The 57671-nt window shown below is 33.0% G+C and carries 50 protein-coding genes (2 of these 50 running past the window's edge); 23 read left to right on the top strand and 27 right to left on the bottom strand.

The window, feature by feature from the left end:
- The 11 genes from AC4FRF_RS09925 to AC4FRF_RS09875 all read right to left on the bottom strand — a co-directional run.
- Nucleotides 1–1346, bottom strand: partial view of a GH92 family glycosyl hydrolase gene (locus tag AC4FRF_RS09925; protein ID WP_491159343.1) — the 5' portion only. It extends 895 nt beyond the left edge of the window; the window shows 1346 of its 2241 coding nt (coding positions 1–1346); its start codon is at nt 1344–1346; its stop codon lies off the left edge, out of view.
- Between the two features lie 9 nt (nt 1347–1355).
- Entirely contained in the window at nt 1356–2840 is a 1485-nt protein-coding gene (locus AC4FRF_RS09920; RefSeq protein WP_491159342.1) for an alpha-L-fucosidase, read from the bottom strand.
- A gap of 34 nt (nt 2841–2874) precedes the next feature.
- On the bottom strand, nt 2875–4734 hold the full coding sequence (locus tag AC4FRF_RS09915) for a glycoside hydrolase family 35 protein (RefSeq protein ID WP_491159341.1): 1860 nt from the start codon (nt 4732–4734) through the stop codon (nt 2875–2877).
- A 44-nt stretch (nt 4735–4778) separates the two neighbouring features.
- Nucleotides 4779–7082: a family 20 glycosylhydrolase gene (locus AC4FRF_RS09910; protein ID WP_491159340.1), complete on the bottom strand. Its 2304-nt coding sequence runs from the start codon at nt 7080–7082 to the stop codon at nt 4779–4781.
- A gap of 69 nt (nt 7083–7151) precedes the next feature.
- Nucleotides 7152–8165 carry an isoaspartyl peptidase/L-asparaginase family protein gene (locus AC4FRF_RS09905; RefSeq protein ID WP_491159339.1) on the bottom strand — a complete coding sequence of 338 codons (1014 nt, stop codon included), beginning with the start codon at nt 8163–8165 and terminating at the stop codon, nt 7152–7154.
- 45 nt (nt 8166–8210) lie between these two features.
- A complete protein-coding gene (locus AC4FRF_RS09900; protein ID WP_491159338.1) occupies nt 8211–9308 on the bottom strand; it encodes a family 10 glycosylhydrolase in 1098 nt (365 codons plus the stop codon).
- Nucleotides 9309–9338: 30 nt separating this feature from the next.
- A complete protein-coding gene (locus tag AC4FRF_RS09895; protein ID WP_491159337.1) occupies nt 9339–10463 on the bottom strand; it encodes a glycoside hydrolase family 18 protein in 1125 nt (374 codons plus the stop codon).
- A gap of 36 nt (nt 10464–10499) precedes the next feature.
- A complete protein-coding gene (locus AC4FRF_RS09890) occupies nt 10500–11570 on the bottom strand; it encodes a carbohydrate-binding family 9-like protein (protein ID WP_491159392.1) in 1071 nt (356 codons plus the stop codon).
- A gap of 5 nt (nt 11571–11575) precedes the next feature.
- Nucleotides 11576–12541: a glycoside hydrolase family 130 protein gene (locus tag AC4FRF_RS09885; RefSeq protein WP_491159336.1), complete on the bottom strand. Its 966-nt coding sequence runs from the start codon at nt 12539–12541 to the stop codon at nt 11576–11578.
- A gap of 42 nt (nt 12542–12583) precedes the next feature.
- Nucleotides 12584–14461: a sodium:solute symporter family protein gene (locus AC4FRF_RS09880; RefSeq protein WP_491159335.1), complete on the bottom strand. Its 1878-nt coding sequence runs from the start codon at nt 14459–14461 to the stop codon at nt 12584–12586.
- Entirely contained in the window at nt 14461–16716 is a 2256-nt protein-coding gene (locus tag AC4FRF_RS09875) for a GH92 family glycosyl hydrolase (RefSeq protein ID WP_491159334.1), read from the bottom strand. Before AC4FRF_RS09875 ends, AC4FRF_RS09880 begins: the two co-directional genes overlap by 1 nt.
- 128 nt (nt 16717–16844) lie before the next feature.
- Between AC4FRF_RS09875 and AC4FRF_RS09870 the strand changes: the two genes are divergently transcribed.
- Together AC4FRF_RS09870 and AC4FRF_RS09865 are read left to right on the top strand one after the other, a co-directional pair.
- Nucleotides 16845–17903: a sensor histidine kinase gene (locus AC4FRF_RS09870; RefSeq protein ID WP_491159333.1), complete on the top strand. Its 1059-nt coding sequence runs from the start codon at nt 16845–16847 to the stop codon at nt 17901–17903.
- Between the two features lie 62 nt (nt 17904–17965).
- Nucleotides 17966–18679, top strand: coding sequence for a LytR/AlgR family response regulator transcription factor (locus AC4FRF_RS09865; RefSeq protein WP_491159332.1), 714 nt, complete (start codon nt 17966–17968; stop codon nt 18677–18679).
- Nucleotides 18680–18922: 243 nt separating this feature from the next.
- On the opposite strand, the gene nagB is transcribed toward AC4FRF_RS09865, so the two are convergent.
- Together nagB and AC4FRF_RS09855 are read right to left on the bottom strand one after the other, a co-directional pair.
- Entirely contained in the window at nt 18923–20836 is a 1914-nt protein-coding gene (nagB, locus tag AC4FRF_RS09860; RefSeq protein ID WP_491159331.1) for a glucosamine-6-phosphate deaminase, read from the bottom strand.
- 140 nt (nt 20837–20976) lie between these two features.
- On the bottom strand, nt 20977–23070 hold the full coding sequence (locus tag AC4FRF_RS09855) for an alpha-L-fucosidase (protein ID WP_491159330.1): 2094 nt from the start codon (nt 23068–23070) through the stop codon (nt 20977–20979).
- 228 nt (nt 23071–23298) lie between these two features.
- Between AC4FRF_RS09855 and AC4FRF_RS09850 the strand changes: the two genes are divergently transcribed.
- The 3 genes from AC4FRF_RS09850 (at nt 23299) to AC4FRF_RS09840 (ending at nt 25665) form a co-directional block, all read left to right on the top strand.
- Nucleotides 23299–23859, top strand: coding sequence for a DUF6642 family protein (locus AC4FRF_RS09850; protein WP_491159329.1), 561 nt, complete (start codon nt 23299–23301; stop codon nt 23857–23859).
- A 34-nt stretch (nt 23860–23893) separates the two neighbouring features.
- Nucleotides 23894–24457 (top strand): 2'-5' RNA ligase family protein, encoded by a 564-nt coding sequence (locus AC4FRF_RS09845; RefSeq protein ID WP_491159328.1) that lies wholly within the window; start codon nt 23894–23896, stop codon nt 24455–24457.
- 62 nt (nt 24458–24519) lie between these two features.
- On the top strand, nt 24520–25665 hold the full coding sequence (locus AC4FRF_RS09840; protein ID WP_491159327.1) for a saccharopine dehydrogenase family protein: 1146 nt from the start codon (nt 24520–24522) through the stop codon (nt 25663–25665).
- 131 nt (nt 25666–25796) lie between these two features.
- Here AC4FRF_RS09840 and AC4FRF_RS09835 read toward each other — a convergent pair whose 3' ends face one another.
- On the bottom strand, nt 25797–26819 hold the full coding sequence (locus AC4FRF_RS09835; protein ID WP_491159326.1) for a LacI family DNA-binding transcriptional regulator: 1023 nt from the start codon (nt 26817–26819) through the stop codon (nt 25797–25799).
- A gap of 133 nt (nt 26820–26952) precedes the next feature.
- Here AC4FRF_RS09835 and AC4FRF_RS09830 point away from each other — a divergent pair, with 133 nt between their 5' ends.
- From AC4FRF_RS09830 to fucP, 4 genes are all read left to right on the top strand, one after another.
- On the top strand, nt 26953–27969 hold the full coding sequence (locus tag AC4FRF_RS09830; RefSeq protein ID WP_491159325.1) for a zinc-binding alcohol dehydrogenase family protein: 1017 nt from the start codon (nt 26953–26955) through the stop codon (nt 27967–27969).
- Nucleotides 27970–27971: 2 nt separating this feature from the next.
- Nucleotides 27972–28799, top strand: a complete 828-nt coding sequence (locus AC4FRF_RS09825) for an amidohydrolase family protein (RefSeq protein ID WP_491159324.1) — start codon at nt 27972–27974, stop codon at nt 28797–28799.
- Nucleotides 28800–28802: 3 nt separating this feature from the next.
- A complete protein-coding gene (locus AC4FRF_RS09820) occupies nt 28803–29594 on the top strand; it encodes an SDR family oxidoreductase (protein ID WP_491159323.1) in 792 nt (263 codons plus the stop codon).
- A gap of 87 nt (nt 29595–29681) precedes the next feature.
- The gene (fucP, locus tag AC4FRF_RS09815; RefSeq protein WP_491159322.1) at nt 29682–31010 is read left to right on the top strand and encodes an L-fucose:H+ symporter permease; all 1329 of its coding nucleotides are present in this window, start codon (nt 29682–29684) and stop codon (nt 31008–31010) included.
- 81 nt (nt 31011–31091) lie between these two features.
- Here fucP and AC4FRF_RS09810 read toward each other — a convergent pair whose 3' ends face one another.
- The 6 genes from AC4FRF_RS09810 to AC4FRF_RS09785 all read right to left on the bottom strand — a co-directional run bounded on the left by AC4FRF_RS09810 (nt 31092) and on the right by AC4FRF_RS09785 (nt 35448).
- Complete coding sequence (locus AC4FRF_RS09810; RefSeq protein ID WP_491159321.1) at nt 31092–31685, bottom strand: 2OG-Fe(II) oxygenase; 594 nt, start codon at nt 31683–31685, stop codon at nt 31092–31094.
- A gap of 140 nt (nt 31686–31825) precedes the next feature.
- Nucleotides 31826–33289: an AAA family ATPase gene (locus AC4FRF_RS09805; protein WP_491159320.1), complete on the bottom strand. Its 1464-nt coding sequence runs from the start codon at nt 33287–33289 to the stop codon at nt 31826–31828.
- Between the two features lie 132 nt (nt 33290–33421).
- A complete protein-coding gene (locus AC4FRF_RS09800; protein ID WP_491159319.1) occupies nt 33422–34540 on the bottom strand; it encodes a vWA domain-containing protein in 1119 nt (372 codons plus the stop codon).
- A 129-nt stretch (nt 34541–34669) separates the two neighbouring features.
- Nucleotides 34670–35044, bottom strand: a complete 375-nt coding sequence (locus AC4FRF_RS09795) for a YchJ family protein (protein ID WP_491159318.1) — start codon at nt 35042–35044, stop codon at nt 34670–34672.
- A gap of 9 nt (nt 35045–35053) precedes the next feature.
- Complete coding sequence (locus tag AC4FRF_RS09790) at nt 35054–35287, bottom strand: hypothetical protein (RefSeq protein WP_491159317.1); 234 nt, start codon at nt 35285–35287, stop codon at nt 35054–35056.
- Between the two features lie 8 nt (nt 35288–35295).
- Entirely contained in the window at nt 35296–35448 is a 153-nt protein-coding gene (locus AC4FRF_RS09785; RefSeq protein WP_491159316.1) for a hypothetical protein, read from the bottom strand.
- A gap of 347 nt (nt 35449–35795) precedes the next feature.
- On the opposite strand from AC4FRF_RS09785, the gene AC4FRF_RS09780 reads away from it, so the two are divergent.
- Nucleotides 35796–38153, top strand: coding sequence for a sensor histidine kinase (locus AC4FRF_RS09780; protein ID WP_491159315.1), 2358 nt, complete (start codon nt 35796–35798; stop codon nt 38151–38153).
- The gene (locus tag AC4FRF_RS09775; protein WP_491159314.1) at nt 38150–38542 is read left to right on the top strand and encodes a response regulator; all 393 of its coding nucleotides are present in this window, start codon (nt 38150–38152) and stop codon (nt 38540–38542) included. The genes AC4FRF_RS09780 and AC4FRF_RS09775 overlap by 4 nt, the downstream gene beginning before the upstream one ends.
- On the opposite strand, the gene AC4FRF_RS09770 is transcribed toward AC4FRF_RS09775, so the two are convergent.
- On the bottom strand, nt 38539–39099 hold the full coding sequence (locus tag AC4FRF_RS09770; protein ID WP_491159312.1) for a hypothetical protein: 561 nt from the start codon (nt 39097–39099) through the stop codon (nt 38539–38541). The two genes, AC4FRF_RS09775 and AC4FRF_RS09770, sit on opposite strands and share 4 nt — an antisense overlap.
- A gap of 88 nt (nt 39100–39187) precedes the next feature.
- On the opposite strand from AC4FRF_RS09770, the gene AC4FRF_RS09765 reads away from it, so the two are divergent.
- Nucleotides 39188–39436 carry a hypothetical protein gene (locus AC4FRF_RS09765; RefSeq protein WP_491159311.1) on the top strand — a complete coding sequence of 83 codons (249 nt, stop codon included), beginning with the start codon at nt 39188–39190 and terminating at the stop codon, nt 39434–39436.
- 160 nt (nt 39437–39596) lie between these two features.
- Nucleotides 39597–40037: a KTSC domain-containing protein gene (locus AC4FRF_RS09760; RefSeq protein ID WP_071185640.1), complete on the top strand. Its 441-nt coding sequence runs from the start codon at nt 39597–39599 to the stop codon at nt 40035–40037.
- 76 nt (nt 40038–40113) lie between these two features.
- On the opposite strand, the gene AC4FRF_RS09755 is transcribed toward AC4FRF_RS09760, so the two are convergent.
- Nucleotides 40114–40806, bottom strand: a complete 693-nt coding sequence (locus tag AC4FRF_RS09755; RefSeq protein WP_491159310.1) for an SIMPL domain-containing protein — start codon at nt 40804–40806, stop codon at nt 40114–40116.
- 46 nt (nt 40807–40852) lie between these two features.
- Nucleotides 40853–41491, bottom strand: coding sequence for a rhomboid family intramembrane serine protease (locus AC4FRF_RS09750; protein ID WP_491159309.1), 639 nt, complete (start codon nt 41489–41491; stop codon nt 40853–40855).
- Nucleotides 41492–41607: 116 nt separating this feature from the next.
- Between AC4FRF_RS09750 and AC4FRF_RS09745 the strand changes: the two genes are divergently transcribed.
- Entirely contained in the window at nt 41608–42477 is an 870-nt protein-coding gene (locus AC4FRF_RS09745; protein WP_491159308.1) for a lysophospholipid acyltransferase family protein, read from the top strand.
- 62 nt (nt 42478–42539) lie between these two features.
- On the opposite strand, the gene AC4FRF_RS09740 is transcribed toward AC4FRF_RS09745, so the two are convergent.
- The 3 genes from AC4FRF_RS09740 to AC4FRF_RS09730 all read right to left on the bottom strand — a co-directional run bounded on the left by AC4FRF_RS09740 (nt 42540) and on the right by AC4FRF_RS09730 (nt 44987).
- A complete protein-coding gene (locus tag AC4FRF_RS09740) occupies nt 42540–43118 on the bottom strand; it encodes a porin family protein (RefSeq protein ID WP_491159307.1) in 579 nt (192 codons plus the stop codon).
- A gap of 10 nt (nt 43119–43128) precedes the next feature.
- Entirely contained in the window at nt 43129–43872 is a 744-nt protein-coding gene (locus AC4FRF_RS09735; RefSeq protein WP_491159306.1) for a membrane metalloprotease, read from the bottom strand.
- 71 nt (nt 43873–43943) lie between these two features.
- Complete coding sequence (locus AC4FRF_RS09730) at nt 43944–44987, bottom strand: hypothetical protein (protein ID WP_491159305.1); 1044 nt, start codon at nt 44985–44987, stop codon at nt 43944–43946.
- Between the two features lie 237 nt (nt 44988–45224).
- Here AC4FRF_RS09730 and AC4FRF_RS09725 point away from each other — a divergent pair, with 237 nt between their 5' ends.
- From AC4FRF_RS09725 to AC4FRF_RS09705, 5 genes are all read left to right on the top strand, one after another.
- Nucleotides 45225–45740: an RNA polymerase sigma factor gene (locus AC4FRF_RS09725; protein WP_491159304.1), complete on the top strand. Its 516-nt coding sequence runs from the start codon at nt 45225–45227 to the stop codon at nt 45738–45740.
- A gap of 50 nt (nt 45741–45790) precedes the next feature.
- On the top strand, nt 45791–46702 hold the full coding sequence (locus tag AC4FRF_RS09720; RefSeq protein ID WP_491159303.1) for a FecR family protein: 912 nt from the start codon (nt 45791–45793) through the stop codon (nt 46700–46702).
- Nucleotides 46692–49223: a carboxypeptidase-like regulatory domain-containing protein gene (locus tag AC4FRF_RS09715; protein ID WP_491159302.1), complete on the top strand. Its 2532-nt coding sequence runs from the start codon at nt 46692–46694 to the stop codon at nt 49221–49223. The genes AC4FRF_RS09720 and AC4FRF_RS09715 overlap by 11 nt, the downstream gene beginning before the upstream one ends.
- 173 nt (nt 49224–49396) lie before the next feature.
- Nucleotides 49397–50158, top strand: a complete 762-nt coding sequence (locus AC4FRF_RS09710; protein WP_491159301.1) for a hypothetical protein — start codon at nt 49397–49399, stop codon at nt 50156–50158.
- Nucleotides 50159–50515: 357 nt separating this feature from the next.
- Nucleotides 50516–50914, top strand: a complete 399-nt coding sequence (locus tag AC4FRF_RS09705; RefSeq protein ID WP_491159300.1) for a DoxX family protein — start codon at nt 50516–50518, stop codon at nt 50912–50914.
- Nucleotides 50915–50974: 60 nt separating this feature from the next.
- Here the strand turns inward: AC4FRF_RS09705 and glmM are convergent, their stop codons facing one another.
- Nucleotides 50975–52369, bottom strand: a complete 1395-nt coding sequence (gene glmM / locus AC4FRF_RS09700; RefSeq protein ID WP_491159299.1) for a phosphoglucosamine mutase — start codon at nt 52367–52369, stop codon at nt 50975–50977.
- A gap of 224 nt (nt 52370–52593) precedes the next feature.
- On the opposite strand from glmM, the gene AC4FRF_RS09695 reads away from it, so the two are divergent.
- From AC4FRF_RS09695 to uvrA, 4 genes are all read left to right on the top strand, one after another.
- Nucleotides 52594–53178, top strand: a complete 585-nt coding sequence (locus AC4FRF_RS09695; protein WP_491159298.1) for an acyl carrier protein phosphodiesterase — start codon at nt 52594–52596, stop codon at nt 53176–53178.
- A 1-nt stretch (nt 53179) separates the two neighbouring features.
- Nucleotides 53180–53854, top strand: coding sequence for a DNA alkylation repair protein (locus tag AC4FRF_RS09690; protein ID WP_491159297.1), 675 nt, complete (start codon nt 53180–53182; stop codon nt 53852–53854).
- A 42-nt stretch (nt 53855–53896) separates the two neighbouring features.
- Nucleotides 53897–55681 carry a chloride channel protein gene (locus tag AC4FRF_RS09685; RefSeq protein WP_491159296.1) on the top strand — a complete coding sequence of 595 codons (1785 nt, stop codon included), beginning with the start codon at nt 53897–53899 and terminating at the stop codon, nt 55679–55681.
- Nucleotides 55682–55843: 162 nt separating this feature from the next.
- Nucleotides 55844–57671, top strand: the 5' portion of a protein-coding gene (gene uvrA, locus AC4FRF_RS09680; protein WP_491159295.1) for an excinuclease ABC subunit UvrA. The gene runs 1004 nt beyond the window's last position; the window shows 1828 of its 2832 coding nt (coding positions 1–1828); it begins with the start codon at nt 55844–55846; the stop codon falls past the right edge of the window.

Raw genomic sequence — 57671 nt, 5'->3', positions numbered from 1 at the left:
TCAAAATCCTGAATTCCTTTCAAATAAGTATCAGCAATTACAATACTTGCAGGATCACCCACCATAGTAAATGTTTCGGTCGAATTCAATTCCCACTTAGGCAACCAGCCGTTTTCATCGTACATTTCGAGCATACTTTTTACCATATCTGATTGTTGTTTTGGATACACCAAAGACATCAACTGATGTAAGTTTCTATACGTATCCCATAATGAAAATACGGTATAACGAGTACCATCGGTTTTACCTATTTTACTTCTTTTGATTTCCGGATATTCTCCATTAAAATCATTTAAGGTATTCGGGTGAATTAATGTATGGTACAAAGCGGTGTAAAATATGGTTTTGTCTTCCTTAGAACCACCTTCGACTGAAATTTTAGATAATTCTTCGTTCCATTCATCATAGGTTTCTTTGTAAACGGCTTCAAATGATTTGTTTCCTACTTCTTTTGCCAGGTTTTCACGAGCGTTTTCAATACTTACATACGAAATACCAATTTTAACTTCAACCGTTTCTGCTTTGTCAAATTGATACGAAAAATAGGTTCCGATGCTATCGCCAACAACCATTTTGGTGGTATTATCCATCATTCTAGTTTTGCCATTGTAGCCCATCCATTGTGCTTCTACACCTTCATATTTAGCTGACTTTTTCCAAACACCAAATTTGTGTGCAGGTTTAGAAAATTTGGCCACAAAATAAACAGGATAAGCATCTTCGGGACTATTGTAACAAAACGAACCTACGGTACGCATTCCTTCAATTTCTGTAGGCGAAACCACTTTTACCATTGCTCCTTCTTCATTGGTTAAACCAACACCTAGATTCAGTAAAATATTGGATTGCCCTTTCGGGAAAGTAAATTTGCTTACACCTACTCTTTTGGAAGCTGTAAACTCTGCTTTGATATTGTATTTATCAATATTTAGCCCATAATAAGCGGTTTTGGCTACTTCATTAGAATAAGTCGATCCGTACTTTAAATGATTCGTTTCAACAGCTCCTGTTGTTGGCATTAGCAAAATAACACCCAAATCAGGACAACCTACGCCACTCAAATTGACTTGGCTAAAACCAGTTAGAAATGTATTTTCATTCACATAGGGATTTGAAAGCCATTGACTGTCTTTTTCTAACGGTCGGTTTTGAGGTCCCGACACATTAAACGGACTAATACTAGCCATTCCCCTTGGAGCAATTGGCCCTGGGAAAGTAGCTCCAAAATTAGAAGTTCCAATAAATGGATTTACAAAATCGGCTGGCTGCTGAGCAAAAATAGTTGCGCTAAAAAACAGCATGCCAAAACATGCTGTTAGTAGTGTTATCCTTTTATTTAAAACCATAGTTAAGTTTTATTTGTTAATCGCTTCAATTTTTAAGGTCCAAGCTTCTTTGCAAGGCAAATTATTTCTTAAACTTTCAGGAATCGTAACTTTGAAACCTTCGCCTAATTTAGTCCATTTTAATTTTACTGAAGAACCTAACATGGTGATTTTTGTTCCTTTTTTAGGACTAATTGATTTCACAACCACTTCCGATGGAATCTTAGTTTCTCCTTCTTTTGCCAAATAAAATAAAAACACATTTCCTGCTTTATTTTGAGTCATACAAATATTATTCTCTTTGTAAGGCGCGATAGGTTTGGTGTTATAAATAGCCGTACTGTTTACTTTCATCCAATCGCCATAAGCCTGTAATAAATCGTAAGCCCCTTGTTGCCATTCTCCTTCTGGACTTGGAGCAACGTTTAATAATAAGTTACCTCCTTTTGCAACTACATCAATTAACATATGAATTCCTTCTCTTCCTGTTAAATATTTAGCATCAGGAGTATATGACCATCCTCCACCTGAAGTAATACAAGATTCCCAAGGATAAGGCAAAGTTTTTTCAGGAACTCTGTTTTCTGGTGTAAGGTAGTTTTGGTTTTTTCCATGAACCGCTCTGTCTACCACAATTAATCCAGGTTGCTTTTTACGAGCTTCTACCACCAATTCATCCATTTTAGGATCTTGATCCACTACTCTGTGTTTAATAAAACCATTTTTAGCTTCGTTTTCTGCGAACTTTTCATCATAATTTTCTTTTATATTTTGAGTATCTCTCTTTTTAACCCAACCTCCATCTAACCAAAGAATATCTATTTTACCATAATCAGTCAATAATTCTAAAATTTGGTTATGCGTAAAATCAACATATTTTTTCCATTTCTCTGGATATAATGCAGGATCATAATTTACATTTCTATCGAAAGGAGGAAAATAAGGATCCCAGTAGTTCTCATTATGCCAATCTGGTTTAGAGAAATAAGCACCAACAGAAAGTTTTTCATTTCTAAAAGCATTGAAAACTTCTTTTGCTATATTAGCTCTTGGATTAGTACTAAAAGGAACATCTTTATTTGTTACCTTATAATCGGAATATTTGGTATCAAACATGTTAAAACCATCGTGGTGTTTTGTAGTGAATACCATGTATTTCATACCCGCATATTTAGCTGCTTTAGCCCATTTTGCAGGATCAAATTTTACCGGATTAAAAGTTTTTCTTAAATTTTCATAATCCTTAACATAGTCGTTATAATTAGAAGGATTACTTCCTTTTTTGCGTTCACACCAGCCATAATCTTCAGGACATATTGACCAAGATTCTACAATTCCCCATTGAGAATAAGTTCCCCAATGCATTAATAAACCAAATTTTTCTCCTTGCCATGTCTCTAAATTTTTTAAAACCAAAGGATCGGTTTCTGGTACATAACGCTCATCTTCATAAATGGCTTGTGAAAATAGTTGTACCGAAAACAATAGGGCTATGATTGCAATGCTTTTTTTCATTCTTTCGTATTTTAATTCTTAAATATGTTATTACTTAGTCTCTTGTATTTATTGTTTCAAGTATCGGTTGGTCTGTAAATGTTAATTGTGTTTGCGCATTTTCATTAAGTTGTTCCAGTACTACAAAATTGTTTACACCTTTATTCAACCAACAACCTGGTACATAAAGTGTTTGTTGCGGTCCTACTTTCCAATAGCGTCCTAAATTATGTCCGTTTACAAATACAATGCCTTTACCCCAAGCTGACATATCCAGAAAAGTATCAGCCGGTTTATCAATGTTTACAATAGATTCATATAGAACTGGGCGTCCTAATTTGATTGTTTCATTTTTAACTGTCGGAACTTCATTCATTGGCATTTTATACATTTCCCATCCACCACTTATTTCATACTCATTAATCATTACTGGAGAAATAATTCCTTTGGTATTGTGTACAATCTCAGCTCCGTAATTGATACGTCCCATATTTTCAACTAGAATTTCTAAAATTCCATTAAAAGGAATTGTAACTGTCAACTCGTAGTTTTTGAAAACTCTGTTTAGTTCACCCACCTTAGATCCATTTACATAAACCGTAGCAAAGTCTCTTAATCCCTGGATTTTCAAAGTTCCAGAAATAGGTTGTGTGAATCTTTTTCGATACAAAACATAACCATTACCCTGACCCAGTTTTTCAAAAGTCAAGGGTTGATCGTTTACAACGGCTTTTTCCTTTTTAATCCAGCTTAAAACATCCATACTGGATTTTACAGGCTGATTAGGAAATTTTGTTACTGGAATTTTCTCGGGTATAGCTGGTAATTTTGTTTTAGAAAATTTTTGCATAACATCACGAATAGCCAAAAACTTTGGAGTTACCCAACCCGCTTCGCTAATAGGTGCATCATAATCATAACTTGTAATATCAGGCTGAATATCCATTTCTTCATTATAATTAGCACCAGAAGTGAATCCAAAATTAGTCCCTCCATGAGCCATATAATAATTAAAAGATACGCCTGCTTCCAAGTATTTTTTAGTTTGATTTGCAATTTCCTCAGAACCGATTTTTACAAATGACTCTGCCCAATGATCCAACCATCCCGGATAAAACTCCGCTACCATATAAGGCCCTTGTCCTTTATGAAATTTATCAACCTGCTTCTTTAAATTTTCAATATTTGATTCTCCATTAGCAGTTGGCAAAACTCCGTCAACAGCACCACCTTCAAACAACCAGGCTCCGTCAGAAGTAAAAAAAGGCTCCTGAAAACCAGTAGATTTCAGCAAATTGAAAATGGCAGTTTTGTATTCCTTATGATTGTTAGAATTGATATCTGTTCTTTGAGAAACATAAGAACCAAATTCATTTTCAACCTGAACCATAATAATTGGTCCTCCCTGATTAGAAAAAAGGCCTTTTACCTCGGCAGACAAATGCTCCAAATAGCTTTTACAAGCTTCTAAAAAGGCTTTATTATTAGTGCGAATTACTAAATCAGGATTATTTTGTAACCACCAAGGATAGCCCCCAAATTCCCATTCTCCACAAGCATAAGGTCCTGGTCTCAAAATTACATACAATCCTTCACTTTTAGCTGTTCGAATAAATTCAGCCAAATTTTTATTTCCGGTTTTAAAATCCCATACTCCCTGAGCTACTTCATGATAATTCCAAAATACATAAGTCGCCACCGTATTCATACCCATTGCTTTAAGCATTTGCAATCTATGTCTCCAATATTCTTTTGGAATACGCTCATAGTGCATTTCTCCTGAATGTATTTTAACAATTTTTCCATCTTGCTTGAATTCTCCATTAGCGATAGAAAATCCTTTTGTTTGCGCCTGATTAAAAAGCGGCATCAAACACATTAATACTATTCCGAATTTAAATAATAGTTTGTTCATTCTTTGTTCCAAATTATACATTTATAAAACCTAAAATTGAATAGTTACTTTACTACAATTTCATTAAAGAACATAAAGGAACTGTCTCCTTTAGGACTTTTTTTCAAATTAGTAGCCACTACTTTTACAAATTTTGCTGCAGTAGGTTTAAAGTTCATCTTAAAATCTTTTAATTCTACATAAGAATTGATGGCAAATGGGTGAACTACTTTTCCAACTTCTTTATAAGCAACTCCATCTGTAGACACAAATGCTTTAATCTCAATAGGAAAATAGATTCCTGCTCCTTGATTTTCTAATGAACCCAAAGCAACCTCACTAATTGTTTTTGTAGTTTCTAGATCAATCACCACATCCATATCATCAACTAACCAAGCCTGCCATTGTCCGTCGTGGAAATTTTTGCTTCCGCGGATAACATTTACAAGTGTATGATCATCTCCTTTATAATTTGAATTGTAAAGGGTATTGTATTTTACCTTATTGGCAAAGGCTTTGTGAAAAACAATCGAATCAGTAAATGTTTTACCAACTGGTTTATCATCCTGAAATAAAGAAGCTTTTAAAACAGTAGATTCTTTTATTTCAATTGGATTCACATATTTTACTGCATCAATTTCAATACTTTTATCACCTAAAACATAACGAATGTCTGGATTAGGAAACTCATTTTTTAATTCAATTTTTATTGATTTATTAGCTAAATCAGCTGTAGAAGTTGCTGTTACTAAATAAGCACTCTTCGAATAATTGATTCCTAAATAATCATAACGTTTTAATAAAGGGAATAATCTTGAAGTAAAATCATTCCAGCTACGATTTTCTTTTGGACTCCAAAGGGTTTCAGATAAAGCAGCTAACCTTGGAAAAATCATGTATTCTGAATCCTTTGGCGTAGCCAGATATTCTGCCCATAAATTAGCCTGTCCACCTAATACATGTGCAGCCTCTTTTGGTGACATAGATGAAACTACAGGATCAAATTTATACACTTCATTTAAAAAATTGTAAGCATTAAAAGCCAATGGTTCTTCGTTTTGAGGTCCTTGATAAAAATTGAAATAACAAGGGTTCTCAGGAGTCATAATCACATCATGTCCTTGTTCTACTGCTTCAATTCCGCCTTTAGTTCCTCTCCAGCTCATCACTGTTGCATCCGGGGCTAAACCACCTTCTAATATTTCATCCCATCCTATTACTCTTTTACCTTTTGAATTGATGTATTTTTCCATACGTTTTACAAAATAGCTTTGCAATTCATGGACATTTTTCAAATGCTCCTCCTTAATTCTTTTTTGACAATGAGGACATTTTTCCCAATTGGTTTTAGTTGCTTCATCGCCTCCGATATGAATATATTTAGAAGGAAAAACAGCAATTACTTCGTCAATTACATTTTGTAAAAACTCAAAAGTCGTTTCTTTACCCGCACAATAAATATCAGTTAATGGCCAAAGTCCACCGGATGGAACTCCAATTCGCTGATTGAAACAACCCAATTCAGGATAAGAAGCAATAGCACTACTTACGTGTGCCGGCATTTCAATTTCAGGAATGATTTCGATATTTTTCTTTTGAGCATATTTTACAATTTCTTTCAGTTCTTCCTGAGTTAAAAATCCGCCATAAGTTCCCTTTTCATCAGGATTTGTCGTTAATCTAGCATTCCAAATTAGATTTTCCTGATTAACACGCCAAGCACCAACTTCGGTTAATTTTGGATATTTTTTAATCTCCATTCTCCATCCCTGATCGTCGACTAAATGTAGATGCAATACATTCATTTTTAGCATTGCTAATCGATCAATTGTGGCTTTTATATATGATTTATCAAAAAAATGACGGGATAAATCCAACATCAATCCTCTCCATTGAAAGCGAGGTTCATCGACAATATTCACATTAGGAATTGACCAGTTTACATTAGCAACTGTTTTTTTACTTTCAATTGCGGTAGGTAATAATTGTCGGATGGATTCCAAAGCATAAATAAAACCGGCATTTTCTTTTGCTGTTATTACGATACTTTTTGAAGTAACTTCTAATTTATAAGCTTCTCTATTTAAGTTTTTATCAACTTTAAATTCGATAAAATTATTTTTAGGCTTCTTATTTGAAATTTGAGGTTTCCATCCTGCTGCCAATTGAAATTTAGCGATCAATACCTCTACTATTTCCTTTTGTGAATCCCCTTTAACAATGAATTTAGTATTTGAAGAAAATTGAAACTTTCCTTGTTTAATTTCTGTATGAGCAGGTTTAGGTATAATAGCTATTTCTTTCTGTGCCACAACCGAAGTCGTAATCAGAAGTAAAAACAAGACAATCGTAGTTTTAATTATTCTCATATATTATTTATTTTAAAAAGGGTTCTATATCGTTTTTTGGCTTTGTATTTATTTTTAAAGTCCGTAAAATTATTTATCCCAAGTCATTTTAAACTTTGCATCTTCCATGCGGTTTCCTTTTTCATCATCACAAACTGCATAATTAAAACCGGAACGCAAACTATAGCCTGAGTATTCACCATTTTTATTCAATGCAATGAAACCAACCTGTAAATACTCCATGTCTTTGTGATTTTTATGCTTGTTGTAAATACGTTCAGTAATTTCTTTACAAGCTTCATAAGGCGATTTCCCCTGACGTATTAATTCCACTACCATAGCGCTCCCGGCTGTTCTAATAACGGCTTCTCCTAAACCGGTTGCGGCAGCGGCTCCTACTTCATTATCCAGGAAAAGTCCCGCGCCGATGATTGGGGAGTCACCGACACGACCGTGTATTTTCCAGGCTGCTCCGCTGGTTGTACAACCTCCGGCAAGATTTCCATCTTCATCAACCATTAACATACTAATGGTATCATGATTTTCAATATTAATTACAGGTTTGTATTTAGATTCCTCTAACCATTTTTTCCAATCTTTTTCGGCTTCAGGAGTTAATAAATTTTCCTCTTTAAATCCTTCAGAAAGTGCAAACTGTAATGCTCCTGAACCGGACAACATAACATGTGGTGTGTTTTCTAAAACTCTTTTAGCAACAGAAATAGGATGCATAATCCCTTCTAAAAAAGATACCGAACCACAATTGCTGTTATGGTCCATAATGCAGGCATCCAAAGTTACTTTTCCCTCACGATCCGGATAGCCTCCGTAACCTACACTTCGTACTTTAGGATCAGCCTCCGGAATTCTCAAACCAGCTTCAAGAGCATCTAAAGCTTTTTTTCCAGCTTTAATTTGCTTCCAAGTTTCCTCATTAGCTGGCAAACCATGATTCCAAGTCGAAATAACAACAGGTTTTTTGACTTTTTTTGAAGCACTTTTTAAAGGAGTCTCTGGCGTAGTCATTCCATTGACTCCTATAAAAGTACCTAAGCCTATGGTTCCTAAAGTAGTTTTTTTAATAAAATTTCTTCTGTTTGACATAGTCTTAGTTTTAGTTAGGGTTTGTGTTTAGATTTAGTTTTCAATTTATTTTAAACTTTCTTTAGTCTTTTTAATTACTTTCAAATAGGCATCCGAAATAGCATTTCCATCAAAAAAAGAAACTCCTTTTGCACCATTTTCTTTAGCTAATAAAATTGTTTTTCTCAATTCCTCTTCCGATTCAACACCTGGAATGTAAATCCCTGTGTTCAACTTTGTATTGGTTCCTTTTAAATCGCTAACACCTTGTTTGGTTGCAAAACCTACCCAATCCGCTCCTTCATTATAGAAATTATGATAAATCATAGGATATACTTCATCTATATTCCATTTATCCCAACGTTGACGCACCATGTGATCCGCCATTTCTGGATAAGGGAATACTGCAGCAGTTAGAGTTTTACCATATTTATGTGCAATTTCGTAAGCATGATTTACTACATTTCTTATTTGGTTTAAGCGAAATTGCTTCCATTCCATATCAATTTCGGGATGTTCCATTTTTCTTGGATCTTTGCCAAATTCCTTCATAAAAGCATTGACACTGGCATCTGAATAATCAAAATCATAATCCGGTAATTCAGTATTTTGAACCAAATTATATTTTGGCAACAAACCAATTGGTAAAAAAACATCCGGATAACGGATGTAATCCAAGTGTACGCTTTCAACTCCTTCTACTTTAGCCAGTCCTTCTAATAAATCATAAATATGTTGGCGCGCTTCAGGATGACTTGGAGACAACCACTGATAATAATCTACATACGGACGATCATCAAAACAAGATTTCCCGCTTCGGCTAACCATGTACCAATCCGGATGTTGTAAGGCAACTTTGTCTCCTGGACGGTTCATAGTCATGATCCAGGCATGAACTCGTAATCCTTCATTTTTAGCCAATGGAACTAATCTTTTCAACAACTCAGGACTTGTACCCGTGTTGATTAAAACCTCATCAATACCCGCTTCGTAGTACTTTTTAAATTCAACACTATAAGATTCGTCACTACGTTTAGCATCGGCTGAAATCCAAACTCCAAATTCAAAATCTTTTGCTTTTTGTTTCACTTCTGAATTTTGGATTATTTTATTCGAACAAGCCGTGATGATTAATCCTAAAAATAATAGTTGAATATATTTCATAATTAATTTTTCTGTATGTTAGTATTAAAACTATTTTTTCATGTTTTCAAAAAGCGTGTTCAATAATTCTTGCTTATTATCCAGACTGTATTCCCAAAACATAGCTCCACCTAAACCTTTAATTTTAATAAAATTTGCTTTCAATTCAATCTCATTTGGTGTTTCATAAGATATAAAAATGCCCTCTTTTTCATTCCACAAATAAGAAGCTTTTGCCGACTCATCATAAAGCTGTTTGTATTTTCCGGTAGCTATTTCTTCTTTAATTTTCCAATAAGCAATAATCTCAGCACCCGTTTGCGCCGATTGATACAAACCGTTATTTTGTGGATTTACTTTAGCCCATTTTCTGCCGTAAAAAGGAATTCCTATAACGAGTTTATCGTTTGCTATTCCAGTTTTCAAATAAGCCTCAACTGTTTTACTCAAATTATCACCTCCAAATTTTTCAAATTTTGAAGCATTTAAATTAGCATGATGTCCAGTTTGATACATCCAACCGTTATAAAAATCATAACACATTACGTTAATGTAGTCTAGGTATTTTTGAGCTGTTTTTAAATCTGTATGATCTAAATAAGTTTGATCTGCTCCAGAAGCAATACTCAATAAATAATGAACTTTATCGGAGGTAGTTTGAATTTCTAACTGTTTTCGTAATTCGGCAAGTAACAGCGTAAAATTTTCTTTATCTGATGGTCTGAACACATTGTCTTCAGCACGCTGTCCAGGAAATTCCCAATCAATATCAATGCCGTCAAAACCATAAGTTTTCATCAGCTTAACTGCGCTTTTAGCAAATTTTTCTCTAGAAGCGGCATAAGCTGCAATATTTGAAAATTGGTCTGACCAAACCCAGCCACCTATAGAAAATAAAACTTTTAAAGAAGGATTTTGTTTTTTAAGTCCCATCAATACTTTTATTTTAGCATCATCAGTGGCTAATTCAAATTGGACGTTGCCATTTACAATATTTGCAAAAGCATAATTGACATGAGTTAATTTTGAAGCATCAACCTTAGCCGGATCAAAATCCTCATAACCTGCCACGTAACCAATTATTTTTAAATTTTTTGTTTCCTTTTTCTTTTTAATATCTAAAGAAGAACAAGCAAAAAAACTACTAATTATCACTATGTAAAGACTTAATTTCATTCTTTTATATACTTTATATTTTCTAATTAAACAGTACTATTTCTCAATAAACTGACCATCTTCTTTTATAATTAATAGCTTATTAGAAAAAGGACTTTTTACTGAAATAACATATCCAGAAGAATAATTTTCTAAAACCGGTTTTATTATTTTACCCTCCACAGTAATTGTTTTTTTGCTAAGCATTTCTATTGATTTAGCCCAAATTTTATGATTTCCATGATAGCTTTTTTGTTTCCTGTACAAACTAAACAACTCCCATTTAATTTTGTCATCCTGCGGAATGCTAAAGTTATCGCTATTTCCAATTTCTTTTGAAGAAAAATAGACATAGCCCCATTTTTCTGGCTCGTGCATATTGATTACACCTTGTGGAGACCAAACCCAATTGTATTCTGGTAAAAACTTGCCTGAAGCATCTTTTTTACGTTCGTATTTTCCGTTTATAATATCATGTTGCCAATTGACTCTTGAAAAATTGACTCTCCAAAATTTATTTCTTGGCACATTGTCTTCTCCATAGGATTTTTGATATGCTGCCCATGGAATGGCTAATTCTAAAAACCATCCTTCGTCTCTATCTGTTGAATTATTAATCGTTCCATGCACTTTAACTGCCGATTTTAAACCCGTAATATTCCAGTCGTTTAAAACCACATTTTTTTCTCGATAGGGTTTATTTATAAACAAATCCCAAGCCGTATTCAATGCATTAATTTCCAACTCATAATAATTATTTGCATCTCCATCAGGATCAATAAAAACTTCAAAATCATTGTTGTAAAAAATAATGGTATCCCGCTGTTTTAGATTTGCCCATACATGAGGTTCTTCTATTTTAGCTAGTATGTAATAATACTTCTCATCCCAAAGCATTTTTACTTTGGTATCATATTTAGGTTTCATAATTCCTTCAATATCGATAAAAGAAGTTGTCCATTCTGCTTTATCCCAAGCTGATTCAGAAGCTTCTCCATCAATTACAATTGTTTCAGAAGTTTTATAAGCCACATATTCTTTGGGTATCATTTCGCCATTTGCCTGAGCCAAACCCACCAAAGAGTAAAAAAACAAAAGCGAAGACATTATTTTACGACTTTCTTGCATCATTTTTATAAACTATTATCTTTAGTAAATTGAATCACTTCACTTAGTTTACCAAAAGCCATTGCTACCACAGTATCAGCTGCACCATAATAAACAGCTAATTTGTCCTCTTCAGTATCATGTAAAGCAGCACATGGAAAAACCACATTAGGTACATCTCCGGTTTGTTCATAATCTACTGCCGGTCCTAATAAATAAGGCTGTGTTCTGTATTTTACAGTATCTGGTTTTTCGGTATCTAAAATTGCTGCTCCCATCGCATAACGGAAACCGTTACAAGTGTTAATTACCCCGTGGTAAATCATTAACCAGCCTTCTTCAGTCAAAATAGGAATGGGTCCAGCGCCAATTTTGGTACATTGCCAGGCACTATCTTCAAATGGTGTTGGTTTCATCACTAAACGGTGTTCTCCCCAATATTTCATATCCGGGCTAAAGCTTATCCAGATATCTCCAAATGGTGTATGTCCATTATCACTGGGACGGCTTAACATCGCATATTTTCCATCTATTTTTTGCGGAAATAAAACACCGTTTCTGTTAAAAGGTAAATAAGCATTTTCACATTGAAAAAATTCTACGAAATCAAAAGTATAACCAATACCAATTGTTGGACCATTATACCCATTACACCAGGTAATCCAGTAACGGTCTTCAATAAAAACTACACGAGGATCATATTTATAAGCAGATTCAATCATTTCGGTATTACCGGCCTGCATTACAATTGGTTCGTGATTAATATCCCAATTGATTCCGTCTTTACTGAAACCAGCAAAAATATTCATCTGAACCGCTTTGTTATCACATCTAAAAACACCAGCAAAACCATCTCCAAAAGGAACTACAGCACTGTTAAAAATACTATTTGAAGAAGGAATTGCATATCTGTCAATAATAGGATTATTGGCATAACGCCACATAATATCATTATTATTTTCCGGTCTATCTTGCCAAGGAATTGCGCTCATTGTTATTGTTTTAATATAATTAATTTAGTGTTTTTCTTATTTCTAATTTGCTATTTTTTTAACTTTATCTAACCAAGTATATTTTAAAATAACAGAAGTAATCAAAAAGACTATCATTGAAATAAACATTTTAGGATAATCTCGGATTAATAAAAATATTGGTAAAACAATCATACTGGATTGCCAAATAATTCCAATAATACAATTTAGCATATCCATTGTAAAATCGTTGTTCTTTTCGAAGGTAGCATCCTCATTTTTCAGTAATTTATAAATAGGTTTCCACCATCCCCAAGGACGAACATTAGTATAAAAAGATTTTAAAACTTCTGTATCAGTAGCTTTTGTAAAAAAAGTTCCTAGCAAGCAACCCGCAACCGAAAAACTAAAGATAACAGGAAACATATAAATATCTTTCATTTGAGATAAATCATACAACCAACTTCCTTCTGTAAAACTTCCTTTAGATTGACCTAAAACAAATTGAAAAGAAGCAATGACCAAACCGGCAAACATTCCCCAAAAATAGCCCCAGCCATTAAAACGCCACCAAACCCATTTTAAAAAATTTGCTGCTACGTATCCGCCAAACAAAGCACTGGTAATCCACAAAGTCAAAGAATTAATAGAATCGGCAAAAAAGCCCATAAAAACGCCTAAACCAACAATGATAAAAGAAGCGATATGACTTATTTTTATATAATGTTCGCTGGTAGCAACTGGCTTAAAATATTTTTTATAAATATCATTTACAATATACGCAGGTCCTGCATTTACAAAAGCTGAAAACGTAGACATAAAAGCCGCTAATAATCCTGCTAACAACAAACCTTTGATTCCTACAGGTACGTGGAAATTAATAACCGTAGGTAATAATATTTCTAAATCGGCACCACTCAAAGATGGATTGGCTGCCATTTGGGGAGAAAGAACCACTAATGCTATTACCACAATTCCACCAATTAATAAATACCTTGGAATAAAAAGAATCAAATTAGTAAAACCACTCATATATGCTGCTTCTTTTACCGATTTTGTTGAAAGAATACGTTGCAAATCATAACTTGGTGTAGGACCGGCAATACTGGCAAAGAAACCTTTAAACAAAGACATTCCAACTAATGCTCCAAACATTTTATAGCCTTCAGTATTAATCAATGCATCAAAAGCAGCATACTTGTCAGACCAGTGACTTCCTAATTCCATACTAAAGAAAACATTTTTCCATTCCTCTGTAATAATCGAATTGATCTGAACATCCGTATAGTTGACAAGTGTATATCCGGCAACAAGTACACCTGACAAAATCATGATACCGTATTGCAATACTTCGGTAGCAACTACCGAAAACATACCTCCTTTGATAGTATAAAGAGTAGTCATGAAGATGATAATTAAGGCATAAGATTGCTCTGAAGTAAGCAAAACAGCTCCATTAAAATGCAAAGCCAAATCCCAAGGTAAAATAACGGTCATAAACTTACCGATTCCTTCAAAGAAATAAGCAATAAAACCTATTGTAGAAATAATTGCAAAAACAGCAACAATAATATGCGATGCTTTCCCCGCCCTATCATTCCCAAAACGAGTTAAAATCCACTCTGAACCTGTCATTATATTGGAACGTCTTATCCAAACAGCCAGAAACATCATGACAAAAATCTGATTCCAAATGGGCCAAAGCCACATTAAAAAAAAGCTTTTAATCCCATAAAGAAACAAAATCCCTACCATCCAAGCCGTTCCAGAAACATCAAACATTCCCGAGCCATTACTCAATCCCAGATAATACCACTTGATGGAATTTCCTCCCAGGAAATAATCGTCCAGACCTTTTGAAGCCTTTTTAGATATCCAAATTCCTATTCCTATCGTAATAAGAATATAAATAATTATAATACTTAAATCGATGCTGTTCATTAGTCTGCTTTGTTAGAATTAGTTAAACCCCAATTTTCATTTGGCTTAGAGCCCATAACAAAATGCAGTACACCACCTTGTGTTATTTGTTTGTGCGAAATGGTTGTTTTATTAAATGGTTTTCCGTTTAATGTTGCCGATTGAATGTAAAAATTGGTTGCCGAAACATTTTCGGCTTCGATTGTAAATGTTTTTCCTCCTTCAAGTGTAATAGTTGCTTTTTCAAAAATTGGACTTCCTATTTCATATTCTCCCGAAGCAGGATTCATTGGATACAAACCAATAGAACTAAAAACATACCAAGCCGACATTTGTCCACAATCTTCGTTTCCACTTAAACCATTTGGAGTAGTATTGTATTGCGTGTCTAAAATATGACGTACCCAATATTGTGTTCGCCAAGGCTGATGGGCATGATTAAACATATAAGCAATATGATGACTCGGTTCATTTCCATGTGCATATTGTCCAATTAATCCCGAAATATCAGCTGAAACATTATTCCCTGTAATTTCAGAACTCTCTGTAAATAATTGTTCTAAACGTTTCGTAAAAATGGCATCACTTCCGTGCAATTTTATAAAATCATCTACATTATGAGGTACAAACCAGCTGTGTTGCCAAGCATTTCCTTCGGTATAATCAGTATGTTCTCTGTGATTAGAATGTTTGGGATCAAAAGGTTCATTCCAAGATTTTCCATCTTCTGATTTTCCTCTCATGAATCCAGTTTTCGAATCAAATAAAAACTGATACGCCTTAGAACGATTCAAGAAAAACTGATAATCAGCTTCTTTTCCTAATGCTTTTGCCATTTGTGCTACACACCAGTCGTCATAAGCATATTCTAAAGTAATAGTTACCGACTCGTCCAAAAGATTATAAGGAATGTAACCATATTTTTTATACAAATTCAATCCGCGTTCGTCTTGCATCATCGTGGTTTTCATGGCCTGATAAGCTTTTTCAGCATCAAAACCTTTAATACCATTTTTATAAGCATTCAGAATTACAGGAATCGAATGGTAACCTGTCATGGTATTGGTTTCATTGGCAGAAAGTGTCCAAACTGGCAATATTTTTTTAGTTTCATAATAGGCCAACATGGAGTTCACAATATCAGAAGCTTTGTCTGGTGCAACAATTGTTAACAAAGGATTCTCGGCTCTAAAAGTATCCCAAAGTGATAAAGTGGAGTAAGCTGTATAATTTTTAGCAGTAATAATTTTATCATCTTCTCTTCTAAATTGCCCATTTTTATCGCTATAAGTGGCTGGAGCAATTTGAGCATGATACAAGGCGGTATAAAAAATAGTTTTAAGTGAATCTATTGGAGTTTCAACTTGAATTTTAGACAAAGCAGAATTCCATGTTTTTTCCGCTGCTGATTTGGCTTTATTAAAATCAAAACCAGCAGTATCCATATTTTCTTTTGCATTAGCAACACTAACCGATGACAAGGCTACTTTTACCAATAATTCATTGCTATTATTAGATTTAAAAAACAACTGAGCTGCTGTTTTTTCACCTTCGGATGTTTTTCCTTTTACCAATTTGCTATCTGCAATTAAATCAGCTTCAGTAATTGGCTTTGAAAATTTGGCTACAAAAAATACTTTTTGATTTTTAGCCCAACCAGTACTGAAACGAAAACCGCTAATTGTATTTTCATCTTCAATAGTGATTCCTGTTTTTGTTGCTTTATCCCAATTGATAGCAAAACCTAAATCGATAACTACTGATTGTGAATCTTTTTCTGCAAAAGTATATTTATGAAATGCTGTGCGTTGCGAAGCTGTTAATTCGACATTGATTTTAGAATCCTCAAGAAAAACTTGGTAAGAACCTGGTATTGCTTTTTCGTTAACATGGCTGTATTTTGATTTATATGGAAGATCATTTCTAGAAGTAATTGGTAAACTCAAATCAACTTTTTTATTGATTGGCATAAAAAGAACATCTGCCAAATCACCAATACCGGTTCCGCTTAAATGTAAATGGCTAAATCCTGAAACAATTGAATCCGAATAATGATAACCCGAACACCAATCCCAATTGGAAATTCCATTATCAGGACTTACTTGAATCATTCCAAAAGGTACTGTAGCTCCTGGAAAAGTATGGCCATGACCTCCTGTTCCTATAAAAGGATCAACATTTTCAATTAAATCATTATTGCTAATTATTTTTTCGCTGTTTGATTTACAATTTGAAAGAAAAACTGCAGTTAAAACAAGTAAAGTGATATTCTTCATAAGCGATATTCTTAAATTTAACATTAAATTTATATAAATTTGACCTGTGCCAAAATAATTTTAGACGGACAACAAAGAAACAGCCCTAAACACCAAAAAAAAGGGATTAAAAACTAAAAAGCTCAAAAATGATTTTCAATTCTAACAAGTTTCATAAAATTCCCCTGCATTATCATGTAATATTTTGGTCAATCTATTTTATCTTTAATACTTTTAGATGGGGAAGCTACTTTAATGACTATGTCTACTCTTTAAAATCTAATTTATTAGGATTTCCAATTCACATGACATTGTGTTATTTGAACATCTTAATACTCATGCCTAATTTTGTCTACAAAAAAAAATACACCCTTTATATCTTAATCTTACTGGTTGCGCTATTTAGCATGGTATTGTTAAAGTTTAATTTAACTTATTTTTTAATCAGTCACAATGTTTGGCCAGAGGGGCCTGAACCATTAGAAAATTTATCCTTAAATTATACCATAGATATGATGATAGGTGAACTTTATGTTATCACTTTTGTAACTGCTATCAAAATAACTTTAGATTTTATAAAAGAACATAAAAGAGTTACTGATCTTCAAAAATCGAATTTAGAAACAGAATTACTTTTTTTAAAATCGCAAATATCTCCTCATTTCTTCTTTAATACCTTGAACAATATCTACTCTTTGTCGGTTGAGAAATCAAACAAAACACCTAAAATTATCTTAAAACTGTCTGAATTAATGCGTTATATGCTTTATGAAACACAGAGTAAAAGACAAACCTTAGAAAACGAAATTCTCTGCATTCAAAATTACCTGGATTTAGAACGCATCAGACACGATGAGAGACTGGAAGTTAATATGTATATTTCCGGAGATATTCAAGATAAAGAAATTGCACCAATGCTTATGTTGACATTTATAGAAAATGCTTTCAAACATGGCGCTAATAAAAATGTGGGACATGTAAAAATTGACATCAACTTCAAAATCAAAGAAGATTTTTTATATTTCTCAGTTAGCAACCCCATGCCTACTATTACCAAGCATGTAGACAATTTTAACAAGTCAAGTGGTATAGGAATTGAAAATGTGAAAAAAAGACTTGAATTAGGCTATAACAAAAATGATTATTCTTTATCAATTAAAAATAAAAAGAATATTTTTGTGATAAAGCTCAAAATTAGAGTTTCATAAATAAACTTTCCAAAATAAAAAGTCATCCAATATTTTTTGACCCCCTAAAATTATAAATAAAAATGAAAATCAAATGTCTAATAATAGATGATGAGCCATTAGCAATTAATGTAATTAAAAACTATATAGAACAAATTGAAGAATTAGAATTGATTAATTCCTTTAGTAATTCTATTGAAGGGCTGAATTTTTTAAAAAACAATGCTGTTGATGTCATTTTTTTAGATATCAATATGCCTGTTTTAGACGGTATTAATTTTATTAAAAGTTTAGAAAATCCACCTTTATTAATAATTACAAGTGCTTATGATGAGTTTGCAATTGAAACTTACGAATTGGATGTGCTTGATTATTTAGTAAAACCAATAGAGTTTCCAAGACTCATGAAAGCGGTAAATAAAGTATACAAAAGGTTAGATACCAGTAATAAATCAGTAGCTGAAAACATAAAAGAACATCCGTTTATTTTTGTCAAAATTGACAAAAAGAAAATGAAAAAGATTTTTCTTGATGAAATTTTAGTGATTGAAAGCTTAAAAGATTATTTAAAAATAAACACCTTATCAGGCAAGTACATCATTCACAGTACCTTATCTGATTTTACTAATTTATTACCCGAAAGAGATTTTATAAGAATCCATCGATCGTATACTGTAGCTATTGATAAAATTGATGCTGTAGAAGGAAATAGTATTGAAATTGAAGGTTTAAGATACGTTATTGGCCGATCTTATATAGATGAGGTAAAACAACGCATTTTAAATTCGGCAATTTAATTAACAACATTTGTCTTTCGAGAAATTTATTTGAAAACACCAAACAATACTTTTTGTTTGATATAAAAAATCTCTACACTAAGAAATTATAATCATCCTTAGTGTAGAGATTTTTTTTTAAGACATTTTTTCGGTCTATAAAAAACAAAAAGTGCAATCAAAAATGACTGCACTTTTAAGAGCGTAATTTAGTAAATAACCAAAAATAAACAAATTACTCTACTCAACCATCAACTTAATTTTTTAAAAATGATAGCGTTTAAACGCTTCAATCGCTGCGTATTCTGCTAGACCTAAATCATTATATTTTTTTGCCGTAGCTCTATTTCTATCTTCAGCACGTACCCAAAACTCCCTACTATCATCTCCTTGAAACATAACACCATCTTTTTGAGATTGGTGGTAGAAAATAGCATGACGTTTTTTCAAAACCTGATCTGGACTCATAGGCACCGCCATTTCAATTTGGTATGATTCCCATTCGTGCCAAGCTCCACGATACAACCAAACCCAACAATCATCCATATAACTATTGTGTTTTAATTGTTTTAAAGCTTCAAACAAACTGTCCAAACACACTTTGTGCGTTCCGTGTGGATCGGCTAAATCTCCTGCCGCATAAATTTGGTGTGGTTTGATATCTTCAATAAGATCACACATAATCTTGATATCTGCTTCAGTAAGATTTCCTTTCTTAACTGTTCCTGTTTCGTAAAAAGGAAGGTCTAAAAAATGCACATTAACATCTGGAACACCTAAATAACGTGTTGCTCCTAAAGATTCACTTCTTCTAATTAATCCTTTTAATTTTCGAACTTCAACAGAATCAATATCATTCTTTCCTTTATTTTTCAAAAAACTAATGATACTATTAGACTCATTGGCCTCTGAATTTAAAACAGATGAAACTTCAGCAAATTTTAAAGCTTCTTCATTAGAAACCGCAATATTTCCAGAGGTTTGATAGGCAATATGAACTTCATGACCTTGTTCTACTAATCTATCAAAAGTTCCTCCCATTGAAATCACATCGTCATCTGGATGTGGACTAAAAATAATCACTCTCTTTTTTGAAGGATTGGAACGTTCTGGTCTATAAGTATCATCTGCATTAGGTTTTCCACCTGGCCAACCTGTAATAGTATGCTGCAATTGGTTGAACATTTTGATGTTCAAGTTGTAAGCTGTACCTTCTTCGGCTAATAAACCCGACATCCCATTGTCATTGTAATCTTTGTCCGTTAACTTCAAAATTGGTTTACTAGTCAATCCGCTTAACCAAACAACGGCTTTCAATTTCAATTCATCAGTCCAAATACATGATTTAACCAACCATGGCGTTTTTACTCTTGTCAATTCAGAAGAAGCTTCTGTATCTAAAACAAAAGTAGTATTGTTATGGTCTTGCAAATAAGTTGCTGGAACCTGAGAAGACATTTCGCCTTCAATGGTTTCTTTTAAAATATCAGCTTTACTAATTCCCCAAGCTAATAATACAATTCTCTTGGCATTTCTAACCGTTCCAATTCCCATTGTAATGGCTTTTCTAGGCACATTATCAATTCCTAAAAATGCTGGAGCTGCATCAACGCGAGTAATATGATCTAAAGTAATACTTCTTGTACCCGAATTAATGTGAGAACCCGGTTCATTAAAACCAATATGTCCAGTTCTACCAATTCCTAAAAGCTGAAAATCCAATCCACCATAAGATTTAATTTTCATTTCGTAATCAATACAATATTGTTGTAATTCTTCGCTACTTACTGTACCATCAGGAATATTAATATTTTCAGGAAGAATATCAACATGATTAAAAAGATGCTCGTGCATAAAATGATGGTAACTCTGAATATTATTTTTATCCATTGGATAGTACTCATCCAAGTTAAAAGTTACAACATTTGCAAAACTCAAATTTTCTTCTTTGTGCATGCGTACAAGTTCCTCATAAACTTTAATAGGAGAAGATCCTGTTGCTAATCCTAAAACACAAGGTTCATTCAATTCTTCTTTTCTTTGAATTATATTTGCAATTTCGTGAGCTACAAGCACTGAAGCTTCTTTTGATGATTCGAATATAACATTATGTATTTTTTCGAAACGTGTTTCTTCAAACTTTCCTGCTTCTCTATAACTTATACCGTCTTTAATCATATTCCTATTTTTAATTTATTACTGTAAAATTACTCCATTACTAAATTCCTTAAATCATAAATTCGACTAATAACAATCCTACTTCGGCAAAAGACATTTTTTTAGACTTGTACTTTACTGAATCTATAAAAAAGCATGAATTACTCCACAATACTAAGTTCTCCAATAGTTAATGTCTTGCATCCATCCACACCTGATTTAGCAACAAAACGCAAATATTTTGTTCTTACAGGATTGAATATTTTAATTTGTTCAATTGGATTATTCTTTATATTCGAAAACTCTCCTTCCGATTGTTTATTCCAATTTTTCCCATCCAAGCTAGAATAAAACTCATACTTTGAAATTAAATTAAGTGGATTCCCTATTTGCTGCGGAATATAAGTAAAGCCTTTAATCGTTATCTCTCTTCCTAAATCAATAATTACTTCTTGTGGATGTTGATTGACATCTTCTTCAAAATTCCAAGTTGTACTAGGATTACCATCTATAACTTTATTTGCCGTTATAAAATCGCCACTAGAAACGGAAACAATTTTCCAATTTTCTTTAGAAACACCATATTTAACCGTTCGAATAGCGCTACTTATTTTCTCTTCATTGTCTATTGAAATAGCATTGATTTTAACTGCTTTATCACATTTAAATGAACCTTTATATTTGATGCTTTTTGCAGTAGGCGTTGTTCCATCAAGCGTATAATAAATAGTGTTTTTTTCTTCAGAATTCATAGAAACAACTCCATCTTTATCTCTTTGTACAGCAGGCATTCGCACAAAAGTTGGCGCATTAAAAACTTGAATATTAGAAATCACAATACTTGCTTTAGAATCGGTAATAGTAATTCTAAGTACCGAAGCTGTAACTCTTTTTGTTCTTAAGATTCTTTTGTAACCAATAGTTGTTTCATTAGCAATTGTTTGCCATGCTCCATCTACTTTAGCTTCAACTGTAAATGCTTTAACGCGTTGCCCTAATTTGATGTATTCTTGCAATAAAACTCGATTGAAAGCGGTTGGCTTCATGAACGTAAATTCTATTGAAGCTTTTTTTACCGAATCATCCGTTGCCCAATAAGTTTCTTTGTTCCCGTCAAGTACATTTTTAGCAGCATATTTTGGACTATTTCCTCTGTAATTACTAGCAGTGACTTTACTTTTTGAAAGCACTTCTTTGCTAAAATCGTTTTTAATAACGGCTGCATATTCTTTTAATCTTTGAATATCATTTTCATGAATCAATCCTCTTCTATCTGGAGGAATATTCAATAAAAATGTAGCATTACGACCTACGGAATGATAATAAAAATCAACCATTTCATCTAGTGTATGTACTTTATCATCTTCTACAGCATGATAAAACCATCCTGGTCTAATAGAAACATCAACTTCTCCCGGAACCCATTTTTCACCATCTTCATGACCAGACATGTATTCTGAATAATGCACTTTTCCTGCTAAGTCATCTTTTTGACGCAAGAGACTCCAATTGGTTTTATTGGCATAACCTTCTTCATTTCCTATCCATCTGGCTTCAGAAGGCCCAATTCCCCAAACCAAAGTATTGGGTGCAATTTTATATATTAACTTGTAGGTTTCGTCCCAATTGTAATATTCTAAAGTATTTATTTTTCTAATCTCATTAGCTCCTCCATAATAACCATCACCTCCATTAGCACCATCAAACCACATTTCGAAAACATCTCCATAATTGGTCAATAGTTCTTTCAATTGATTTCTAAAATAAGTGATGTAAGCAGCTTTTCCATAATCAGGATTATTTCTATCCCAAGGTGAAAGATACAATCCCAATTTAAGTCCATACTCTTTACAAGCAGCTGCTAATTCTTTCACTACATCTCCTTTTCCATTTTTCCAAGGAGAATTTTTCACAGAACGCTCTGTATATGCCGAAGGCCATAAACAAAAGCCATCATGATGTTTGGCCACCAAAATAATCCCTTTCATTCCTGCTTCTTTAACCACCCGAGCCCATTGACGCGCATCTAAATCAGTTGGATTAAATAATTGAGGCGATTCATCTCCATAACCCCATTCTTTATTGGTAAAAGTGTTTAATGAAAAATGGATAAAAGCATAGGATTCCATTTCCTGCCAATTGATTTGTTTTTGCGTAGGCAAAGGACCAAAAGGCGCTGGAGGTTTTATAAATTCTTGACTATAAATTGGACTAATTATATAGCAAAAATTTAAGAATAAAAATATTTTTTTCATTGTACTTGTACTTTTTCGAAATTGTTCCATCATGTAAACTATAAATTTAAAGAATTACATTTTCTAAAACACAGAATTTCGACCAACAACAATTTTAAAAGACTTTAGGAGAATTATCTTTTCATATTTCACTTAAAATAAACGAATTTCTCTAAAAAACTAGAAGAAAAAAAGTCCAAATAAATCATACATTTGCCAATACTATAAAAAACCTCAAATTGGCTTTACATGGTTTATGAAAATTTTATTTTTTGCCTCGAAGGTGTTCCTGACGTAGACACTTATATCACAACAGAGGTTCTTAAAAATTTAGAACATTTAGCTTTTGAGCATAAAATTGCCAGCATATACAAAAGTTGCGATACTATTGAAGGACTAGAAGAAAGTTTAGGTGCTTTACTATATGATGACCATAATTTTAAAGATTATAAAATTATCTATCTGGTCATGCCCGGACAAGAAAACAACATTTGCCTTCACGATTACTACTATAGTTTAGAAGAAATTGCCGAATTATTTGAAGGAAAACTAAAAGGTAAAATTGTTCATTTTGCGAACAAAAAAATCTTAGATTTATCTGCTGATGAAGCACAGTATTTTCTTGACATTACTGGTGCCAGAGCAATTTCTGGTTATGGAGCCAAATTCAATCGAGTAAGTAGTATTCATCTAGATAAATTCTTTTTTAACCTTTGTGATGAGTTAGATGACCTAGTTGAAATTGTGGAAGAATTGCATCAAAAAAACTATGCACTTTGCAAGTTCCTTGACTTTAGATTGTATTACTAAATTGTATCTTTAGCATCTAATTAGAATTAAAGAAATGCAAAATCGTTATTCGTTAGTCATCAGCCCTTCAGAAGAAATTATTGCTTTGGTAAAAACTATGAAGGAGAAATTAGCTCAAGAAATTGGCTGGTTTCATAGTAAAAATTCATTGGCACACATTACCATCAACGAATTTATGGCTACTGAAAATGATCTTGAAATTATAAAAAAACAGCTAACTATTATTTGTGAAAGTCTAAAACCCATTTCCGTTTGCTTAAACTCATTTGACCATTATCCTAATGGTGCTTTTTTTATAGCACCAGATGCAAATTCAAAAATAGATTTGAAGCAAATTATGAAATATGTGAACCAATCGTTTAAAGTAAAAACGCTTTTAAAAAATAACGAACCTCACTTATCTATCGCCCGAAAATTAACTCCCGAACAAATTACTATAAGTTATCAGTTATTTTCTCAAGCTATTGACCTTAATTTTCTTTGCCATAGTATCACACTACGTCGCTTTAATCCTGAAATCAAGCAATTTGAAATAATAAATCATTTTGAATTTAAAAACAATTCTAGTAACACTTTTGTTCAGGGAACACTATTTTAAAATAATTCATATATTTTTTAAATTTATTTCGACATAAAATCGAAAAGCCGTAAATTTAAAATATGAAAAAACATTTCAACATCATCATCGCTGGTGCAGGCGGAATTGCTGAAGCTGCTGGTTTAATTTTAGCTGAATGGAGTGAAGTTACTCCTACTCTATTTATTGGAAACAGAACATTTGCAAAAGCGCAGTCCGTTGCGCAATGGATTCAGAATGGAACAACTAAATCCTGTAATGTTGAAGCTTTTCATTGGTCACAAAATGAAATGACTGAGGAAATGAAACGTATTTTCCGGCAAGCTGATATTATTTTGGATTGTTTACCCGGAAGTCAAGCTCCAAAAATTGCTAAAATTGCTAAAGAATTCCAACTACATTATGCCAATCTAACCGAATATGTAGCCGAAACCGATGAGATTATTGCTTTAGCAAAAGATGCTCAAACGGGTTTTATATTACAAACCGGAATTGCTCCAGGGTACATTGATGTACTGGCTAATGCGCTGTTTCAACAATTTTGCATTGATTACAATGTAAATACAGCAGCTATTTTAGAGTTTAAAGTGGGCGCCCTTACTAAAAATGCGGTTGCTCCACATTTTTATGGTTTTACTTGGAGTCCTGTAGGCGTGGCAACAGAGTACCTCAAAAATGCCATTGTTATTCGGAATTTTAGCAAAACAGAAGTTCCTGCATTATCCGAAAGAAGCAACATCATCATTAACGGAGTTACTTATGAAGCCGATTTAACATCAGGAGGAGCTGCCGATTTACCAGATGCCTTAGCCGGAAAAGTGCGCAACTTAGATTATAAAACCATCCGTTTTCCGGGACATTATGCCTGGATAGAAAACCAACTGACAACAATAGAAAACAAAGAGAACACCATAAAGGAATTGCAACAAATCATGCAACATGAAATTCCGCTTATGGAAGACGACCAAATCATCTTATACGCGGCGGTAGAAGGCAAAGACATTAAAGGAATTTTGCGTCGCCGAGAAATTGCCAAATGCATTCTTCCGCTTAAAGTGGGTAAACATACTTTAAGAGCCATACAAACCACAACTGCAGCTCCTTTAGTGCAATCAGCTCAATTATTACTAGAAAACGATTTAAAAGGAGTTATTCTTCAAAGTCAGATTGATACCAAATCCTTTTTAAACGGAAATTTCATCGTTCCTGTTTATGGAAAAACAGAATAACATCTAAAATTTTAGCAAAAAGAAGGAACACAGATTAAAGAAATTTTCTCCGATAGAAATTTAAAAAAATCTGTTTTTAATTATTCAAATTTCTTAAATCTGTGTTCCAAAAATCTATATTTAAAAACTATTTAAATTCTTTTCGAAGATTGCCTGATAACCAATTCTGGTTCTAGAATAATTCGGCTTACTGTTTTTTTCTTTGGATTTTTCATTCGTTCCAGGAAAGCTTCCGCAGCTAATTTCCCTATTTGGTCACTATGCTGATTTACCGTAGAAATAGAAGGTTGTGTAAGCGAAGTAAAAGGTTCATCACTAAAGCCTATCAAAGCGATTTCTTCAGGAACTTTTACATTGTTTTCTAATAGTACCTGCAAAGCCCCAAGCGCCGCAATATCACCAGCTACATACACAGCATCTGGCCTTTCCGGAGCATCTAACAATTGCTGCATAATGCGACGTCCATCTTCAATGCGTAAATTACTTTCAATAATCCAGTTTTCATCCATTTTCAAATCCCATTTTTCTAGAGCATCTTTATAACCCCGAATACGTTCTTTATAAATGCGAATATGTTTAAATCCCGCAATATGCGCTATACGTTTACAGCTTTGGGAAACCAAATGATCAACTACTAAATGACTACTTTTATAATCATCAATCCCTACATAATCCACATTTAGTTCTTCCTCACCTCTATCAAACAAAACCAATTCTGTTCCTTTTGATTTTATTTTTTCGTAATATTCTAAATCAATGGTCTGATTGGCCATAGAAGCAATAATACCATCCACCTGAATTTTTAACAAAGTATCTATTTCTTGACATTCTTTGACATACAATTCATTTGATTGCGTCATAATAATATTGTAGCCGTTCAAATTAAGTACTTTCTCTATATTTTCCACTACAGAAGAAAAAAAATGACTGTTGACACGCGGAATAATAACACCTACCAGATTACTTTTTCCTTTGCGCAAAGCACTTGACAAAAAATTAGGTTGATAATCCAACTCTTGCGCCACTTGTCTCACGGCAATTTTAGTCTTATCACTAATTCGAGGATGATCATTTAATGCCTTAGAAACCGCCGAAGGTGTCAAACCTAAAACAGCAGCAATATCTTTTATCGTAGATTTTTTTTTATTCTCCAATTAGTTTTTATATTTGTTCAATCGATAGAACAAAAATAGGATTTTAAAAACAAAACACAATACATTTTAAAGTTGTGTTTTTTTATTTCAAAAACTGTTCAAACGATGGAACAAATTAGATAAATATTAAAAAATGAAATATATTGTTTGTGAAAAACCAGGTGAATTTCTATTAAAAGAAAAAGAAGCTCCTGTAAGAAAAGAAAACGAAGCCTTATTACAAATCAACAAAGTGGGTATTTGTGGCACTGATTTACACGCTTATGGTGGAAATCAGGCCTTCTTTACCTACCCTAGAATATTAGGTCACGAATTAGCATCTACTGTTTTAGAAATTGGAGATAATCCTAGAGGCATTAAAGCGGGAGACAATGTTGTGGTGATGCCTTACGTAAGCTGCGGTACTTGTATTGCTTGTCGTAACGGTAAAACAAACTGCTGTACAAATATTAGAGTTTTAGGTGTTCATGCCGATGGTGGAATGCAAGAGCAAATTACAGTTCCGGCTTCTATTCTTTTGCCTGCAAACCATTTAACTGATGACCAAATGGCTATTGTAGAACCATTGGCTATTGGAGCTCATGCCATTCGTAGGGCGGCGATTGTCCCAGGCGAAACAGTTGCTGTAGTAGGTTGTGGTCCTATTGGAATTGGAATCATGAAACTAGCTCAAATTGCCGGTGCAAAAGTAATTGCCATTGACATGAATGAGCAACGTTTGGCTTACGCCAAAGATAAAATCGGCGTTGATTATACAGTAAAAGCAGGCGAAAATACGGTTGAAGAAATTACTAAAATTACGAATGGCGATTTATGTACCGCTGTTTTTGATGCTTCAGGTCACAAAGGCGCTCTAGAAACTTGCCCAGATTATATGTCGCACGGTGGACGTTTTGTGTTGGTAGGTTTGTCTAAAGGAGAATTGACATATAGCCATCCAGCCATTCATGCTAAAGAAATGACTTTAATGTGCAGCCGAAACGCTACTACAGAAGATTTTGAACACGTAATTAGTGTTTTAGACCAATTCCCAACAGAATCTTATATTAGTCATAGTGTTCCTTATACAGAAATGATTGCTAATTTTGATAGTTGGTTGAATCCTGCAACTGGTGTTATTAAAGCTACTGTTGATTTTAAATTAAAATAGTCATGATAATAGATTCGCATCAGCATTTTTGGATTTACGAAGCAGAAAAACACGCTTGGATTGATGATGATATGAAAGTCATTCGTAAAGATTTCCTACCAGGAGATTTACAATTGGTTTATCAAAATAACGGTGTTGATGGTTGTGTAGCGGTACAGGCAGATCAAACCTTAGCCGAAACAGATTTTCTTTTAGCTTTAGCTGAAAAAAATGATTTTATCAAAGGAGTTGTGGGTTGGGTTGACTTAAGAGCTTCGGATATTGACACGGTTTTAAAACACTACAGTCAATTTCCAAAATTAAAAGGATTTAGACATGTAGTACAAGGTGAAGCCGATCATAACTTCATTTTACGCCCTGATTTTCTAAACGGAATTGCTGCTTTAGAAAAATACAATTTCACTTATGATATTTTAATTTTCCCACATCAGTTAGGCGCTGCATTAGAATTAGTTCGCCGTTTTCCAAATCAGAAATTCGTTATTGATCACATTGCAAAACCATACATAAAAGATGGGTTTTATGATGGTTGGGCAGCTTTAATGAAAACAATAGGTCAATATCCAAATGTGTATTGCAAATTATCCGGAATGACCACAGAAGCCGATTACAACACTTGGACACCAGAACAAATTGAGCCTTATATGCAATTGGTTTTAGATGCTTTTGGCACTGACAGAATCCTTTTTGGTTCTGACTGGCCAGTGTGTTTAGTAGCTGGAAATTATACAAAAACAAAAGAATTAGTAACCAATTTTATTGCCAAATTAAGTTCAGAAGAACAAGCTGCCATTATGGGTAGAAATGCAATTAAATTTTATAACTTATAAATAATGAATTTAGGATTAAAAGGAAAAGTAGTCGTTATTACAGGGGCTGCAGGAATTAAAGGAAGTATTGGAGAAACTATATTGCAACATTTAGCTGATGAAGGTGCAATACCAGCAGTGATTGACAGAAATGATCGTGGATTTGCCTATGTAGAAGAATTACAACAAAAAGGAATTGACGCTTTATTTTGCAAAACAGACGTTACTAATCCAGAACAAATTGAAAAAGCAATTGCAGAAATTACTACAAAATACGGTCGAATAGATGCTTTAATCAACAATGTGGGAGTAAATGACGGAGCTGGATTAGATGCTTCTTATGAAGAATTTATGGATTCTTTAAAGCTGAATATGGTAAGCTACTTCTTAACTGTAAAGCACGCACTGCCTTACCTAAAAGCATCAAAAGGACCTATTTTAAATATTGGTTCTAAAGTTGGACTAACAGGTCAAGGTGGAACTTCAGGCTATGCTGCAGCCAAAGGTGGTGTTCTAGGTTTAACGCGCGAATGGGCCGTAGATTTAATCAAACACAACATCCGTGTGAATGCAATTATTATTGCTGAAAGTTGGACACCTGCTTATGACACCTGGATTAAAACATTAGAAAATGGAGAAGAAAAACTACAATCTATTGTAAAGAAAATCCCTTTAGAAAACCGTATGACTACACCTGATGAAATTGCAGATACTTGCTTGTTTACCATTTCTGAAAGATCATCACACACAACAGGACAATTTATCTTTTGTGACGGAGGTTACGTTCACTTAGACCGCGCCTTATTAACAGAATAAAAACCTATTATCAATTTAAAGAACAAATCATATTGTCTATGATTTGTTCTTTTTTTTAACCTATTAATTCTAATTAAATTTAAACCAATGAACCAACCCAAAACAATTGCTGTTGTTAAAAAGGAATTACTATTCCCTTTCATTATTATTACTTCTTTATTTGCATTATGGGGAGTTGCGAACGATTTAACTAACCCGATGGTTTCTGCTTTTAAGAAAGTTATGCCCGAGTTGTCAAACATGCAGGCTTCTTTAGTGCAGTTTGCTTTTTATTTTGGCTACTTTTTTATGGCTTTACCAGCCGCTTTATTTATTAGAAAATATAGCTATAAATCTGGAATTATTTTAGGTCTTTGTTTGTATGCCTCGGGAGCCTTTTTATTCTATCCTGCAGCTGCTTTCCAAGACTATAATTTTTTCTTAATTTCATTATGGGTAATCACTTGTGGTTTAGCGTTTTTAGAAACCACATCTAATCCTTTAATTTTAGCTTTAGGAGATCCTGAAACTGCTACTCGCCGATTAAATTTAGCCCAATCTTTCAATCCTGTTGGTTCATTAATGGGTATGATTGTAGCCCAACAATTTGTTATATCAGCCTTACGTTCCGATGACAAAGATGCTTCAGGAACTTTAATTTATGACACCTTATCTGAAACCGCTAAAGCCGCTATTCGTGAGAATGATTTAGGTGTAATTAGTGTTCCTTATATTCTTTTAGGATTAGTCGTTTTAACTATTATGGTAATTATTCTTTTTACCAAAATTCCCAAAACTGCCGATCATGATAAAATGTCTATTTCAGAATCTTTCAAAAAATTATTTGCTAACAAAAATTATATCCAAGGTGTTATCGCACAGGCTTTTTATGTAGGAGCACAAATTATGTGCTGGACTTTTATATTTCAATATGTTGATAATATCAATGAAGGATTAGCTGAAGACCAACAGTTAACAGCTTCTTGGTATAATATTTCAGCTATGATTATATTTCTTTGTGGAAGATGGATAGGTACGGCTTTAATGAGAACTATTAATCCATCAAAAATATTAATGTTTTTTGGTATAGGTGGTGTTATTTGCTGTACAGGAGCTATTTTATTACCTGGAACAATAGGACTTTATTCATTAATAGGTATTTCATTATTCATGTCAATTATGTTCCCTACTATTTACGGAATTGCCTTAAAAGACATGGGAGATGAGGCGAAAATTGGTTCAGCAGGATTAGTTATGGCTATTGTAGGAGGTGCTTTAATGCCTGTATTTCAAGGAAGTATTTTAGATTGGGGTGGACCTGGATTTTCAGATGTAAAAATTTTAGGTTTTATTCCTGAAGTTAACTTTTCATTTATTTTACCTTTAATTTGCCTGGCTGTTGTGGCTAATTATGGCCGAACAACTTATAAAAAATAAGATACTCAAAAAGTATAATTACACAAAAAGCTCCATACGCATTTGCAAATTCAGCAAAGTGTATGGAGCTTTATTTTAGGTTTAATCGCATTTTAACCAACCCGTAATACTCATTCTGGTGTTATTTGTTAGTAAAACTTCATGAAGTAATTCGTCACTTTTAAAGAAAACCGTTTTTCCTTGTGTGGGACTTATTTTTTGATTGTTATTCTCTTGATGAATCATTAATTCTCCTCCATCTTCTGGTTGCCAATTGCTATTTAAATAACTAATCATCGAGAATTTACGACTGGAATTGTTTTGAAACTGGTCAAAATGCTTGAGATAAAAATCTCCCTTTTCATATAAGGAATAATGAAATTCATAGCCCGTAATTCCAGTGTAGCAACTTTGATTGAGGTAACGGATAAAATCCTCAATATGTTTGAAAAATTCATTTTCAAACGCATTATTATGCTTTTTATCCAACCAGTAAATAGAATCGCTTCGAACAGCACTATCATAGGCAACAGCTTCTGAATTACCTGTTCCTGCTTCTTTCAATAAACTTTGTTTGTTTAAGGAAAATAAATTTTGCTTTAAATTATTGGCCAACTCATCGCTCAAAAAGTGTTCTGAAATCCCCACTTTATTCTCAATATACGAAGCAATTAAAGCCTCAAAATTCTTTTCCATTTTGTCAATAGCTCACAGTAGAACTAGTCAACGAATGTAAACTAAAATCAGTTAGCTATCACATTTGTAAAAATTAATTTCAACAAATAAAAAAAGGGATTAGAAATAAATCTAACCCCTTTTATTCAGCACTTTAAATCTTATAATTTACTAATATAACTTCCGTAAATATCTTTAAACTGATAACCTTCGGAAATCCTGTCTTTACTTAATTTTCGATATTCAACTAATCCCCAAAGAATAAATTCTTTCATAAAAAATTTATCTTCTTTTGCTATATCACTTTGATATTCTTTTACTAGAATTTCCAAGGGTACAATAGAACCTAAAATGCTCTCGTAATCCTCATCTGAACAATCATCCAATAACTCAAAACCGCTTTCGGCAAAAAACCATTCAATTAAATCCGAATAAGGGGTTTTATTATTCGGTTTTTCTAATTTTTCTATCTTAGGAAAATAAGCTGGAAACATTGTTTTTATAGCCGCTGCTATCAAATGCTCCGCCACAGCGGCTGCTCCCTCCTGCTCTCCTTCGTAAACCAATTCTACTTTTCCGGTAATAGCTGGTATAACTCCCATAAAATCAGACAATCGTAAGGTAGTTTTATCTACACCTGCTTTCAAAGCGCGACGTTCGGCAGTACTCAATAAATTTTCGTAAGCTGTAATACTCATTCGGGCACTCACACCACTTTTATGGTCGATATATTCACTTTCACGGGCTTCAAAACTAATTTGTTCCAATAAATCTTTGGCTAATGAAGGTACATAAACCGTATCATTTTGAACAGCATCTAATTTAGCTTCTTGTTCCGTAATTATTCTTGCAATTTTAATAGATTCCGGGTAATGAGTCAAAATTTGAGAACCAATTCTGTCCTTCAAAGGTGTCACGATACTTCCACGATTTGTATAATCTTCAGGGTTTGCTGTAAATACAAACTGCATATCAAGCGGCATACGCAACTTGAAACCACGAATTTGAATATCACCTTCTTGTAAAATATTAAACAAAGCCACTTGAATTCGGGCTTGTAAATCAGGTAATTCGTTTATCACAAAAATACAGCGGTTAGCACGCGGAATCATCCCAAAATGAATCACACGATCATCAGCATAAGAAAGCTTTAAATTTGCTGCTTTTATAGGATCTACATCGCCTATCAAATCAGCAACAGTAACATCGGGAGTGGCTAATTTTTCAAAAAAACGATCGCTACGGTGCAACCAAGAAATTGGTGTTTCATCGCCTTTGGCTAAAATTAAATCTTTTGCAAATCGAGAAATAGGTTGCAAAGGATCATCATTAATCTCGGAACCACTCACATACGGAATGTATTCGTCTAATAATTCAACCATTATTCTGGCTAATCGGGTTTTGGCCTGACCCCGAAGTCCTAGCAGATTGATATTATGACGAGACAAAATAGCACGTTCTAATTCTGGAATTACCGTATTTTCAAAACCGTGAATGCCTTCAAAAGTTGGAATCCCAGATTTGATTTTCTCACGAAGATTATTTCGTAATTCGTCTTTGATGCTTTTACTTTGGTAAGCTGAAGCTTTTAATTCACCTAAAGTATTTATATTTTCTATTTTCATATTTATTTTAAATTGAATGATTTAAAGATTGAAAAATTATAAGATTTCAATATGATTCTATCTCCATAAACACTCTTATTATCGTTTTATCTTTATTAGATTTACGGATTACTTACAACTGACCACTGCAAACTATTTAATTCTCTTTTTCCTATTGGTTTCATAATCTTCAAAAATCATTTCGCCCAAACCTTTTAAACCCGTATAAAAAGCTTTCCCCTGATTGGCTTCGGTAAATTTATTGACAAATTTTTGCAAATAGGGATCAGATGCAATCATAAAAGTCGTGATAGGAATACGAAGCTTTCTGGCCTGCTGTGCCTGTGTATAGCATTTATCCACGATATACTCGTCTAAACCATTACTGTTCATGTAATAAGAACCATCACGTTCTTTTACACAACTGGGTTTCCCATCGGTAATCATAAAAATTTGCTTGTTGGTATTCCGTTTTCTTCTCAGCATATCCATAGCTAATTGCAAGCCTGCGACGGTATTGGTATGAAAAGGACCTACTTTTAAATAGGGTAAATCTTTGATTGCAATAGGCCAGGCATCATTTCCAAAAACTAATATATCTAAAGTGTCTTTTGGGTAACGTGTGGTAATTAATTCGGCCAATGCCATGGCTACTTTTTTAGCAGGTGTAATGCGGTCTTCGCCATACAAAATCATACTGTGACTAATATCAATCATCAACACTGTACTCATCTGTGCTTTGTACTGGGCATCTTCCACAACCAAATCATTTTCGGTGAGTTTAAAATCAGCTACCCCATTATTGATTTGCGCATTTCTTAAACTCTCTGTGAGTGAAATGCGTTCCAGACTATCCCCAAAATGAAATTCCCTGAATTCACCGGTATGTTCGTCGCCACTACCGGAATATTTAGTTTTGTGATTGCCGTTACCGGAACGCTTTAATTTTCCAAAAATATGGTCTAAAGCCTGTTGCCGAATAGCTCTTTCGGTTTTAGCCGTAATACCAATTCCTGAACTGCCATCATCTTTCAATTCTTCTTTGATATAGCCTTTCTTTTTCAGGTCTTCAATAAAATCATCGATGGTATAATTTTCGTCAGTTAGTTTGTATTCAACGTCTAATTCGCGCAACCAATTAATAGCTTCATCAAAATCTCCGGAAGTATAGGTGATTAATTCTTTGAAAATTTCAAATAATTTATCAAATGGAGATTGATATGGAGCCTGATACTGTTTAAAATAGAACCCTTTTTTAATGCTCTTTTCCATAGTCCTTAAAATTACAGCATTTTAAAGACTACTTCAAGCAAACAATTATTAATTTTAAGTTAAAAAGAAATCAATACCAATTGTAATGACAATAGCAACGCTATAGCAATTGTTAATTAAGATTTTAAATTAGTGATATTCTCCATCCACATAATACCAAACTCCATCTTCCTGAAGAAAAGTAGAAAACTCATGATGGATATGTTGATTTTTATTTAGATCTAAATAATAGGCTTTAAATTCAACAGTAGTTTCAGTTGCCTTTAGAACCTCTAATTTCTGCCATTGGTTAGAAGTTGCCCAAAGCAATATATCTTCTTTTGAATGTAAGGCTCTTTGAGAAACATGTGTAGTTTCTACTAAATAATCAGCCTGATGAGTAGCATAAGCGCTATAACGCGAACGCATTAAAGTTTCGGCTGTTGGAGCTTTTTTTAAACCTTTAATAAAAGGCTCACAACAATCTTCAAATGCTTTTTGAGAATTACAATAACATAATTTCATAATCAATACTTAGTGCGCCTGTCCGTTGAGAGCAATTATTTTTTGATACAACTGATTCAATAACACTTGGTACTTGCTTAACTCAATTAAATCCTCATCCTCATCACTGGTATCTAATAAATCATCCAATTGCTCGCTCACATCTACTAATTTATTATTAGCCTCTTTGGCATTTTTAGCTGCAATCAAATCAATTATTTCCTGAACTTCTGCTTTAAGCCCTGCGTATTTATCGTTTTCCATTTTATTATTTAATTATTCTCTTCAGTATTGTTCTCGTTAAACTTTTTGACAATTTCTTTTAATTTTTCTTTTCTAAGCATTTCAGCCTGTTTGGCTTTTGCTTGAGCTTTATGCAATTTGTCGTTGTGTTTTTTTATATTCTTTTCATTATTCCTTCCCATAATTTTCTATTTAACTTACAATAACAAGTTTTACGTATTTAAAAAAAAATCAATTTATTTCTATCGGCTACAAAGTTTATCATTTTTAAATTGAATATTCAAATTTAATATTTCTAAATGCTATTCTGACTAAATATTCTTTCTTAAAAGTATCGTTTCTCCTGCATTCTTTATTTCAAAATTGTAAAACAATAGACTCTTTATAAATAATAAAAAACGTATATTGTTTTCTCAAATCTTGAAAAAAATTATTAGATTTGATTTAATAAAATTACATTTTATTTTATGTTTTTCCCATTTATCAATAAATATCTCAAAAAAAGAAGCTTGAACAAGCAATAATTAAAATGAAAAGCACTCCCACAATTAAACATCACAAGCGTTGGTTTGTACTCAAACCCAGACTGATAGGGAGTTTAGTTTTTTTATTTTTCTGTACTATTTTCTCGTTAATTATTTCGCAGCAATATCATATTACTAAGAAAGCCAAAAACGACGAGATGAATGCTAGCTTACAAGCCATTCAAAAAAGCATTGAACAATCTTTAAAAAACAATTATGTTGATGCATTGACATTAGCTTTAACTATTAATGACAATGGAATTCCGGAACATTTTGAGTCGGTAGGAAAGCAAATTCTTGCTTCAGACAGTAATATTGATGCTGTACAATTGGTTCCAAACGGAATAATCCGTTATACCTATCCTTTAACAGGAAACGAAGCCGCTATTGGGATTAATATTTTAAAAAATGAAAAATACCGTTACGAAGCTTTAAAAGCAATTGAAACACGAAAAATGTATTTTGCTGGCCCATTTGAATTAAACCAAGGAGGCTTAGGTATTTTAGGTCGGTTAGCGATTTATAAAAACAATAAATTTTGGGGATTCTCAGCAGTTATTATCCGACTAAATACTTTGCTTAAAAAACCGGAAATTGAAAAAATTGACTCTTCTAAATACTATTTTAAATTTTCTAAAATTGATCCTGTTACTCAAAAAGAAACTTTTTTCTTAAAAGGAAAAGAAAAAAAAGATGCTGAAAATGCTGTTACTTCTTTTGTTGCAGATGGAGATTGGAAGCTCTATTTTGTAGACAAAAAACCTAATGAATTAATTCTGCCTTTTATTCTACGTGGTCTTTTGGCTTTAATTTTAGCTTCATTGATTGGTTTTCTTACTACATCTTTTTTTAAAAAACCTGCTGAATTAGAAATTTTACTTCAAAAACAAGCAGATAAACTTTTAAAAAATGAAATTAAATTTAAAAGTGTCTTTGATCAGGCTGCTGTAGGAATAACCTATGTTGACACTACCAGTGGACAAGTATTAGAAGCTAATAAAAAATATTGTGATTTATTGGGCTACTCAGAGCAGGAAATAAAACAAAAAACCATCCAGTCTATTGTTCATCCAGATGACTTAAAGGAATCTTTGAAAAATTTTAAAAAATTAAAAAAAGGAATCATCAGAGAATATTCGACTGAGAGAAGACACATTACAAAATCAAACAATATCATTTGGATTAAACTTACCATTTCTCCTCTTTGGGAAATTGATGGAATCCCAACCAATCATATTGCTATAGCCGAAGATATAACCGAGCGCAAACTGGCTGAACAACTTATCTTGGATTCTCAGAAAAAAATAGAATCTATTATCAATACTGTAGATGGAATTGTTTGGGAATGCGATGCAAAAACACTGGAGTTTAATTTTGTTAGTAAAAAAGTAGAAAACATTTTAGGCTACACTTCCGAAGAATGGATCAATACATCCAACTTTTGGGCCGATCATATTTATCACAAAGACAGAGCTTCAACTTTGCAATATTGCAAAGAGAAAACGGAACAAAATTTAAATCATGACTTTGAATATCGAATGATTGCCAAAGACGGAAGTATTGTTTGGGTTAGAGACATAGTCAATGTAATAATGGAAGATGGAGCTGTAAAAAGTCTTAGAGGCATTATCATTGATGTTTCTAAAAACAAAGAAACAGAAAAAGATTTAAACAACTCCTTTAATTTGGTAAGCGAACAAAACAAACGATTATTAAACTTTTCATACATTGTTTCACATAATTTAAGATCTCATACCAGTAATATCTCTTCAATTGTCGATTTAATAGAAACTTCTGAATCCGAGGAAGAAAAAGAAGAACTAATTCAATTATTAAAATCGGTTTCAGATTCATTGAATGAAACCATGTTGAACCTAAATGAAATTGTCAATATTCAAACCAATGTAGGTTTAGTAACCGAAAAATTAAACTTAAAACAATATTTAAACAATACCCTCAATATTCTTTCTGATCAAATAGAATTAAAAGGTATTAAAATAATTTCCTCAATTAACGAAGATATTGAAGTAATTTATAATCCAGCCTATCTGGAAAGCGTACTATACAACCTTATTTCTAATGCTGTGCGCTACAGTCATCAAGAAAAACATCCTACAATACATATTGATTGTTATAAAGAAAATAAAAAAACAGTACTTCAAATATCCGATAACGGAATAGGAATTGATTTAGCCCAAAATGGTCATAAAATATTTGGTATGTATAAAAAATTCAGTACTCATAAAGACTCAAAAGGGATTGGATTATTCATTACTAAAAACCAAATTGATGCCATGGGAGGCAGCATAACTGTTGAAAGTGAACCCAATCTAGGAACAACTTTTAAAGTATATATATCATGACAGAAAAAACAATTTGGATTGTAGATGATGATCCTATTTATCAAATTATAATGAAAAAAATAATCGTTAAATCGGATATTTTCACCTCTATTTTTTCATTTTCAAATGGTAAAGAAGCTATTAATTCTTTAAAACAAATTGTACTTAAAAACGAACTATATCCAGATATTATTTTACTTGATATCGAAATGCCTGTCCTTGACGGTTGGGGATTTATGGATGAAATTGCAATTTTAAAATCTCAAATAAATACCGAAATTAAAATCTACATTTCCAGTTCTTCCATAGCGATTGAAGACAAAGAAAGAGCCAAAAACAACCCTAATATCTGGGGCTATATGTGCAAACCCATTTCGCTGGATGATTTGGTAAAAATAGCTTCTTTTTAATTAGAACACTTTTCAGCTACTTCATTTTTAATTAGTTCTAATGATTTATCGGTATAGATTAAATCCTCTATAATTAAGGAACGTAAAAGTGCAATATCATCACAATCAAAATGTTTTGCCCAGGAAGTGAGCTCCAGCAAATTCCTGATTTGTTTGATTCTTTTAGTAGTTGCTAAACTGTTGCGAAGTATCGCTTTTTGATTGTAAGTTGGATTATTTTTATGCTGATAATTAACTGTATTCTTAGTATAATCCATTTCTAAATAATACAATTTATCCGTTGCATTATCTGGATAAAAGCAATCCCATTGCGCAAAACCTATTTTATATTTAGAATTGGTTTCAGGTTCCATAGGTATTAATCGCCACTTACTATTAGCTAATCTTCCCCAATGATTAGAAACACGATACATCCCCTCTTTAGTATAATAATAACTACTCCCCGCCTTGCTTTCAAACTGTACTTTCAAGCCTGCTAAAGCATCTGGAAGCACTTCATGAAAAACACAAAAGGTATTTTTAAAAGAATTAGGATGTGGCTTATAATTTTTTTGCATAAGCGCAAAGATACTTAGAAACCATAAAACAGCCTAAAGCCCATTATAATTGATTAACTTTGCATTCAAAATTTTTAAATAAAATATCATGACCAAGTCTACAGAAGGAAAGATGTTGCAAAAAGGAGTATTTACAGGTGTTATTGAAAAAGATGAAAACAACAACTTTTTTTGTGGAGAATATCTGTTAGATTATAAAATGGTTCAGGCCAAACACGCTGTTGGCGATTGGATTACCATAAAATCAGTGATTGAAAACCCAAGTGACATAAGTCATAAAAAGTATCCTAAAAAGTCTAAAAACTTTGACAAGGCTAACAACAAACCAGAACAATAGATCTTGATACTCTGTGTTTTAGTACTCTAAAAAACTTTTTTTCTTTTTTTTTATAGATAAAGTAAAATTTAAAAAAAAGTGTACCTTTGCAAAAAAATTGTCGATTTTGAAACGCAACAATATCAGTTTCATATTAACAGACAAGTAGTTACCTTAATTTATGAAAAAAATAGTTGAATACCGCAAGCTCTTAAATGTAGATAAAACTGCACAGCTAAAAGATTTAAAAACCATTTATCGTAACGCGATGAAAGAAGCGCATCCTGATAAATTTCAAGGAGACGAAGAAGGTTTAAAAGCGGCTGAAGAAAATAGTAAAAAAATTATTGAAGCTTACCACTTTCTAGTAAGCATCAATCCAGAGACTATCAAAGCTAATTTACCTGAGTATAACGAAACTATTGCAACTGCAACTGTTACTGATTACAAATTTGTTGAAGGTAGATTGATTATCAATTTCTCTAATGGTAGTGTTTATGAATACATTAGTGTTCCTAAAGCAACTTACGTAAAAATGGTAAACGCTGATTCTCCTGCACGATTTGCTAAAAGACACATCTTTAATGCATTTCCTTATAGAAAAGTTACAAACCAAGATTAAATTCACTTTAATCTTATCATATAAAAAAGCCAGTAAATTATTTTTTTACTGGCTTTTTTCATTAAATAATCTAAGCTTATTCTAAGATAAAGTTCACGCTTACATTGGCTGTAATAGTTATCTCTCCCACCGCCAAGGTTTCTCTTGGCGCCATATCACTTTCCATCGCCATAGTCGTTTTAAAACGAGCATAAACCGGTTGTGGATTATAACTTTGAGTATTATCTGAAATAGTCATAGCGCGCCCCACTTTTTGACCTAAAACAGAAACATAATCCTCTGCTTTGTGTTTAGCATCTTTCATGGCTAATTTCCTTGCGTCAGATTCATATTGTGCTAATTTAGACGATTGAAATACTACATTATCAATTCGGTTGATTCCTTGACTCACCAAACCATCCATCAACTCATCATATTTATTTAAATCTCTAACAATGATTTCTATAGTTTGAGTAGCATTGTAAGTGGTTTTCTTTTTTTCGGAATCGTATTGCGGATTCAAACTCACACGTTGCGTTCTGTAATCGGCTGGAGCCAAATTCATTTTTTTTATTAATTTCAAAACAGCGTCCATTTGTTCGTCATTTTGTTGTTTGACTTCTTTGGCATTGTTTCCTTTGGTTTCAACGGTAGCTAAAACAGTAGCTTGATCTGGAACTACTTTAATTTTTCCTTCTCCAGAAACACTTATTTGTGGAACTTGTTTAATTTCTTGACCATAGGACACGGTCATTAACATTAGGGCTAAAAAAACTATAACTCTTTTCATTTTGTATATTTTTAAAATTTCTAGGAATTATTCAAAAGTTGTGCCATTAAAGCTTCTTCAACTTTATTAAAATAAAAAGAAGAATGATAGGAATGGTTAACAAACTGACCATCAATGGATGTAATACAATTAAATCCGGATAAATTAATAACGTAATTAAATAACCACCTATTGCTCCACCAAAATGTGCAGTGTGCCCTATCCCATCATTTTTAGCTTTTATTCCGTAAATAGAATACAATAAATACAAAATTCCAAAAACATAAGCCGGCATTGGAATAATAAAAAAGATTCCTAGCATCATATCTGGCTGCAACAATATTGCTGAATACAAAATCCCTGTAACAGCTCCCGAAGCCCCAATAGCTCTATAATTGTACTCATTTCGATGCAATACAAGCGTTAGCAAACTTCCAAAAATCAAGCTGGCAAAATATATAATTAAAAACATTATACTTCCTAAATAAGCAACAACTACTGGTGCAAAAAAATAAAGCGTAATCATATTGAAAGCCAAATGAGCAATATCAGCGTGGAGAAAGCCGGAGGTAATCATTCTAAGCTGTTCTCCCGCACGAATGCTTCCGATATGAAATTCGTATTTTCTAAAAAAAGAATAATCATTAAATCCCTTATAACTAAAAAGTACATTGGCAACAATTATAGCAATCAAAAAAGTATTCATAAATGTTTTTTATTTTGGATGGTAAATATAACAATTCCACCAGAAGCAATCAGTAAGTACAGCCAATTTATTAGGTTATTCATTTTTGGCTTATATTTGTACAAAAAAAATACTGCATGCAATTTTTAGTTTTTATAATCGCTTATCCCTTACTTTGGCTGATATCGATTTTACCTTTCCGAATTTTCTACTGGATTTCTGATATTGTATATTGTATCGTTTACTACATAATTAGGTATCGTAAAGAAACCGTAAGAAACAATCTAAAAATTACTTTACCACATCTTACTGACAAAGAACGCTTGGTTATTGAGAAAAAATTCTACAAGCATTTTTGTGATTTGTTCATGGAAATGACAAAAACCATGACCATTTCGCATACAGAAATGGACAAACGTTTTAAGATTACTAACTTAGAATTAGTAAAAGAATACGAAGAAAAAGGAAAAAGTATTATGCTATTGGCTTCGCATTACGCCAACTGGGAATGGCTTATTTCTCTTAACTTAAAATTATCTTATCAGGGTGTTGCGGTTTATAAAAAAATAGCCAATCGTTATTTTGACAAATTGATTAAAGATATCCGTTCCAAATACAACACTGAATTAGTATCCACTGAAAAAACCATTCCCTTAATGGCCAACAACCAGCGAAAAGGAATCTTATCCGTTTATGGATTAGCCAGTGACCAATCGCCAAAAACAAAACAAATTGCACATTGGGAAAGTTTTATGGGAATGGAAACTCCGGTACACATTGGGCCAGAATTATTGTCAAAAAAGTACAACCTGAATGTTATCTATGCTAAAATAACAAAAGTTAAAAGAGGTTATTATGAAGCGACTCTTATTCCAATAACAGATGACGCTAAATCACTGCCGAATTACGAAATCATCCATCGCTATATTAAAGAATTAGAAAAACAAATTTACGAAGCTCCTGAATATTATTTCTGGACTCATAAAAGATGGAAACACCATCATTAAAAAAACAAAAAAGCTTAGTTAAAAAATTTCAACTAAGCTTTTTTTATGATTGTAATTTTTCTTTACAAATCAAATCCTAAAGAAAACATCCAAACTCTGTTTTGAGCTTTTTGAGAATCGTATAAATCGCCTAAACCTAGATGATATCGAACACCTATACTTATCCCTGAATTTGATTTTAAACCAGCACCAAAATTCATTCCCCAATCAAAACTATCCGGATCATACTCCTTTGTGCTAGTAAACAAACCTTCATAAACTTCTTTATGAGTAACCGCCAAGCCAATTTGAGGTCCAACCTCTAAGAAAAAATTTTGAGAAGGATACGCTTTGAACATTACTGGCAGATTGATATAATTTAATTTTTGAGTAAATTTTCCAGAGCTATTTGTAATTTCGTAGCCTTGTTGCGAAAACAATAATTCAGGTTGGATTGAAAAAGCATCACTCAAAAATGATTCTCCGTAAATACCTATATGAAACCCATTACGCTGATCCGCTTCTCCATCACCATCAAAACTTACAGAAGCCAAATTATAACCTCCTTTAATTCCTCCATGGGATTGATGTGAGGAAGTTTCCTGTGCTTTTATTACTGTTATTACCATAAAGAACAACAGCAATAGATATGTTTTTTTCATAAATTAAAAATTATTTACCTCCATTAGCCTGAAGGTCAGCAATACATTGAGCGTCTAATTGAGGAATCGTTCCGCCTAAAACATTACCTGATTCGGCCTCCCAAAACATCAAACAACTCGATACATTACAATGTTTTTTATGATCTTGATCTTCATGTTCAGATAACATCATTGTTCCTGAATTAGTCAGTCCTAAAATATGACCAAATTCATGTTCTATAACTGTAGATTCTAAAACAGTTCTACTTGGTTTATTAATCCCTGTACTTAATTTTCTAACTGTATTTTCATAAATTACAAAAGAAGTATTTCTATAAGCAGTTCCTAAAACAACCGAAGTATTAGTATCTTTTGAAGATTTAGCATCTGCAAAAAAAGCCCATACTGCAATTTGATTGCCATCATTATAAAAAATTCTGTTGGCATCTTCAATAGCCGAAATTTGGGTATCTGTATAGCTTGCATTCCCTGGAGACGGAATAGCTCTTTTTTCAACAGTAATTCCTCCCGATTTATGAATACGACTATTTAAAAAGGAAATAAAGTTATTAATTGCTGTAGCCGAAGGTTCGTATCCTTCTACATAAACAACTTCAATAATCATACTATCAAATGTATCTTCTGATAATAAATCATGTGCAGAAGTTCCTAATGTTTTTTTATTGTTTGCCTTATTATTTCCATTGTTGTCATTAGTTGAACAAGAGGTCAACAACAAAAAAGTAATAGTAACTACTGCAAAAATTTTCTTCATCCTTTAAGCTTTACAAGATATTTTTTCTTTGCAAAATAGAAATTTTAAATCAATTATTAATAACTGCGTTTTTAAATTTGTTTCAACACCAAAGTTATAGCACTATTGGTTTCACTTTGCAAAGTAATGGTTGAGTTTGAAAAACTCGTTACAATCCAAGAATTATTAAACAAACTAAAACTGCTGTTACCAATAAAACTAAATTCTAAATTTACATTTACATCAGAAGTTACTGTATAAGTTCCTGTTGCAATAGTACTCAATGCATTCATTGATTTTACTTTCCAATCATTAGCAAAATCAACGGTATACCCTAAATAATTATTAGCCGAATCTACTCCTGCATTGATAAAAGCGTTCACTTTAAAAGTACCATCAACTAAAATTTGCTCTAATTTCACTTTGTTCTCAGCTGCAACTTCTATTGCCGATTTTATATCTAAAGCAGCATTAATACTTGCTTTCAATTCAGCATCACTGCTTACTTCTTCTGAAGTACCATCTGCTAGTGTAACAGTCATTGGATATTTTACTGAAAAATATTCTGAACTACTTAGATTACTCATATACGTAAACAATTGTTGTTCAGACATAATTACAGTACTTCCTGTTTGTTCTAAACTCACATCATAGGTTAATATTGTAATTGGATAGTGAATATTCAAGGTAGAAATAGCCGCTTGCCCCTTATCTTCTACCTCACTACAATTATTGGAAATAGCATCTAATTCAGCTTGACTATTTACAGTAACCTCGGTATAGTCGCTCATTTTAAGAGTTATAGGAAATTGAATTTGAACTGTATCGGTATCATTATTAAATTCTCCAAGTATTGTAATGGCTTGTTCAAGACTCAATTGGTTTACAAAAGTAATGCTCACACCATTTACTTTGGCAACAAAAGGAAATTGAATTGAAGAGCAAGAAGAACCATCGATAAAATCATCAGATGATCCATCATACATGGAAACTTGTTTTAAATTAGTAGCCATTGTAGAATTAGCCGAATTCGTATTTGGATTATCTCCTTGAACATCGTCTACTTCACTTTGGCAAGAACTTAAACTAAAAATTCCCAATAATGCAATTCCAGTAATTAATTTTAATGTTTTCATAATGTACAAATTTAATATTTCTAATAGTTTATAATGACGATTTATTCGCATTTCTATCAGTAAGACAACAGCAAACTATTTTTCCCCACCCTAAAAAATTCAAAAATTCAAAAAAAATCACAACAAACTGATTTACAACAACATTACTCTTAAAAAACTCATTTAAAATAATTATTACCTAATTCAGAAAAAATAATCTAATTTTACAAAACCCTAAAACCAATCCTACCCATAAGAATGCCTGAGAAAAAAAATAGTCTTTGCGAAGAATCCTATTTTAGCGAATTTTATAAAAAAAATGTACAATCGGCTACTAATTTTGCCTACTATAAATCTGGCGATAGCGATGCCGCTTTAGATTTAGTACAAGAAGCTTTTGCTAAAATTTGGGAAAATTGCTCTCAAATTGATTTTACAAAAGTCAAAACCTATTTATTTACAACGGTTAATAATTTATTTCTCAACACTGTAAAACATCAAAAAGTAGTAATGGCTTTCGCCAAAGACACGCCCAACTTAGACCGGACCAATCAAAGTCCGGAATACCTTTTAGAAGAAGAAGAATTCAAAATCAAACTTCAAAATGCTATTGCTTCCTTAACCGAAGCCCAAAGGGAAGTGTTTTTAATGAATCGAATTGATGGGAAAAAATACCGGGAAATTGCCGAAATATTAGACATTTCTCAAAAAGCCGTGGAAAAAAGAATGTCCGGAGCTTTAAAAATTCTAAAAGAACAAATAGAAAATATCTAAATAGTAGGGTAAAAAACGATTAAGTTGTCTTACCTCTATAGCGAGCACAAATGAAAAAGGAAAAAGAAATATTAAAATGGTTGAATGGCGAACTTTCTAGTAAAGAAATCGAAGATTTAAAACAATCGAAAGATTTTGAAACTATGGAAAGAATTGCTCATTATGCAAAACATCTGGCTACTCCAAAAGTAGATGTGCAGGAAAGTCTTGCTGCCTTAAAAAACAGCAAACTAACTAAAAAAACATCTAAAGTAAAACCATTATACTTTAATACTATATTCAAAGTTGCTGCCGTTTTTGTGGTACTCCTCACTTCTGCCTATTTCTTATTTTATAACAACAAACAAACTTTTGAGACTGGAATAGCTCAAACTCAAAGCTTTTATCTACCAGACCACTCAGAAGTATTATTAAATGCTTCGTCTAAAATTAGTTTTAATGAACAAAACTGGGACAAGCACCGAAATCTAACTTTAGAAGGTGAAGCTTATTTTCAGGTTCAAAAAGGAAAAACTTTTAGCGTAAAAACCTCCGATGGAATTGTACAAGTATTAGGAACTCATTTTGATGTAAAACAACGCAACAATTATTACGAAGTTAGTTGTTTTGAAGGTTTAGTAAGCGTTACTTATAACAACAAAACGGTAAAATTACCACCTGGAAAAACCTTCAGAGTCATTAATCATCACATTGAAAAAACCGATGATTTTGAAGCGGAAACACCATCTTGGTTACAAAAAGAATCTAGTTTTAGCCGCGTTCCTCTAAATCAAGTCATCGCCGAATTAGAGCGTCAGTACGATATTAAAATAGAAACAAAAGAAGTTGATGTTACTAAATTATTTAGCGGAAGTTTTACGCATACCAATCTAAAAACAGCATTAGAAGCCATAACAATTCCGTTACAATTAAGCTACACTATAAAAGGTAAAACCGTTATATTTTATAAATATGCCAACTAATAAATGGATTTTTTATCTTCTCTTTTTTATAAATAGCTTTTGTTTTGCTCAAAAAAGCACTAACAAAACACCTTTAATTGATATCATAAAAACCATTGAACAACAATATAATATAAAATTTTCTTATGCTATAGAAGATGTTAATTCCATTAGTTTAGAAAAACCATCCAATACATTAAATCTTCAAGAAACAATAGATTATTTAAATGCTAAAGTTCCGCTTAATTTCAAAGCATTAGACAATCGATACATTACCATTTCGGTATTAAATAAAACCATTACAATTTGCGGAATTGTCTTTGACGACATTTCTAAAAACACACTTCCAGGTGCAACAATTCAAATCAAAAATAGTTCGGAAGGAACAATTGCAACAAAAAACGGAAGTTTTGCACTAAAAAATATAAGCATTGATGCTAGTATTTCAATTTCATATTTGGGCTATCAAACTCAAGAATGGAGTGCCAAAGATTTTTTTAATGCGGAAAACAATTGTAAAACTATTTTTTTAAAACCCTCAAAAGAAGAACTCAATCCGGTTTTGGTTCATGTATTATTGACTTCTGGATTACAAAAAAGTACTGATGGAAGTACCATTTTAAACAGCAAAAAATTTGGTATACTTCCCGGACTCACAGAGCCTGATGTTTTACAATCCATACAAACACTTCCAGGTATTGAAAGCACTAATGAAAGCATTGCCAATATTAATATTCGAGGCGGAACAAACGACCAAAATTTAATGCTTTGGGACAATATCAAAATGTATCATTCCGGACATTTTTTCGGACTAATTTCTGCTTACAATCCTAATTTGACCAATAAAGTTGTTGTGACTAAAAACGGCACCAGTGCTGAATACAGTGATGGGGTTTCCAGTATGATCAATATGAGTACCAATAACGAAATTAAAAATAGCATTTCAGGCGGTGCGGGTATCAATTTAATAAGTGGTGATTTATTTGTAGAAATTCCACTGTCTAAAAAGTTGGAAATTGATCTTTCTGCCCGTCATTCGATAACTGATTTTGTGAACACGCCTACTTATACCAACTATTACAAAAAAAGTTTTCAGGACACCGAAATCAATACCGATAATACTAATAAAAACACGAATTCTGATTTCTATTTTTACGATTATACCGCTAAAATTTTATATGATTTAAACGAAAAACATCAATTTAGAGCCAATATTATCGGGATTACCAATGAATTAAATTATACGGAAACCAATAGCAGCGATGACAACCAATCCAAATCCAGTGCGCTTTCGCAAAAAAATATCGGACTTGGCGGAAGTTGGAATACCCAATGGACCAACCAACTTTCCACGCAACTGAACACTTATTATTCGAGATACAATATTGATTCCCGCGATTATCGCATTGCAAACGATCAACTTTTAACTGAGGGCAACGAAGTGATTGAAACGGGGACTAAATTGAATGTGCATTATTCTTTTAACGAAAACCTCAGGCTTTTATCAGGATATCAAATTAACGAAACCGGAATGCTCAACCAAACCCGTGTGAACAATCCTTTGTATTCCAGTACAAAAAAGAATGTTTTACTCAATCAGGCTTTGTACACCGAAACCGAATACCATAAAAACAAAAGCTATTTTAGATTGGGTGTCCGATTGAATTATTTTCAAAAATTCCAAAAATTCCTAATAGAACCCCGAATTAATTTTAGACAGGAACTTTCCAAGCAATTGGCTTTAAAATTAGAAGGAGAATTTAAAAATCAAACGTCCACACAAATTATCGATTTTGAAGATGATTTTTTAGGGGTGGAAAAAAGACGCTGGCAATTGGTGGACAACAAAAACATTCCTATTGCCCAAAGCAAACAGGCTTCTCTAGGTTTTGAATTTCAGGCCAACCACTGGAACCTCGATTTGACTGTTTTTTACAAACTAGTCAACGGTATTACAGCCTCCAATCAGGGATTTTACAACAACTTTCAATATCAAAACGCACACGGCAATTATACTAACAATGGCATTGAATTACTAATTAATAAAACGACCAAAAAATACAGCACTTGGTTGAGTTATACCTTTAGCCAAAACGATTATCATTTTGATAGTTTTAGTCCTTCCCGCTTTCCTAATAATGTGGACATTAGACATTCTGTAAGACTGGGATTCAATTATAACATTCTGGAGCATTTACAAATTTCGATAGGTGGTATTTGGCACAACGGCATTCCCTACACCAAACCTGTTGAAGGAAATGAAACCGTACAAAAGGGCAATAATTTCTTTGTGAATTATGATACACCAAACAGCCTGAATCTCGATGATTTTTTACGTTTGGATACTTCATTGAGCTATGATTTTAGTTTTAGCACAAAGCTAAAAGCCATCTTAAGAGCCGGAATTATCAATATGACGAATCAAAATAACATTATCAATCGTTACTACAAAGTAGACCCCAACGATAACTCCAAAACCATTCAAGTCAACAACAAATCACTAGGCTTGACGCCTAATATGAGTTTTAGAGTGAATTTTTAAATAGCAAACTTCTTTCAATAAAAAAATCTCCATAAATAAAATACGCTCAAGTAATTTGTAATAATTTATCTATATATTTGGATGAAAATACGCTATACAGTATCGACTATACATCCAAAATGGGGTAGATTGTCGCTACTTTGTAGCGAGTATAAACAAGTTACAAGTAATTTATGAAAACAGCTTATCTAGATAACAATATCATTATCGACATCGAACAAGGAATTACTTCGATAGAAAACTTGATTAGCAATATTGATACTGAAATCAAACAATTCTTCTATTCTGCCGCTCATTTGCAAGAAGCTCATGAAATTAAAGGAACGCCAACAGAAATAAAAGAACGATTAAAAAAACGATTTCAAACAATTTCTCAAATTACAAATAACAATTATCTTTTTCACGAATTGAAAACTAAAATTGTACATAAACAGATAGAGAAACCAATGGTTGTTTATCAAACTATTACAGAAGTAGATTTTGGTCAAACTGCAATGAAAAGTATGGTAAATAGTGCTGACGAAACTCAAAAAGCAGTTTTCAGAAATCAATTGAATTTAGACATTACAAAACTCAATAATTACAGTCCGGAAGAAGTTGTTGAACAAATCCATGAGAAAAAAGAGGCTTTTGGAGGGTATTCCTTAATTGGTTTAATAGATCACGCAATTACTTTATTTCCTAACAATGAAGATTTTGGCTTACATAATAAGTATGGCGGAGTATTTGAAATGTTAGATTTGGTTGGTTATTGGAAAGACAAATACAACGAAAAGTCGAATTATGCAAGGTTGTGGGATTCAAATCATGCATATTTCTCTTCATTTTGTGACTACTTTGTTTCAGACGACAAACGTACTCGAAATAAAGCAAACGTAGCTTTTCACATTTTTAACGCAAAAACGAAAGTGGTTTCATCAAAGGGAGAATTATAAACTACTGGTAACAGCCATTTGGCGCGATTGGGGTTTTAGGCTGAATTTAATGATAGTTTGTATTTGTAAAATTTGTGTTTAACCGAAAAAACTCGCATATTTAATCCCAAACCTCGCCAAGTGGCGGAACGTAAGGCAATATTAAAAATACAATGGAGAACAAAACTAAAATAAATATTAAGGATGCTTTTGATTCCCCCCAGCTGGCGCGAGCATTTTTCTTAAGGTTCGCTAGCGCGAGAATTATTGCGAGAAACCATCAAAAAACGGATTCAAAATAATCTTTAAAATTTTAACCTGATCTCTAATTTTTAATAAAATATCAGTATTTTAGTTCAAACTATAAAAAATTGTATTATGAACAAAAACACTGATTTAGGTTTACTCATCCTTCGCATCGCTGTAGGAGGACTAATGTTATTGCACGGCATAGCAAAAATTGGAAAAACATCTTTCATTGCAGGAATGCTGGAAGAAAAAGGATTGCCTTCCCTACTATCTTATGGCGTTTATTTCACCGAGATTATTGCGCCTTTATTGATTCTTATAGGTTTTAGAACAAGGTTATCATCCGTTGTTTATATTTTCGGAGCTTTGTTTGCTCTATTTTTAGTGCATAGCAACCAAATTTTTTCACTTAATGAAAACGGAGGTTGGCAATTAGAATTATTAGGTTTATACATTGCAGGAGCGATAACTTTATTCTTTACCGGTGGCGGAAAATTAGCAGCATCATCCTCTAATCAATGGGATTAAACATAAAAAAAGCCCTTTCAGAGTAATTTTGAAAGGGCTTCTTCTTTATAATAATAGCAATTAAATTCCTGCTATAGCTTTAATTTCATCAATAATACGCAAGGCCAAAGCATCAGCCTGAGATTGCAAAGGCGCTTCGGTATAAATACGAATAATCGGTTCCGTATTGGATTTTCTTAAGTGTACCCATTCGTTAGCAAAATCAATTTTCACTCCGTCAATCGTAGAAATATCCTCGTTTTTGTATTTCTCGGTCATGGCCACTAAAATAGCATCCACATCAATTTGCGGAGTCAATTCAATTTTGTTTTTACTCATATAATACTCCGGATAAGAAGCACGCAAAGCAGAAACACTCATATTCTTATTAGCCAAATGGGTTAAAAACAAAGCCACTCCTACCAAACTATCACGACCATAATGCGACTCCGGATAAATAATTCCACCGTTACCTTCTCCACCAATAATGGCATTATTTTTCTTCATTAATTCTACCACATTCACCTCACCTACTGCGCTGGCTTCGTAATTGCCGCCATGAGCCAAAGTCACATCTCGCAAAGCACGGGACGAAGACATATTAGAAACCGTATTGCCAGGTGTTTTACTCAACACATAATCGGCAACGGCTACCAAAGTATATTCTTCACCAAACATTTCTCCATCTTCACTGATGAATGCCAAACGATCCACATCTGGGTCCACTACAATCCCTAAATCGGCTTTTTCTTCTACTACCAATTGGCAGATGTCTGTCAAATGTTCTTTTAAGGGTTCCGGATTATGAGGAAAATGTCCGTTTGGTTCGCAATACAATTTCGCTACTTCCACTCCCATTAATTCCAATAATTTAGGAATAATAACACCTCCGGAAGAATTAACACCATCAACAATCACTTTAAATTTGGCTGCTTTAACCGCTTCAACATCCACTAAAGGCAAATTCAAAACTTCATCAATATGAATATCCATATAGGCGTCATTCTCAATCACTTCTCCTAAACTATCTACATCGGAAAAATCAAACGCTTCTGCCTCAGCAATCCCCAAGATTTTTTCTCCTTCTACACCATTTAAAAATTCTCCTTTGTCATTCAATAATTTTAGAGCATTCCACTGTTTTGGATTATGCGAAGCTGTCAAAATAATTCCGCCATCAGCACTTTCTAATGGCACTGCCACCTCTACAGTAGGCGTTGTAGACAAACCTAAATCGATAACATCAATACCCAAACCTACCAAAGTATTCACAACCAAATTATGAATCATAGGTCCTGAAATTCGGGCATCACGCCCCACCACCACTTTTAAGTTTTTATTGTCCTTGCCATAGGTATTTCTTAACCAGGTTCCGTATGCCGAAGCAAATTTCACAGCATCCACCGGAGTAAGATTGTCACCCACTTTCCCTCCAATAGTTCCGCGAATACCAGATATCGATTTTATTAAAGTCATTCTTGTTTGTTTTTAAATTTTTGGTTATTTAAACTAAATTGCACACAAATATAAAAAAGTTGTTGACTTACTAAGTTGCAGAGCGACTAAGATTTTAAAATAATTTAAGTTTAATTTTACTAAAAGCTTAAGCTATACCACAAAGTGATTAAAAAAAGTTTTTATACATTTACTAAAATGAACTTAGCAACTTAGTCACTAAGAAACTTAGCAACATAAAAAAAATGAATTTCTTAGCACACATCTATCTTTCTGGAAACAATGAATTTATAAAAATTGGCAATTTCATGGCCGACGGTATTCGTGGAAAGCAATTTGAAAATTACTCCAAAGAAATCCAAAAAGGAATTCTATTGCACCGCGCCATTGATACTTTTACCGATGCACATCCGGTTTTCAGAGAAAGTACCAAACGTTTGCACGAACACTATCATCATTATGCCGGAGTAATTGTGGATATTTTTTATGATCACTTTTTAGCCAAAAACTGGGAAAAGTACTCTGAAGAAAATTTAGAGGATTTTGTATCCGAATTTTACCAGTCGTTGCATCAAAATCATGCCGTTTTAAGCGAAAAAACTAAAAATATCCTTCCATACATGGAAAAACAAAACTGGCTTTCGAGCTATCAAACCATCGAAGGCATTCACCAAATTTTGACGCAAATGGATCTCCGAACCCAAAACACTTCCAATATGCGTTTTGCATCCGAAGAACTTCAGGAATATTATTCGGAATTCGAACAGGAATTCAGCTCTTTTTTCGAAGAGATAAAAAGCTATTGCGCTCAAAAAGTAAAGGAACTCTAATATGGCATTCATCTCTCAATTAGAAGCTGTTTTTACAGCTAATGCAAATTCGGAAAACGCTGGATCGATGTCAAAATACATGAAAAATAATTTTCCATTTTATGGCATAAAAACAAATGAACGAAGAAACCTTTTAAAATTACTTTGGAAAGAAAATCAAAATGAAATTCAATCTAATACTCAAAAAACAGTATTGGAACTTTACACAAAAGAACAACGGGAACTGCAGTATTGCGCTATTGAAATTGCTATAAAAGAGCTTAAAGGAAAATATAAAAAAGACGATATTAATTTCATCAAAAAACTTATAATGACACACTCTTGGTGGGACAGCGTAGATACCATTTCCAAATACATTTTAGGGCAATATCTTTTAGAATTTCCTGAAATGATTGATGAAGTAATTCAAAATTTTTCAAATTCGAATAATATGTGGCTCAACCGAAGTGCTATTTTATTTCAATTAGGTTACAAAGAAAAAACTAATTTTGAATTGCTTAAATCTATTTGTTTGCAACATCAAAATTCTTCAGAATTTTTTATACAAAAAGCCATTGGTTGGTCGTTACGCGAATATGCCAAAACCAATCCTGAGAAAGTACTTGATTTTGTTACAAATAGCAATTTGAAAAGATTAAGCAAAAAAGAAGCTGTAAAAAATTTATGTCATACTTAAAATAATAGTAAATTTGTACACTCAAAAAAAAAAAAAAATTAAATGTTCAAAAAATTTTTTTCTAAATTAGAAATTATAATTGATTGGGCGCAATCTATCTTAACAGAAAAGCAATTTATCTTTCTATCGAGTGTCTTAGTTGGTATCTCTTCTGCTTTTGCTGTAATTGTGCTAAAGACTTTTGCTCACTGGGTTTTTACCTTTGCTACCTATGTAAATAGCATTTTAAAACTAAGTTTCATCAATAGTATTTTGCCTATTGCTGGACTTTTATTAACGGTTTTAGTAGTAAAAAGGCTTTTAGGTGGTTCTATTGAAAAGGGAACTCCACAAATTCTATATGCTGTTGCTAAAAAAGCCAGTATCATTCCTAGAAAGCAAATGTATGCTCACATCATGACGAGTTCCTTAACGGTAGGTCTTGGAGGTTCGGCTGGTTTAGAAAGTCCTATTGTGGTTACAGGTGCCGCTTTTGGATCAAATTATGCCCAAAAATATAAATTAAGTTATAAAGACAGAACCCTGCTTATAGGTTGTGGGGTTGCAGCAGGTATTGCCGCTGCGTTTAACGCTCCTATTGCCGGAGTTTTGTTTGCTATTGAATTTCTTTTAGTTGACGTTAGTATTTCTGCCTTTACACCCATTATGATTGCGGCAGCAACTGGCGCATTGGTTTCTGAAATTGTATTGGATGAAACTATACTTTTAAATTTTAGACAGCAACAAGAATTTGATTATCACAAAATTCCATTTTATATTCTTTTAGGAATTTTAACTGGTTTTATTTCTATTTATTTCACGAGAAACTTTCAAAAAACAGAACATTTTTTTCATCGTTTAAAGATGAATCCATACAAAAAGGCATTATTAGGCGCTTCACTTTTAGCAGTTCTTGTTTTTGTTTTTCCAACACTTTTTGGTGAGGGTTATGAAAGTATTAAAGTTTTAGCTGAAAGCAATCCAGGAGAAATATTAGAAAATACTCTTTTTGGCAGTTTTAAAGACAATAGTTGGGTTTTACTAGCCTTTGTTTGCGCTACTATGTTAATGAAAGTTTTTGCCACTGCTATAACCTTAGGTTCTGGTGGAAATGGAGGAAATTTTGCTCCTTCCCTTTTCGTAGGTTCTTATGTAGGCTTTGTTTTTTCAAAATTTCTTAATCTAACGGGATTAACACATTTACCTGTTAGTAATTTTACTATGGTAGGAATGGCTGGTATTTTAAGTGGATTGTTTCACGCTCCGTTGACTGCCATTTTCTTGATTGCCGAAATTACTGGTGGTTACAGTTTGATGCTTCCTTTGATGATTGTAGCTTCTATTAGTTTTGCTATCTCAAAACGTTTTGAAAAACATTCAATGGATGTAAAAGAATTAGTCAAAAAAGGACATGCTTTTACCAGCAACAAAGATTACAATGTTCTTTCTACTTTAAACACTCTTTCTATTGTCCACTCTGATTTTTTAACACTTTCTCCTGATGAAAATTTAGAAAAATTAGTGGATTTGATTTCACATTCTAATCAATCTGTTTTTGCGGTTGTAGATAGCGAACAGCATTTATTGGGTGTGATTCATTTTAATGATATTCGCGAAATTATTTTTAACAAATACCGAGTCAAATACACTTTAGTAAAAGATATTATGACTAAACCTGCCGATGTCATTTATCCGTTTCATAGTATGGAAGTGGTAATGAATAAATTTGAAAAAACAAAAAGAACCTTTCTTCCTGTTATCAAAGACGAAAAATACTTTGGTTTTATTTCAAAATCTGAAGCGCTTGAAGCTTACAGAAGCAAACTAAAATCGATGACAATAGAATAAAAAACAACAAAACGCTAACTTTAAAGGTTAGCGTTTTGTTTATAATGATATTCTTCCCGACGCTATGCATATGCAAAACTTTAAACTTTTAATCATAAAACTTCCTAAGGGTTCTATGGAAAGAATAAATCAAAATGGTAACTTTGCGTTTTTGCTAAAATTATGCTAGACAAAGACAATACAATTGAAGTTTTAGGTGCCAGGGTTCACAACCTTAAAGATATTGATATTTCTATACCGCGTGAAAAACTGGTAGTGATTACAGGACTTTCGGGGTCTGGTAAATCGTCGCTGGCTTTTGATACCATTTATGCCGAAGGACAACGCCGCTATGTAGAAACCTTCTCGGCTTATGCCAGACAGTTTCTGGGAGGCCTAGAGCGTCCTGATGTGGATAAAATTGACGGTTTGTCGCCCGTAATTGCTATTGAACAAAAAACAACTTCAAAAAGTCCTCGCTCAACAGTAGGAACCATCACTGAAATTTATGATTTCTTACGTTTGCTTTATGCTCGTGGTGCCGATGCCTACAGTTATAATACTGGTGAAAAAATGGTTTCTTATTCTGATGAGCAAATCAAAGATTTAATTATCCAAGATTTCAATAACAAACGCATCAATATTCTAGCACCAGTAATTAGAGCCCGAAAAGGACATTATGGTGAATTGTTCCAACAAATTGCCAAACAAGGTTTTTTAAAAGTACGCGTAAACGGTGATGTTCTGGATATTACACCAGGAATGAAACTGGACCGTTACAAAACCCACGACATTGAAATTGTGGTAGACCGAATGTTGATTGAAAACAATGAAGAAAATCATAAACGCTTGTCAGAAAGCATTAATACAGCAATGCATCATGGTGAAAATGTATTGATGATTCTAGATCAAGACAGTCAAGAAGTACGCTATTTTAGTCGAAATTTAATGTGTCCTTCTACTGGCATTTCGTATCAAAATCCGGAACCTAATTTGTTTTCTTTCAATTCTCCAAAAGGAGCTTGTGATAACTGCAATGGATTAGGAACGGTAAACGAAATTAATGCAAAGAAGATTATACCAAACCCTAAACTATCTATAAAAGCGGGTGGTTTCGCTCCCTTAGGCGAATACAAATCTTCCTGGATTTTCAAACAATTGGAAGTTATTGGACAAAAATTTGATTTTAAAATAACAGACCCTATTGAAAATATTCCAGCCGAAGCCATGGAAATGATTTTGAATGGTGGAAAAGAAAAATTCACTATCAACTCTAAAGATTTAGGTGTTGCAAGAGATTATAAAATAGATTTTGAAGGAATTTCTCATTTCATCAAAAATCAACATGACGAAAGTGGTTCTACTACTATTAAACGTTGGGCAAAAGATTTTATGGACGAATTAGAATGTCCTGTTTGCGAAGGTTCTCGCTTAAAAAAAGAAGCGTTATTTTTTAAAATTGACGAAAAAAATATTGCCGAATTATGCAAAATGGATATTTCGGATTTGACCAAATGGTTTCAGGAACTGAACGCCAATTTATCCGACAAACAACGTCGTATTGCTACCGAAGTTATCAAAGAAATTAAAGATAGATTGGACTTTTTAATGAATGTTGGTTTGGACTATTTAGCTTTAAGCCGAAGTTCAAAATCGCTTTCTGGTGGTGAAGCACAGCGCATCCGATTAGCAACTCAAATTGGTTCGCAATTAGTGGGTGTATTGTATATTTTAGACGAACCTAGCATTGGTTTACACCAAAGAGACAACGAAAAACTAATCCATTCGTTGGAGCAATTGCGTGATATTGGGAATTCTGTCATTGTTGTAGAACACGATAAAGACATGATAGAACGTGCAGATTATGTAATTGACATTGGACCAAAAGCGGGAAAATTTGGTGGAGAAATTATTAGTAAAGGAACTCCTGCTGAAACATTGAAATCCAATACTATTACAGCACAGTATCTCAATGGAAAGATGAAGTTTGAGATTCCCAAAAAACGTAGAG

It is taken from the genome of Flavobacterium sp. ST-158 (genome assembly GCF_058309975.1).
Note: the sequence above shows the minus strand (reverse complement) of the source record. Positions and strands in the feature narration are given on the sequence as shown.

Excerpts from the sequence above, each read along its gene's own strand:
- AC4FRF_RS09920 (WP_491159342.1), bottom strand. The coding sequence starts at position 2,840 with ATGAAAAAAAGCATTGCAATCATAGCCCTATTGTTTTCGGTACAACTA.
- AC4FRF_RS09915 (WP_491159341.1), bottom strand. The coding sequence starts at position 4,734 with ATGAACAAACTATTATTTAAATTCGGAATAGTATTAATGTGTTTGATG.
- AC4FRF_RS09910 (WP_491159340.1), bottom strand. The coding sequence starts at position 7,082 with ATGAGAATAATTAAAACTACGATTGTCTTGTTTTTACTTCTGATTACG.
- AC4FRF_RS09905 (WP_491159339.1), bottom strand. The coding sequence starts at position 8,165 with ATGTCAAACAGAAGAAATTTTATTAAAAAAACTACTTTAGGAACCATA.
- AC4FRF_RS09900 (WP_491159338.1), bottom strand. The coding sequence starts at position 9,308 with ATGAAATATATTCAACTATTATTTTTAGGATTAATCATCACGGCTTGT.
- AC4FRF_RS09895 (WP_491159337.1), bottom strand. The coding sequence starts at position 10,463 with ATGAAATTAAGTCTTTACATAGTGATAATTAGTAGTTTTTTTGCTTGT.
- AC4FRF_RS09890 (WP_491159392.1), bottom strand. The coding sequence starts at position 11,570 with ATGCAAGAAAGTCGTAAAATAATGTCTTCGCTTTTGTTTTTTTACTCT.
- AC4FRF_RS09885 (WP_491159336.1), bottom strand. The coding sequence starts at position 12,541 with ATGAGCGCAATTCCTTGGCAAGATAGACCGGAAAATAATAATGATATT.
- AC4FRF_RS09880 (WP_491159335.1), bottom strand. The coding sequence starts at position 14,461 with ATGAACAGCATCGATTTAAGTATTATAATTATTTATATTCTTATTACG.
- AC4FRF_RS09875 (WP_491159334.1), bottom strand. The coding sequence starts at position 16,716 with ATGAAGAATATCACTTTACTTGTTTTAACTGCAGTTTTTCTTTCAAAT.
- AC4FRF_RS09870 (WP_491159333.1), top strand. The coding sequence starts at position 16,845 with ATGATTTTCAATTCTAACAAGTTTCATAAAATTCCCCTGCATTATCAT.
- AC4FRF_RS09865 (WP_491159332.1), top strand. The coding sequence starts at position 17,966 with ATGAAAATCAAATGTCTAATAATAGATGATGAGCCATTAGCAATTAAT.
- nagB (WP_491159331.1), bottom strand. The coding sequence starts at position 20,836 with ATGATTAAAGACGGTATAAGTTATAGAGAAGCAGGAAAGTTTGAAGAA.
- AC4FRF_RS09855 (WP_491159330.1), bottom strand. The coding sequence starts at position 23,070 with ATGAAAAAAATATTTTTATTCTTAAATTTTTGCTATATAATTAGTCCA.
- AC4FRF_RS09850 (WP_491159329.1), top strand. The coding sequence starts at position 23,299 with ATGGTTTATGAAAATTTTATTTTTTGCCTCGAAGGTGTTCCTGACGTA.
- AC4FRF_RS09845 (WP_491159328.1), top strand. The coding sequence starts at position 23,894 with ATGCAAAATCGTTATTCGTTAGTCATCAGCCCTTCAGAAGAAATTATT.
- AC4FRF_RS09840 (WP_491159327.1), top strand. The coding sequence starts at position 24,520 with ATGAAAAAACATTTCAACATCATCATCGCTGGTGCAGGCGGAATTGCT.
- AC4FRF_RS09830 (WP_491159325.1), top strand. The coding sequence starts at position 26,953 with ATGAAATATATTGTTTGTGAAAAACCAGGTGAATTTCTATTAAAAGAA.
- AC4FRF_RS09825 (WP_491159324.1), top strand. The coding sequence starts at position 27,972 with ATGATAATAGATTCGCATCAGCATTTTTGGATTTACGAAGCAGAAAAA.
- AC4FRF_RS09820 (WP_491159323.1), top strand. The coding sequence starts at position 28,803 with ATGAATTTAGGATTAAAAGGAAAAGTAGTCGTTATTACAGGGGCTGCA.
- fucP (WP_491159322.1), top strand. The coding sequence starts at position 29,682 with ATGAACCAACCCAAAACAATTGCTGTTGTTAAAAAGGAATTACTATTC.
- AC4FRF_RS09810 (WP_491159321.1), bottom strand. The coding sequence starts at position 31,685 with ATGGAAAAGAATTTTGAGGCTTTAATTGCTTCGTATATTGAGAATAAA.
- AC4FRF_RS09805 (WP_491159320.1), bottom strand. The coding sequence starts at position 33,289 with ATGAAAATAGAAAATATAAATACTTTAGGTGAATTAAAAGCTTCAGCT.
- AC4FRF_RS09800 (WP_491159319.1), bottom strand. The coding sequence starts at position 34,540 with ATGGAAAAGAGCATTAAAAAAGGGTTCTATTTTAAACAGTATCAGGCT.
- AC4FRF_RS09795 (WP_491159318.1), bottom strand. The coding sequence starts at position 35,044 with ATGAAATTATGTTATTGTAATTCTCAAAAAGCATTTGAAGATTGTTGT.
- AC4FRF_RS09790 (WP_491159317.1), bottom strand. The coding sequence starts at position 35,287 with ATGGAAAACGATAAATACGCAGGGCTTAAAGCAGAAGTTCAGGAAATA.
- AC4FRF_RS09785 (WP_491159316.1), bottom strand. The coding sequence starts at position 35,448 with ATGGGAAGGAATAATGAAAAGAATATAAAAAAACACAACGACAAATTG.
- AC4FRF_RS09780 (WP_491159315.1), top strand. The coding sequence starts at position 35,796 with ATGAAAAGCACTCCCACAATTAAACATCACAAGCGTTGGTTTGTACTC.
- AC4FRF_RS09775 (WP_491159314.1), top strand. The coding sequence starts at position 38,150 with ATGACAGAAAAAACAATTTGGATTGTAGATGATGATCCTATTTATCAA.
- AC4FRF_RS09770 (WP_491159312.1), bottom strand. The coding sequence starts at position 39,099 with ATGCAAAAAAATTATAAGCCACATCCTAATTCTTTTAAAAATACCTTT.
- AC4FRF_RS09765 (WP_491159311.1), top strand. The coding sequence starts at position 39,188 with ATGACCAAGTCTACAGAAGGAAAGATGTTGCAAAAAGGAGTATTTACA.
- AC4FRF_RS09760 (WP_071185640.1), top strand. The coding sequence starts at position 39,597 with ATGAAAAAAATAGTTGAATACCGCAAGCTCTTAAATGTAGATAAAACT.
- AC4FRF_RS09755 (WP_491159310.1), bottom strand. The coding sequence starts at position 40,806 with ATGAAAAGAGTTATAGTTTTTTTAGCCCTAATGTTAATGACCGTGTCC.
- AC4FRF_RS09750 (WP_491159309.1), bottom strand. The coding sequence starts at position 41,491 with ATGAATACTTTTTTGATTGCTATAATTGTTGCCAATGTACTTTTTAGT.
- AC4FRF_RS09745 (WP_491159308.1), top strand. The coding sequence starts at position 41,608 with ATGCAATTTTTAGTTTTTATAATCGCTTATCCCTTACTTTGGCTGATA.
- AC4FRF_RS09740 (WP_491159307.1), bottom strand. The coding sequence starts at position 43,118 with ATGAAAAAAACATATCTATTGCTGTTGTTCTTTATGGTAATAACAGTA.
- AC4FRF_RS09735 (WP_491159306.1), bottom strand. The coding sequence starts at position 43,872 with ATGAAGAAAATTTTTGCAGTAGTTACTATTACTTTTTTGTTGTTGACC.
- AC4FRF_RS09730 (WP_491159305.1), bottom strand. The coding sequence starts at position 44,987 with ATGAAAACATTAAAATTAATTACTGGAATTGCATTATTGGGAATTTTT.
- AC4FRF_RS09725 (WP_491159304.1), top strand. The coding sequence starts at position 45,225 with ATGCCTGAGAAAAAAAATAGTCTTTGCGAAGAATCCTATTTTAGCGAA.
- AC4FRF_RS09720 (WP_491159303.1), top strand. The coding sequence starts at position 45,791 with ATGAAAAAGGAAAAAGAAATATTAAAATGGTTGAATGGCGAACTTTCT.
- AC4FRF_RS09715 (WP_491159302.1), top strand. The coding sequence starts at position 46,692 with ATGCCAACTAATAAATGGATTTTTTATCTTCTCTTTTTTATAAATAGC.
- AC4FRF_RS09710 (WP_491159301.1), top strand. The coding sequence starts at position 49,397 with ATGAAAACAGCTTATCTAGATAACAATATCATTATCGACATCGAACAA.
- AC4FRF_RS09705 (WP_491159300.1), top strand. The coding sequence starts at position 50,516 with ATGAACAAAAACACTGATTTAGGTTTACTCATCCTTCGCATCGCTGTA.
- glmM (WP_491159299.1), bottom strand. The coding sequence starts at position 52,369 with ATGACTTTAATAAAATCGATATCTGGTATTCGCGGAACTATTGGAGGG.
- AC4FRF_RS09695 (WP_491159298.1), top strand. The coding sequence starts at position 52,594 with ATGAATTTCTTAGCACACATCTATCTTTCTGGAAACAATGAATTTATA.
- AC4FRF_RS09690 (WP_491159297.1), top strand. The coding sequence starts at position 53,180 with ATGGCATTCATCTCTCAATTAGAAGCTGTTTTTACAGCTAATGCAAAT.
- AC4FRF_RS09685 (WP_491159296.1), top strand. The coding sequence starts at position 53,897 with ATGTTCAAAAAATTTTTTTCTAAATTAGAAATTATAATTGATTGGGCG.